Origin of the sequence: Falsihalocynthiibacter sp. BN13B15, assembly GCF_041205415.1 — a bacterium.
Taxonomy (GTDB): Bacteria; Pseudomonadota; Alphaproteobacteria; order Rhodobacterales; family Rhodobacteraceae; genus Falsihalocynthiibacter; species Falsihalocynthiibacter arcticus.
This window is the reverse complement of sequence record NZ_JBGFCE010000005.1, coordinates 168330-224283: the sequence shown is the minus strand read 5'-3', so window position 1 is coordinate 224283 and position 55954 is coordinate 168330. Positions and strand designations below refer to the sequence as shown.

General features: G+C 54.7%; 59 protein-coding genes and 1 riboswitch (2 of these 60 only partly in view). Of the genes, 34 read left to right on the top strand and 25 right to left on the bottom strand.

The genetic code is table 11. The annotated features are described in order from the left end of the window. The 4 genes from AB9F26_RS10905 to AB9F26_RS10890 form a co-directional block, all read left to right on the top strand. A protein-coding gene (locus AB9F26_RS10905; RefSeq protein WP_335583810.1) for a phosphatase PAP2 family protein crosses the window boundary here: on the top strand, positions 1–753 show its 3' portion. Its footprint begins 210 nt before the window's first position; only the last 753 of its 963 coding nucleotides appear in the window; the start codon falls outside the window, past its left edge; the stop codon is at positions 751–753. Positions 754–904: 151 nt separating this feature from the next. Beyond that, on the top strand, positions 905–2557 hold the full coding sequence (locus tag AB9F26_RS10900; RefSeq protein WP_369768016.1) for an electron transfer flavoprotein-ubiquinone oxidoreductase: 1653 nt from the start codon (positions 905–907) through the stop codon (positions 2555–2557). A gap of 116 nt (positions 2558–2673) precedes the next feature. Next, positions 2674–4359 (top strand): tetratricopeptide repeat protein, encoded by a 1686-nt coding sequence (locus AB9F26_RS10895; protein WP_369768015.1) that lies wholly within the window; start codon positions 2674–2676, stop codon positions 4357–4359. 6 nt (positions 4360–4365) lie between these two features. Further along, positions 4366–5190, top strand: a complete 825-nt coding sequence (locus tag AB9F26_RS10890; protein WP_369768014.1) for a 4-(cytidine 5'-diphospho)-2-C-methyl-D-erythritol kinase — start codon at positions 4366–4368, stop codon at positions 5188–5190. 4 nt (positions 5191–5194) lie between these two features. Here the strand turns inward: AB9F26_RS10890 and cobO are convergent, their stop codons facing one another. Continuing rightward, the gene (cobO, locus tag AB9F26_RS10885) at positions 5195–5803 is read right to left on the bottom strand and encodes a cob(I)yrinic acid a,c-diamide adenosyltransferase (protein ID WP_369754837.1); all 609 of its coding nucleotides are present in this window, start codon (positions 5801–5803) and stop codon (positions 5195–5197) included. Positions 5804–5936: 133 nt separating this feature from the next. On the opposite strand from cobO, the gene AB9F26_RS10880 reads away from it, so the two are divergent. Then, a complete protein-coding gene (locus AB9F26_RS10880) occupies positions 5937–6233 on the top strand; it encodes a hypothetical protein (protein WP_369768013.1) in 297 nt (98 codons plus the stop codon). Here the strand turns inward: AB9F26_RS10880 and cobN are convergent. The 5 genes from cobN to AB9F26_RS10855 are packed head-to-tail and all read right to left on the bottom strand — an operon-like array spanning position 6230 to position 12413. Continuing rightward, positions 6230–9928, bottom strand: a complete 3699-nt coding sequence (gene cobN, locus AB9F26_RS10875; protein WP_369768012.1) for a cobaltochelatase subunit CobN — start codon at positions 9926–9928, stop codon at positions 6230–6232. The two genes, AB9F26_RS10880 and cobN, sit on opposite strands and share 4 nt — an antisense overlap. Further along, entirely contained in the window at positions 9928–10380 is a 453-nt protein-coding gene (locus tag AB9F26_RS10870; protein ID WP_335583804.1) for a GNAT family N-acetyltransferase, read from the bottom strand. The genes cobN and AB9F26_RS10870 overlap by 1 nt, the downstream gene beginning before the upstream one ends. Beyond that, a complete protein-coding gene (gene cobW, locus AB9F26_RS10865; RefSeq protein WP_369768011.1) occupies positions 10377–11438 on the bottom strand; it encodes a cobalamin biosynthesis protein CobW in 1062 nt (353 codons plus the stop codon). The genes AB9F26_RS10870 and cobW overlap by 4 nt, the downstream gene beginning before the upstream one ends. Before the next feature lie 60 nt (positions 11439–11498). After that, on the bottom strand, positions 11499–12209 hold the full coding sequence (locus AB9F26_RS10860; protein WP_335583802.1) for a CbtA family protein: 711 nt from the start codon (positions 12207–12209) through the stop codon (positions 11499–11501). Between the two features lie 3 nt (positions 12210–12212). Then, complete coding sequence (locus AB9F26_RS10855; RefSeq protein ID WP_335583801.1) at positions 12213–12413, bottom strand: CbtB domain-containing protein; 201 nt, start codon at positions 12411–12413, stop codon at positions 12213–12215. A 33-nt stretch (positions 12414–12446) separates the two neighbouring features. Next, positions 12447–12678: riboswitch (cobalamin riboswitch) on the bottom strand. Between the two features lie 317 nt (positions 12679–12995). Here AB9F26_RS10855 and smc point away from each other — a divergent pair. Continuing rightward, complete coding sequence (smc, locus tag AB9F26_RS10850; protein ID WP_369768010.1) at positions 12996–16451, top strand: chromosome segregation protein SMC; 3456 nt, start codon at positions 12996–12998, stop codon at positions 16449–16451. Between the two features lie 20 nt (positions 16452–16471). On the opposite strand, the gene AB9F26_RS10845 is transcribed toward smc, so the two are convergent. From AB9F26_RS10845 to AB9F26_RS10830, 4 genes are read right to left on the bottom strand one after another with little or no spacing between them, the layout of a single operon-like run. Then, positions 16472–17653 carry a lytic murein transglycosylase gene (locus AB9F26_RS10845; RefSeq protein WP_369754829.1) on the bottom strand — a complete coding sequence of 394 codons (1182 nt, stop codon included), beginning with the start codon at positions 17651–17653 and terminating at the stop codon, positions 16472–16474. Positions 17654–17713: 60 nt separating this feature from the next. Further along, positions 17714–18628, bottom strand: coding sequence for an adenosylcobinamide-phosphate synthase CbiB (gene cbiB, locus AB9F26_RS10840; protein ID WP_335583798.1), 915 nt, complete (start codon positions 18626–18628; stop codon positions 17714–17716). Beyond that, positions 18625–19560, bottom strand: coding sequence for a threonine-phosphate decarboxylase (locus AB9F26_RS10835; protein ID WP_369754828.1), 936 nt, complete (start codon positions 19558–19560; stop codon positions 18625–18627). Before AB9F26_RS10835 ends, cbiB begins: the two co-directional genes overlap by 4 nt. After that, positions 19557–19943 carry a DUF1636 domain-containing protein gene (locus tag AB9F26_RS10830; RefSeq protein ID WP_039001805.1) on the bottom strand — a complete coding sequence of 129 codons (387 nt, stop codon included), beginning with the start codon at positions 19941–19943 and terminating at the stop codon, positions 19557–19559. Before AB9F26_RS10830 ends, AB9F26_RS10835 begins: the two co-directional genes overlap by 4 nt. 192 nt (positions 19944–20135) lie before the next feature. On the opposite strand from AB9F26_RS10830, the gene AB9F26_RS10825 reads away from it, so the two are divergent. After that, complete coding sequence (locus tag AB9F26_RS10825; RefSeq protein ID WP_369768009.1) at positions 20136–20501, top strand: response regulator transcription factor; 366 nt, start codon at positions 20136–20138, stop codon at positions 20499–20501. Between the two features lie 4 nt (positions 20502–20505). Here AB9F26_RS10825 and AB9F26_RS10820 read toward each other — a convergent pair whose 3' ends face one another. Next, positions 20506–21486, bottom strand: coding sequence for a glutathione S-transferase family protein (locus AB9F26_RS10820; RefSeq protein WP_369768008.1), 981 nt, complete (start codon positions 21484–21486; stop codon positions 20506–20508). 296 nt (positions 21487–21782) lie between these two features. Here AB9F26_RS10820 and AB9F26_RS10815 point away from each other — a divergent pair, with 296 nt between their 5' ends. From AB9F26_RS10815 to AB9F26_RS10780, 8 genes are all read left to right on the top strand, one after another. Beyond that, complete coding sequence (locus AB9F26_RS10815; protein ID WP_369768007.1) at positions 21783–22022, top strand: DUF6732 family protein; 240 nt, start codon at positions 21783–21785, stop codon at positions 22020–22022. 12 nt (positions 22023–22034) lie between these two features. Beyond that, on the top strand, positions 22035–23129 hold the full coding sequence (locus AB9F26_RS10810) for a sirohydrochlorin chelatase (protein WP_369768006.1): 1095 nt from the start codon (positions 22035–22037) through the stop codon (positions 23127–23129). Then, positions 23126–23818, top strand: coding sequence for a precorrin-8X methylmutase (locus tag AB9F26_RS10805; protein ID WP_335583792.1), 693 nt, complete (start codon positions 23126–23128; stop codon positions 23816–23818). Before AB9F26_RS10810 ends, AB9F26_RS10805 begins: the two co-directional genes overlap by 4 nt. Beyond that, entirely contained in the window at positions 23815–25026 is a 1212-nt protein-coding gene (gene cbiE / locus AB9F26_RS10800; RefSeq protein WP_369768005.1) for a precorrin-6y C5,15-methyltransferase (decarboxylating) subunit CbiE, read from the top strand. Before AB9F26_RS10805 ends, cbiE begins: the two co-directional genes overlap by 4 nt. Then, positions 25023–25724 carry a precorrin-2 C(20)-methyltransferase gene (gene cobI / locus AB9F26_RS10795; protein WP_335583790.1) on the top strand — a complete coding sequence of 234 codons (702 nt, stop codon included), beginning with the start codon at positions 25023–25025 and terminating at the stop codon, positions 25722–25724. Before cbiE ends, cobI begins: the two co-directional genes overlap by 4 nt. Further along, positions 25715–27553 carry a precorrin-3B C(17)-methyltransferase gene (gene cobJ / locus AB9F26_RS10790; RefSeq protein ID WP_369768004.1) on the top strand — a complete coding sequence of 613 codons (1839 nt, stop codon included), beginning with the start codon at positions 25715–25717 and terminating at the stop codon, positions 27551–27553. The genes cobI and cobJ overlap by 10 nt, the downstream gene beginning before the upstream one ends. 1 nt (position 27554) lies before the next feature. Further along, positions 27555–28346 carry a precorrin-4 C(11)-methyltransferase gene (cobM, locus tag AB9F26_RS10785; RefSeq protein ID WP_335583788.1) on the top strand — a complete coding sequence of 264 codons (792 nt, stop codon included), beginning with the start codon at positions 27555–27557 and terminating at the stop codon, positions 28344–28346. Between the two features lie 101 nt (positions 28347–28447). After that, positions 28448–28801 carry a hypothetical protein gene (locus AB9F26_RS10780; protein WP_335583787.1) on the top strand — a complete coding sequence of 118 codons (354 nt, stop codon included), beginning with the start codon at positions 28448–28450 and terminating at the stop codon, positions 28799–28801. A gap of 41 nt (positions 28802–28842) precedes the next feature. Here AB9F26_RS10780 and AB9F26_RS10775 read toward each other — a convergent pair whose 3' ends face one another. Further along, positions 28843–30012, bottom strand: a complete 1170-nt coding sequence (locus tag AB9F26_RS10775) for a MalY/PatB family protein (RefSeq protein ID WP_369768003.1) — start codon at positions 30010–30012, stop codon at positions 28843–28845. A 107-nt stretch (positions 30013–30119) separates the two neighbouring features. On the opposite strand from AB9F26_RS10775, the gene def (AB9F26_RS10770) reads away from it, so the two are divergent. The 3 genes from def (AB9F26_RS10770) to fmt are packed head-to-tail and all read left to right on the top strand — an operon-like array spanning position 30120 to position 32050. After that, complete coding sequence (gene def, locus AB9F26_RS10770; RefSeq protein ID WP_039002006.1) at positions 30120–30641, top strand: peptide deformylase; 522 nt, start codon at positions 30120–30122, stop codon at positions 30639–30641. Then, positions 30638–31135, top strand: coding sequence for a peptide deformylase (def, locus tag AB9F26_RS10765; RefSeq protein WP_369768002.1), 498 nt, complete (start codon positions 30638–30640; stop codon positions 31133–31135). Before def (AB9F26_RS10770) ends, def (AB9F26_RS10765) begins: the two co-directional genes overlap by 4 nt. Positions 31136–31150: 15 nt before the next feature. Continuing rightward, complete coding sequence (fmt, locus tag AB9F26_RS10760) at positions 31151–32050, top strand: methionyl-tRNA formyltransferase (RefSeq protein WP_369768001.1); 900 nt, start codon at positions 31151–31153, stop codon at positions 32048–32050. Positions 32051–32060: 10 nt separating this feature from the next. On the opposite strand, the gene rnhA is transcribed toward fmt, so the two are convergent. The 4 genes from rnhA to AB9F26_RS10740 all read right to left on the bottom strand — a co-directional run bounded on the left by rnhA (position 32061) and on the right by AB9F26_RS10740 (position 34753). After that, positions 32061–32519, bottom strand: coding sequence for a ribonuclease HI (rnhA, locus tag AB9F26_RS10755; protein ID WP_039001817.1), 459 nt, complete (start codon positions 32517–32519; stop codon positions 32061–32063). After that, positions 32512–33105, bottom strand: coding sequence for a class I SAM-dependent methyltransferase (locus tag AB9F26_RS10750; RefSeq protein ID WP_369768000.1), 594 nt, complete (start codon positions 33103–33105; stop codon positions 32512–32514). Before AB9F26_RS10750 ends, rnhA begins: the two co-directional genes overlap by 8 nt. After that, the gene (ispH, locus tag AB9F26_RS10745) at positions 33102–34052 is read right to left on the bottom strand and encodes a 4-hydroxy-3-methylbut-2-enyl diphosphate reductase (protein WP_335583780.1); all 951 of its coding nucleotides are present in this window, start codon (positions 34050–34052) and stop codon (positions 33102–33104) included. Before ispH ends, AB9F26_RS10750 begins: the two co-directional genes overlap by 4 nt. A gap of 119 nt (positions 34053–34171) precedes the next feature. Continuing rightward, a complete protein-coding gene (locus tag AB9F26_RS10740; protein WP_039001819.1) occupies positions 34172–34753 on the bottom strand; it encodes an NYN domain-containing protein in 582 nt (193 codons plus the stop codon). Positions 34754–34852: 99 nt separating this feature from the next. Here AB9F26_RS10740 and folK point away from each other — a divergent pair, with 99 nt between their 5' ends. The 11 genes from folK to recO all read left to right on the top strand — a co-directional run bounded on the left by folK (position 34853) and on the right by recO (position 43564). Beyond that, entirely contained in the window at positions 34853–35446 is a 594-nt protein-coding gene (folK, locus tag AB9F26_RS10735; RefSeq protein ID WP_369767999.1) for a 2-amino-4-hydroxy-6-hydroxymethyldihydropteridine diphosphokinase, read from the top strand. 76 nt (positions 35447–35522) lie between these two features. Further along, positions 35523–35879: a DNA-directed RNA polymerase subunit omega gene (rpoZ, locus tag AB9F26_RS10730; protein ID WP_039001820.1), complete on the top strand. Its 357-nt coding sequence runs from the start codon at positions 35523–35525 to the stop codon at positions 35877–35879. 25 nt (positions 35880–35904) lie between these two features. Next, a complete protein-coding gene (locus tag AB9F26_RS10725) occupies positions 35905–38028 on the top strand; it encodes a bifunctional (p)ppGpp synthetase/guanosine-3',5'-bis(diphosphate) 3'-pyrophosphohydrolase (protein ID WP_335583778.1) in 2124 nt (707 codons plus the stop codon). 22 nt (positions 38029–38050) lie between these two features. Further along, positions 38051–38698 (top strand): DUF2062 domain-containing protein, encoded by a 648-nt coding sequence (locus AB9F26_RS10720; RefSeq protein ID WP_039001822.1) that lies wholly within the window; start codon positions 38051–38053, stop codon positions 38696–38698. A 42-nt stretch (positions 38699–38740) separates the two neighbouring features. Beyond that, positions 38741–39490: a pyridoxine 5'-phosphate synthase gene (locus AB9F26_RS10715; RefSeq protein WP_369767998.1), complete on the top strand. Its 750-nt coding sequence runs from the start codon at positions 38741–38743 to the stop codon at positions 39488–39490. 40 nt (positions 39491–39530) lie between these two features. After that, a complete protein-coding gene (acpS, locus tag AB9F26_RS10710; RefSeq protein ID WP_335583776.1) occupies positions 39531–39935 on the top strand; it encodes a holo-ACP synthase in 405 nt (134 codons plus the stop codon). A gap of 76 nt (positions 39936–40011) precedes the next feature. Continuing rightward, positions 40012–40794 (top strand): signal peptidase I, encoded by a 783-nt coding sequence (gene lepB / locus AB9F26_RS10705; RefSeq protein WP_039001825.1) that lies wholly within the window; start codon positions 40012–40014, stop codon positions 40792–40794. A 117-nt stretch (positions 40795–40911) separates the two neighbouring features. Continuing rightward, complete coding sequence (rnc, locus tag AB9F26_RS10700; RefSeq protein ID WP_039001826.1) at positions 40912–41598, top strand: ribonuclease III; 687 nt, start codon at positions 40912–40914, stop codon at positions 41596–41598. Next, positions 41595–42506, top strand: coding sequence for a GTPase Era (era, locus tag AB9F26_RS10695; protein WP_369767997.1), 912 nt, complete (start codon positions 41595–41597; stop codon positions 42504–42506). The genes rnc and era overlap by 4 nt, the downstream gene beginning before the upstream one ends. Further along, complete coding sequence (locus tag AB9F26_RS10690) at positions 42503–42835, top strand: DUF1491 family protein (protein ID WP_039001828.1); 333 nt, start codon at positions 42503–42505, stop codon at positions 42833–42835. The genes era and AB9F26_RS10690 overlap by 4 nt, the downstream gene beginning before the upstream one ends. Positions 42836–42844: 9 nt before the next feature. Next, positions 42845–43564 carry a DNA repair protein RecO gene (gene recO, locus AB9F26_RS10685; RefSeq protein ID WP_039001829.1) on the top strand — a complete coding sequence of 240 codons (720 nt, stop codon included), beginning with the start codon at positions 42845–42847 and terminating at the stop codon, positions 43562–43564. Here recO and AB9F26_RS10680 read toward each other — a convergent pair. The 6 genes from AB9F26_RS10680 to dapA form a co-directional block, all read right to left on the bottom strand. Beyond that, on the bottom strand, positions 43561–43917 hold the full coding sequence (locus AB9F26_RS10680; protein WP_369767996.1) for an META domain-containing protein: 357 nt from the start codon (positions 43915–43917) through the stop codon (positions 43561–43563). The genes recO and AB9F26_RS10680 overlap by 4 nt on opposite strands. A gap of 42 nt (positions 43918–43959) precedes the next feature. Further along, positions 43960–44517, bottom strand: a complete 558-nt coding sequence (locus AB9F26_RS10675) for a TetR/AcrR family transcriptional regulator (RefSeq protein ID WP_369767995.1) — start codon at positions 44515–44517, stop codon at positions 43960–43962. Between the two features lie 113 nt (positions 44518–44630). After that, positions 44631–45815: an amino acid aminotransferase gene (locus AB9F26_RS10670; RefSeq protein ID WP_335583771.1), complete on the bottom strand. Its 1185-nt coding sequence runs from the start codon at positions 45813–45815 to the stop codon at positions 44631–44633. A 1-nt stretch (position 45816) separates the two neighbouring features. Beyond that, a complete protein-coding gene (gene sseA / locus AB9F26_RS10665) occupies positions 45817–46671 on the bottom strand; it encodes a 3-mercaptopyruvate sulfurtransferase (RefSeq protein WP_335583770.1) in 855 nt (284 codons plus the stop codon). A 47-nt stretch (positions 46672–46718) separates the two neighbouring features. Continuing rightward, positions 46719–47201, bottom strand: coding sequence for an SsrA-binding protein SmpB (gene smpB / locus AB9F26_RS10660; RefSeq protein ID WP_335583769.1), 483 nt, complete (start codon positions 47199–47201; stop codon positions 46719–46721). A gap of 86 nt (positions 47202–47287) precedes the next feature. Further along, positions 47288–48160, bottom strand: a complete 873-nt coding sequence (gene dapA / locus AB9F26_RS10655) for a 4-hydroxy-tetrahydrodipicolinate synthase (protein WP_335583768.1) — start codon at positions 48158–48160, stop codon at positions 47288–47290. A 158-nt stretch (positions 48161–48318) separates the two neighbouring features. Between dapA and AB9F26_RS10650 the strand changes: the two genes are divergently transcribed. Further along, positions 48319–50265, top strand: coding sequence for a transglycosylase SLT domain-containing protein (locus AB9F26_RS10650; RefSeq protein WP_369767994.1), 1947 nt, complete (start codon positions 48319–48321; stop codon positions 50263–50265). Here AB9F26_RS10650 and AB9F26_RS10645 read toward each other — a convergent pair. Together AB9F26_RS10645 and mnmD are read right to left on the bottom strand one after the other, a co-directional pair. After that, positions 50240–51130 (bottom strand): DMT family transporter, encoded by an 891-nt coding sequence (locus tag AB9F26_RS10645; RefSeq protein WP_369767993.1) that lies wholly within the window; start codon positions 51128–51130, stop codon positions 50240–50242. The two genes, AB9F26_RS10650 and AB9F26_RS10645, sit on opposite strands and share 26 nt — an antisense overlap. Then, positions 51127–51807 (bottom strand): tRNA (5-methylaminomethyl-2-thiouridine)(34)-methyltransferase MnmD, encoded by a 681-nt coding sequence (gene mnmD, locus AB9F26_RS10640; RefSeq protein WP_369767992.1) that lies wholly within the window; start codon positions 51805–51807, stop codon positions 51127–51129. Before mnmD ends, AB9F26_RS10645 begins: the two co-directional genes overlap by 4 nt. A 61-nt stretch (positions 51808–51868) precedes the next feature. On the opposite strand from mnmD, the gene AB9F26_RS10635 reads away from it, so the two are divergent. After that, positions 51869–52921, top strand: coding sequence for an NAD(P)/FAD-dependent oxidoreductase (locus AB9F26_RS10635; RefSeq protein WP_369767991.1), 1053 nt, complete (start codon positions 51869–51871; stop codon positions 52919–52921). Between the two features lie 93 nt (positions 52922–53014). Continuing rightward, positions 53015–54667, top strand: a complete 1653-nt coding sequence (locus tag AB9F26_RS10630; protein WP_335583764.1) for a thiamine pyrophosphate-binding protein — start codon at positions 53015–53017, stop codon at positions 54665–54667. Here the strand turns inward: AB9F26_RS10630 and AB9F26_RS10625 are convergent. Then, on the bottom strand, positions 54664–55662 hold the full coding sequence (locus AB9F26_RS10625) for a polyprenyl synthetase family protein (RefSeq protein ID WP_335583763.1): 999 nt from the start codon (positions 55660–55662) through the stop codon (positions 54664–54666). The two genes, AB9F26_RS10630 and AB9F26_RS10625, sit on opposite strands and share 4 nt — an antisense overlap. A gap of 56 nt (positions 55663–55718) precedes the next feature. On the opposite strand from AB9F26_RS10625, the gene AB9F26_RS10620 reads away from it, so the two are divergent. Then, on the top strand, positions 55719–55934 hold the full coding sequence (locus AB9F26_RS10620) for a DUF2007 domain-containing protein (RefSeq protein WP_039001840.1): 216 nt from the start codon (positions 55719–55721) through the stop codon (positions 55932–55934). Continuing rightward, positions 55935–55954, top strand: the start of a protein-coding gene (locus AB9F26_RS10615) for a tRNA1(Val) (adenine(37)-N6)-methyltransferase (protein ID WP_369754803.1). Its footprint extends 733 nt past the window's final position; 20 of the gene's 753 nt are visible here — the first part of the coding sequence; it begins with the start codon at positions 55935–55937; the stop codon falls past the right edge of the window.

Here is a 55954-nt window from a genome sequence, read left to right as displayed (position 1 = left end):
TTACCGTTAGCGTTTGTCGTCGGAATTCTCGCTGGAATTCAACACTTGGTGTTTACCCTTATCAAGACAACGATGGTGAATATTAGTCCATTTTATGCTGATCCATTCTTGATTGAAGTCGACGAGCTTCTTTCTTTTGGAAGGACACCGTGGGAGCTGACGCACCAATTTCAGGCCTATATCCCTGAAGCTTTGACAACCTTTATTTACCTAAAAGTTTGGCTGGCAATCGGCGTCATTTTTCCAGTAATTTTGCTGGTTGTGGACAGTAATAAAGAGCGGGTGGGCCGATTTTTAATTTTGTACTTCGCATCTTGGGTTGTGCTTGGGAATGTAATCGCGCTCGTTTTCATGTCCTGTGGTCCGATCTTCTTTGACCGCGTTTACGGTGGAAATGACTTTGCGCCGCTGCTCGAAGCCCTCAATACTTCGGGGACAATGGGCGGAGCTGTGGGTTTCATTCAGGAATACTTGTGGGAAAATTATGTGGAGGGAAATCAGCACCTCGGGACGGGAATTTCCGCCTTCCCAAGCGTTCACATCGGAGTTGCAACAATGTTTGCGCTTTATATTTACGAGCGCTTCCCCAAAACATTGCCCATTTGCATCGCCTTCGTACTCACTTACTTGTTTTTGTCGGTTTTTCTGGGGTGGCATTACGTGGTGGACGGATATGTTTCGATCCTGTTCATCGTCCTGCTTTGGAAATTTTTGCTATGGCAATCGCGCAAAACTGGCGAAGTCGTGGTTTAGTCCATGAAATTTTTGTGGTCGTTGCCGATCATTCCGTTGCTTGGGCGCGGTTTAACGTGGTGTCACGATTGACCCTTTTCCCTCTCACGGGTATCGCTAAAAGCGAGAGAGCAAGAATGTGAGGCGCCTTACGGGTGCGGGAAGGGATGAAATGGCCGATATTGAACGCGAATCCATGGAGTATGATGTTGTGATTGTTGGCGCGGGACCTGCGGGTCTGTCAGCGGCGATCAGGCTCAAGCAATTGGACGCAGATCTTAACGTTGTTGTGTTGGAAAAAGGCAGCGAAGTCGGGGCTCATATTCTTTCGGGCGCGGTTTTAGACCCAGCAGGCTTAAACGCATTGATCCCCGACTGGAAAGAGCGCGGCGCGCCGATCACGGTTCCGGTCAAAAAGGACAACTTCCTGTTTTTGGGCGAAGCAGGCTCCGTCCGTATTCCTAATTTCCTCATGCCACCCTTGATGAACAATCATGGCAATTACATTGTTTCGATGGCGAACGTGTGCCGCTGGATGGCGGAGCAGGCCGAAGAGTTGGGCGTCGAAATTTTCCCCGGCATGGCGTGTTCGCAATTGATTTACGGCGAGAACGACGAACTCGTGGGTGTTGTTGCAGGCGAATTTGGCAAAAACCCCGATGGCTCTATTGGCAGTGATTACGAACCCGGAATGGAGTTGCGTGGGAAGTATGTTTTCCTTTCGGAAGGTGCGCGCGGCAGTCTCTCAAAGGAAATTATCGCGAAATACGACCTCGCCAAAGACTCCGATGTGGCAAAATTCGGTCTTGGCATGAAGGAAATTTGGGAGGTTGACCCCGCCCTGCACCGCGAAGGCACCGTCACCCATACAATGGGTTGGCCGCTTAACGGCAACGCGGGCGGTGGCTCGTTTATCTATCACTTGGAAAATAACCAAGTTTACGTCGGCTTTGTTGTGCACTTGAATTACGTAAACCCCTATGTTTTCCCCTATATGGAATTCCAACGGTTCAAGCACCATCCTGAAATCGCAAAACTTCTCAAAGGTGGCCGTCGCGTGGCTTATGGCGCACGGGTGATTTCCGAAGGCGGCTATCAGTCGATGCCCAAGGCCGTTTTCCCAGGCGGCGCACTTTTGGGATGTTCTGTTGGACTCGTGAACCTGCCGCGCATCAAAGGCAATCACAACGCTATGTTCTCGGGGAAATTTGCCGCCGAGGCCGCATTCGACGCCATAAAGGGCGGGCGTTCGGGCGACGAGTTAACCGAGTACAACACCGAATTGCGCACCGGCGTCATTGCCAAAGACCTCAAAAAAGTGCGCAACGTGAAGCCGCTTTGGTCGAAACTGGGCCTGATCGCTTCGCTGACACTTGGCGGGTTTGATATGTGGACCAATACGCTTTTCGGGCTTTCCCTTTTTGGGACGCTAAAGCACGGCAAAAACGATGCTGAAGCCACAGGGCTGGCAGCCGATCACAAAGAAATCATTTATCCTAAGCCGGATGGAACGCTGTCCTTTGATCGCCTCACAAACGTTAGTTTTTCGGCGACCAACCATGAGGAAAGTCAGCCAAGTCACTTGCATTTGGCCGATCCCAGTCTGCCAATTTCGGTGAACCTGCCCAAATATGCGGAACCCGCCCAAAGATACTGTCCAGCTGGGGTCTATGAGGTGATTGACGACCCAAGCACAGGCCCAAGATTCCAAGTGAACTTCCAAAACTGCGTTCACTGCAAAACCTGTGACATCAAAGACCCGAGCCAAAATATCACTTGGGTTACCCCCCAAGGCGGCGACGGGCCTAACTACCCAAATATGTGAGCAATTATTCTCACAAGACTGTGCGGAGGCCGTTGATTGCGCGCCTCCGCATTGCGTTGCGGCATGTGAATGTTTAAGTTCAGGGTAACGCAACGAATTGCCAAAGGCCTGATTGTTTGAAACACTCCTTTTTGCGCACCGCGCTTCTCTCCACCGCTCTGATTTTCTCTGGTTTTTCGGCGCAATCCGAAGGACTTTCTGGAGCCTATCTTGCCGCCAGAAGCGCCAGTACCGCCGCTGATTTTGAGGAAGCCGTCGTGTATTTTACACGCGCCCTCGCGCTGGACCCCGACAACACTTTCCTGTTGAATAACGCTGCGGCGTCTTTCCTGTCCTTAGGGCAAATCGAAAGTGCGATCCCGATTGCGACGACCCTCGAAGAGCAAGGTATTTATTCACAAATAGCGGACCTTGTTTTGACGATAGAGGAGATCAGAAACGGCGAGTACGACACCGTTTCCAAGCGCATTAAAGATGGCGCTGATCTTGGCCCCGTTCTAACGCAACTCATTGATGCATGGGCAGAACTTGGCAGTGGTAAAATGTCGGTTGCGCTCGAGAAGTTTGATGCGCTTGAGGCACAACCCAGCTTTGAGGGTATAGCGAACTTCCATAGAGCCTTGGCACTCGGCTCAGTGGGCGACTACGGCGCAGCACTAGAAGTATTTGAAAGCATTGAGGAAAAAGGATTTTCGCATACACGTTCAACCCTGATTGCCTATGTGGAAATTTTGAGCCAAATGGAGCGGAATGACGACGCGCTCGTAGCGCTTGGGAAGGCCTATAATCTTGGGAATGCGGACCCTGAGTTCGCCGATCTTTATGCACGTTTAGAAAACGGTGAAACGCTTGCGTTTACTGCCGCTCCATCGGCCCGTGAAGGCGTAGCCCAAGCGGCGTTTACCCTTGCTGAAATCTTGTCGGTTGAAGGCACGCCTGACCAAACGATCCTTTATTCCCGTATGGCAGAAATTCTGGACCCCAGTTTTATTCCAGCGGTATTGCTCACGGCTGAAATGCTAGAAGAATTGGAGCAATTTGACTTAGCGACCAAGGCGTACGCAAAAGTGCCCACCGACCATCCTTCGTTCCATCTGGCCGAAATTGGCCGCGCAGAAACTTTAAGGCGGGCCGGAAAGCCAGAGGCTGCGGTCGAAGTATTGCGTACCCTGTCTAAAAACCGCCCAGAATTGCCCGCTGTCCTGATCGGGCTGGGTGATCTATTGCGCAGCCAAGAGGAGTATTTGGGCGCGATTGAGGCTTATGACGGGGCCTTGGAGCTCTTTCCTGAGATTACACCGAACTTGTGGTTTGTGTTCTATTCTCGTGGAATTTCGCACGAACGCTCGCAGGATTGGGAAAAGGCTGAGGCTGACTTCCGTCAAGCATTGGCACTCTACCCAGATCAACCTCAAGTGCTGAATTATCTCGGATACTCGATGGTTGAGAAAAACGAAAACCTCGATGAAGCTCTTGAAATGATTGAAAAAGCCGTGGAGGCGCGCCCCGAAGATGGCTATATAATAGATTCTCTCGCGTGGGCCTATTACAAGCTCGGACGCTATGAAGAGGCAGCCGAATTGATGGAAAAGGCTGCGCAATTAGAACCCGTAGATCCCGTTGTAAGCGATCATTTGGGCGACGCGCTTTGGATGGTTGACCGCAAGATTGAAGCCGAATTTCAATGGCGTCGGGCACTGTCGTTTGAACCCGAAGAAAAGGATGCCGATCGCATCCGTCGCAAACTAGAAGTCGGATTGGACGAGGTCTTGGCGGATGAAGAAATTGCGACCGAAGACTAGGTTGAAATGGAATTCGCTCCCGCAAAAATAAACCTGACACTGCATGTCACAGGGCGGCGTGCGGATGGGTACCACCTTCTCGATAGCCTCGTGGTGTTCGCAGATATCGGCGACTATGTTGGAGCCACGAATTCAGACATACTTTCCCTGGCGGTTGAAGGGCCAGAGGGGGCGGGGCTTGCCAAGGAAAAAGACAACCTTGTCTTGCGTGCTGCGCGTTTGTTGAATCCTGGGCAACCGGTCGCTTTGACACTGCAAAAAAATCTGCCAACGGCTTCTGGGATTGGAGGTGGGTCTGCCGATGCTGCGGCAACTCTGCGGTTGCTTGCTCGTCATTGGGCGCTGCCTTTGCCAAAGAGTTCCGATGTGCTTCAACTCGGGGCGGACGTGCCCGTGTGTTTGTCGTCTACTACGGCTAGAATGCAAGGAATTGGCGAAGTCTTAACCGCCGTTCCCAAACTGCCTGATATGGCCCTTTTATTGATCAATCCACGTCAGAGTGTAGCAACACCAGATATTTTCAAGGCATTGGAAAACAGCCATAATACAGCAATGGATGACGTGCCGGACTGTTCCAGTTTGGACGAGTTTTGTAGATGGCTTGCGCACCAGCGCAATGATCTTCAGGCACCCGCAATCGCGGTTCAGCCTGTCATTTCCCGAGTACTTGAAGCGATTTCTCAGACTGGTGCGCTCCTCTCCCGAATGTCGGGTTCTGGGGCGACGTGTTTTGGCGTGTTTCCTGATTCTGCGGCCGCCTCAAAGGCCGCAGAAAAAATCTCCGAAGCGTATCCAACTTGGTGGGTGAAATCCGCTCGTATCCTAGAATAGGTTCCTAAAACTCAACGCCGATCTGCGCTTTGATACCCGCGCGGAAGGGGTGTTTGATAAGTTCCATTTCCGTCACCAGATCAGCGGCTTCAATGAGGGCTTCCTTGGCGTTGCGCCCTGTCAGAACAACATGGGTCATCGGCGGTTTCTCGGTCGTCAAAAACTCGACCACATCGTTCACATCAATATAGTCGTACCGCATCGCGATGTTGATTTCATCAAGCAAAACCATTTTGTTTTCGGGATTACGAATGAGTTCTTTTGCCTTTTCCCAAGCGGCGGTCGCCATTTCGATATCGCGTGATTTATCTTGGGTTTCCCAGGTAAACCCTTCACCCATCGTATAAAATTCGCAAGCGTCACTAAATTTGTCGAGGATAAGGTCGCGTTCACCAGTGCTCATCCCGCCTTTGATGAATTGCACGACGGCGCATTTCATATCATGCGCAATACAGCGAAAAATCATCCCAAATGCCGCGCTGGATTTGCCTTTTCCCTTGCCCGTATGGACAATGATCAGGCCTTTCTGGTCGGTTTTTGTCGCCATGATTTTATCACGAGCGGCCTTCTTCTTGACCATTTTCATCGCGTGGCGTTCTGTATCTTCGCTCATGGCAGACTCCTCTTTTCGAGATGACTTTGGAGGCAGAAGGGGCGGGTTGCAAGGGTGCTTTTCCGTGTGATGCGTAAGGGTTTGTTAACCACGCAGCCTTAACCTTTCCTAAACAACATCAGGAATCTGGAAAATGCGTGCAATTGTGATCCTACTTGCTGTGCTTTTAGTCGTGGCAGGCTGTGACAGCCCGCACCCGCGCACGAAAGGCTTCGAGGTCACCAAGTTGAGCGTCGAGGGTAGCGATTTCTCCGTCCGCTCCAACGGCGAAGTAGTTGAGGCAATTCGCACCAATTACGCACCCCGCCGCGATTTCGGGCGCGTTTTATTGCGCGCGGTTGTCGCGATGGAACTGGCAACAGGATGTGTCGTCGATCAAACAACAGTTAAGGGCGATCCTGCACTCATGGCAGCGCGAATCGACTGTTAGCGCGATTTTAATTGGTCCAACAGCGCACGCGCAGAGTTAGAACGCGGTGTCCAAAGGCCGCGTTCAATCGCTTCATCCAGTCGCTGCGCTATTTCCTGTAACGCGGGCGCATTGTGCTCGGCTATGAAGGTGCGGACGGTTTCATCCTCTAGAAATGCTTGATGGACGGCATCAAAATGGTGGCTTTTTACGGCCCCCGTCGTTGCCGCAAACGCGAACATATAATCCACGGTGGCGGCCATCTCAAAGGCCCCTTTATACCCATGACGCATCACGCCGTTAATCCATTTCGGATTGACAACACGGCTGCGAACCACGCGTCCGATCTCGTCCTCTAGGCGGCGAATAACGGGGCGTTCCGGCCGCGAGTGATCGTTATGATAGATCGGCCGATCAACGCCTTGAAGGGTATGCACGGCTGCCGCAGCCCCTCCCTCAAATTGATAATAATCGTCGCTATCAAGTAGGTCGTGCTCACGGTTGTCTTGATTTTGAACGATGGCTTCGGTCTGTGAGAGGCGGGTTTCAAATTGCGCACGTGCACGCGTTCCCTCGGCCCCTTTGCCATAGGCATAGCTGCCCCATTCTAGGTAGGCCTCCGCGAGATCGGATTTATTTGCCCAGAGTTGCTCATCAATCAAAGCCTGAAGGCCCGCGCCATAGGCCCCCGGTTTTGAGCCGAATACGCGGTGTGAATTCTCAAGCCCTTCCGCCAACATGCGTGCCCGTGCAGGGTTGGTTGCTGCGGGTTCGTCAAGCGCCATAACCGCGCGCGCGGCACTGTCGATGAGCGCAATAAGTTGTGGAAACGCGTCGCGGAAAAACCCTGACACTCGGAGGGTGACATCCACGCGAGGCCGCCCCAAGACCCCCTGTGGAAGGACTTCAAATCCCGTAACACGCCGATTTGCCGCGTCCCACGTCGGCTTGACCCCCATGAGCGCCAAGGCTTGGGCAATATCGTCCCCACCCGTGCGCATATTTGCGGTTCCCCACGCGGTCAAAAGCATGGTTTGGGGCCAGTCTCCGTGATCTTGTAGGTGGCGCTCAATCAATAGGTTTGCGGATTTCCATCCCAAGGCCCAAGCCGTCGGCGTGGGGACCGCTCGCCCGTCAACACTATAGAAATTGCGTCCGGTTGGAAGGGTATCAAGCCGCCCACGTGTGGGAGCGCCGGATGGCGCCGGGGCAACGAATTGCCCTGCAAGGGCGGTGAGGAGACCCGTCATTTCCGCAGGGCCGCAGGCCGCAACTTTTGGACGTACGCTCGTTCTAACTTCCCGCAAAACCGCTTCCGACTGTGGGCCGGGAGCCTCTTTTCCATCTAACATCGCGCTCGCGAATAACTCCAACCGCTCGACAGTATCTCCAAGGCTTCGCCAAGTATCCGTTGTGATCTCCGCGAGTTCGCTGGGTTTCTCTACAGCATGGGGCGCCGCCATATCACAATCCAAGGGATCGAATTCAAATCCAAAATCCACTGCAAGTGCTCGGATCAGAGACGCATTCCCCCCCCGACCATCGCCGCGCGGCACCCGAACAAGTGCCTGCACTAGATCCCTCTCAAGGCGCCCAATCGGACTCTCGCCAAAAACGTGCAGCCCGTCGCGAATTTGCGCTTCTTTTAGATCGCATAAATAGGCATCGAGTTTGGCCAAATCGCCGTCTTCGTCAGTTCCAGTAAGCCCTGCGTCTTCGCCCAATCCAGTGCTGCTAGTCAGGCTTAAAATTTCGCGTCTTAGATACTCAATCCGCCGTGGATCAACCCCCGCCGCCTCATAGTATTCGTCAACAAGCCCCTCCAGATCACGCATTGGCCCATAGCTTTCGGCGCGGGTAAGCGGTGGTGTTAGGTGGTCAATAATGACGGCCTGCGCACGGCGTTTGGCTTGTGTACCTTCGCCCGGATCATTGACGATAAACGGGTAAATATGCGGCATTGGGCCAAACACAGCCTCGGGGTAGCATTCCTGAGAAAGGGCAACAGCCTTTCCGGGAAGCCATTCCATATTCCCGTGCTTGCCCATGTGCACAATCGCATGTGCCCCAAAGGTTTCACGTAGCCAAAAGTAGAACGCAAAATAATTGTGGGGCGGTACCAAGTCGGGTGAATGGTAGGTCTCTTTCGGGTCAATATTATACCCCCGCGCAGGCTGAATGCCCACGACAACATTGCCATACTCCAAAACCGAAAGGGCAAAGCTTCCGCCCTCAAAGAAAGGGTCCGTTTCGGGAGCGCCCCAACGGTCTTCAATCTGGCGGCGCATGTCATAGGGAAGTGCGTCATAGAGCGTGCGATAGTCGGGGAGGGCAAGGCGGACACCACCGTCTCGTCGGGCGCGATCCGTTAGCCAATTCGTGGGTCCCGCGAGGATCGATTGCATCAACGCGTCGCTGTCTTGAGGCGCATTTCGTACCGTATATCCCGCGTCATTTAAGGAGGCGAGTGTACCGCAAGTCGCTGCTGGGGCATCTAAACCCACGCCATTGGCGAGGCGTCCGTCCTTGTTCGGATAATTCGCCAAAACCAACGCTACTTTGCGTTTTTCGACAGGCGCATTGCGCAACCGCGCCCAATTTGCCGCAAGTTTTGCCACAAATTCCACACGGTCGCCCTGTGCGCGATATCCCGCGATGGCGCATTCGGTCTCCTCGTCAAAAAATGCTTCGCCCTTGAAACTGACAGCGCGGCTCAAAATGCGTCCATCCACTTCGGGAAGCGCGACATTCATTGCGATATCGCGTGCGGCGAGACCAAACATTCCCTCACTCCAAGCCGCTTCTGAGCTGGCTGAGAACACCACTTGGAAAACGGGCGAGGCATTTGCAGCAGGCATTACAAGGGGGTTCGATGCCCCGTTGGAATGCTCTCCTTCTTGTGGCGATCCTGTGGCAAAGGAGGTCGCGTTCAAAATAACACTTGGTGTCGCTTGGGTGAATAAATACTCAAGGGTTTCCACGGAAACTGGATCTTTGAGGGAGGCCACGAAGATCGGCAGTGGGTTTAGCCCTTGGCGCAGAAGGGATTTCACCAACCGATTTACAGGATTTAGGCCCGCGCCTTGAACCAAAGCACGATAAAACACTAGCGGTACAACGGGCGCGTTTTCCGTCCATGCCGCTTGCGCAGTTGGGAGATCAGAGATTCCAGCTCCGGGCCAATAAACGCCCGCCCGCAACAAGGGCCGCGCGGCTTCTGGGCGGGGGGCGTCGGAGAGCATTGCCTGCGCATAGTCCAAGAAATGTGTCGCGTTTTCGGGGCCGCCTTCCACGAGGTAGGCCCAAAGCGCATTGTAATCGTCACGAGAAACGGTCGAGAGGTCCCGCAATTCGTCATCGGGTTTGTCGTCTCCGGGAAGGGCGACGAATGCCACCCCCGCCGCGTGTAAATGTGCGGCGTATTGCACAAGGCCGTATTTCCAATAGCCCGCTCCGCCCAAAACCCGCGCGATCACCAATTTACACTTACGCGCACAGGCGTCGATATGGAGGTCCACCGACATCGGGTGTTGCAGATGCATCAGACTCGCAAGGCGCAAACTTGGCGGATTCTGCATTTCCCGCCGCGCTTCTGAAAGGGCTGCTAGCTCTGTGTCCGCCGCCGAGATGAACAGAATATCAGCGGGCGTTTGCCCTAGATCAACGGGCTCAGTTCCGTCGTCGACATTCCCGGGAGTGGCGGCCAAAAGATGCATTAAAGGGTCAGCTCCATAAAATAGCTCAGGGGATCGGCGGCATAGTCGCCAAAGGGGCCACAATAGGTAAACCCATGTTTTTCGTAGAGCGCGTGCGCGGCGCGCAGGCTGTCACCGGTTTCGAGGTACAGCTTTGAGAGGCCGGACGCGCGTGCGTTGGAAATTAGCTCCGTCAAGATCAGGTTCGCGACACCTTTGCCCCTTGCCGCTTCCGAGACGAACATCGATTTTATTTCGCCATAGCTGCCCTTGTTCGCCAAGGCGCCACATCCCAAATGTTGCGCCCCTTCGCTTGCGACCAGAAAGGTTATCTCAAGACCGCAAAGCGCATCCACCGACAAAAAGTGGTTCGATTCCGCCGGAAAGAGCGACTGCATCAGACTGTGATGCGCCGTAAGGAGTTCTACGGTGCGCGGGTCTTTTGGGTCGCCTATTCCGACGGAGATTTTCACGCGCTTAAGGCCGCGCGGATCGCGCCCTGATCTAGGCCTGCTTCGCCAATAACAACGAGTTTGGTTTCGCGTTTTTGTTCGCCAAAGGGTTGATCGAAATAGGTATCAACACGAGGGCCAACCGCTTGAAGCGTCAGGCGCATGGGCTTGCCCTGGACCGCAACGAAGCCTTTCAAACGAAGAATGCTGTGGCTGCGAATGACATCCGAAACCTTCTGGGCAAAGGCCGTGTGATCGGCGACCTCAGCAAGGGCTACGATGAAGCTTTCGAATTCGTCGTGGCCGTGCGTGTGTTCATCGTGGTGGTCGTCATCCTCATCGTGGTGGTGATGATGGTGATGAATTTCGTGCCGCGCCGAAAGATCGGCCTCGGCTCCGACGCCTTGCCCGAGCAAAACATCGACGGGCAACGCACCCAATGTCGATTTTACCACTTGGACTCCGTCACGGCTTTCCCCGCGCAATTTGCCAACCAAAGCATCGATTTCTTCTGCGCTCAAAAGGTCGGCTTTGTTGACCACAATCATGTCGGCACAAGCGATCTGATCCTCAAACAATTCCGAAAGCGGCGTTTCGTGGTCAAGGTTCTCGTCCTGTTTGCGTTGTGCATCGACGGCGGCAATGTTGTGCGCAAACTGGCCATCCACAACCGCACGTCCGTCCACCACGGTGACAACGCCATCGACCGTCACTTTGGTCGCAATCGCGGGCCAATTGAACGCCCGCACGAGGGGTTGTGGCAGCGCGAGGCCGGAGGTTTCGATTACGATATGATCCGGTGCATTCTCACGGGCGAGGAGCTTTTCCATGGTCGGCACGAAATCTTCGGCAACCGTACAACAGATACAACCGTTGGAAAGTTCCACAATATCGTCTTCGGTGCAGGTCTCTTCGCCACAGCCTTTGAGGATATCCCCGTCCACGCCCAGATCGCCGAATTCGTTTATGATTAACGCAATCCGTTTCCCTCTTGCGTTCTGCAAAATATGGCGGATGAGGGTGGTCTTGCCCGAGCCAAGGAAACCAGTGACGATCGTAGCAGGTATCTTTTGTGCCATGGATGGCCTCACTTTCAGATTTGGAAAGCTGCGCAAAGAACACGCCCCTGCGCAGGTTGTTTATACCGTTTGCCTATGCCAGACCGCGCCAGCAACACCACCCATGATGGCCCAACTCGCACAGGCAACCGCAAGGGAGCGACTGACGAAAAGCGCCGAGAGTTCGGGGGGGGCAACGCCCGCATAGAACTCAAGGTGAGGCGCGCCGATGATATGGGGCGCGGCGATGAAGATCGCGCCTAAAACCATCCAATAGGCGCGGTTCCCAAAGGCAATAAGCGCAAGGCCCACGAGGGTTGCGACGACGGTTGTGATCCACCACATTTGCCGCAGAAAAATGTCCTCTGCGGGGGTGCCCGGCAATTCAGGGAATAGTCCCGCAGCGGGGGCGAGTTGAACGGCAATAAAGCCTGCCAATCCCCAAACTATCCCCGATTTGGGCGTGACCTCGTACCCAGCGGACGCTGCTGTCGCGATTCCTGCGACAAGTATGAGCGCAAAGCCCGTGAACACAATGATGTTCATCGCCACGGTCATCCCGTGCCGCGTAATGAGTTCGCTGGTGGTTGGCGGTATTTCCACTTCCACTTCGATAGGAGCAGGGTCTTCGCCCTCCACAATCAAAACGCCTGCGAAATGGTTTTTCGCACCGGTTTCATATTCCTCACCCTCAAGAAGTACGGGGGTGACAAGCCAAAATTGCAGCAGAGCCGAAAGCAGCCCTGCAGCAATACCAGCGAACAACGCGCTGGTAAAAATCTGTTTAAACATTGTTTAGTGGCAGGGGAACGCGATGGCGTGGCGCGTATCGTGGGCCGAGTCATGCAACATGGAAGCCTGTGCGAAGCCCGCGAGGGAGATTAACACTACGCCAGCGAGAGCCGCTGCAAATATTGGTAGAATACCAGTTTGGACTTGGGCAATAGGAGCCGCGAGAACTTTTGCATCTGTGCGTGTTTTGTTTTGTTCGTTCATTCTATCATTCCTTTTTCCGTCACACCCGACGGTTCGGTTACGTTGCTGCAAGGCTGGTCTCCTGGCTCGCGGGTCAAAGTGCGATGTCACCTTCCCAGATTGTTGGTTTCCCAACGCTCCAGTGGTATTTGACATCCACTCACCGCTTACAGTCGCGGGGGCGGCTGCGGCATCAGGCCCCTGATTGGGTCACCCTCACCGCATTCCCATTTATCCCCTGCCGCTTGGCGGCATGAATGGGGATACCATGCCGTTTCTTTCTGAGGGGGATACGGGGGGTGGGTCAAGTAGAATCCTGCCGGCCTCTGAATTTTCTGGGATTTTGGGCGCAAACCAGCCCTTATTCGTTGAGTGCCCGCAATTAAAGTGAGAACGCACTCCCAAAGCTTGCAAGCAAAACAGATTCGCCGCCGATACCCATACAATCAGCATACCTCCGCACCTTCAGGGCGACTACAGGGTAGAAAATGCGCAATATCTTGTGGATAACTCTCCAAAATACGCCATTTGTGGTGTTTTTCGTTGACTCAATGGGCCCCTGTCCGAAACCCTATTGCAAAGGAATCAAATAGGGACAATTTTTTGCAGTTTTCTAGGCTCCGTCTGAATGGCTTCAAGAGCTTTGTCGATCCCACCGATCTTGTGATTGCGCATGGTCTTACAGGGGTTGTCGGCCCAAATGGCTGTGGAAAATCGAACTTGCTTGAGGCGTTGCGCTGGGTGATGGGGGAAACCCGCCCGAAGGCGATGCGCGGTGGCGGCATGGAAGACGTGATTTTTGCGGGAACCGCAACGCGACCCGCGCGCAATTTTGCCGAAGTCGCGATCACGATCGACAACAGTGATCGCCTTGCCCCCGCTGGTTTTAACGATCAGGATTCACTCGAGGTGGTGCGGCGCATTACCCGCGATGCGGGGTCTGCGTTCAAGGCAAATTCCAAGGATGCCCGCGCGCGAGACATCCAAATGCTGTTTGCCGATGCCTCGACGGGGTCCCATTCGCCAGCGCTTGTACGTCAGGGGCAGATCAGCGAATTGATCAACGCGAAACCCAAAGATCGTCGCCGAATTTTGGAGGAGGCTGCGGGCATTTCGGGGCTCTATCAACGCCGCCACGAGGCGGAGCTGAAGCTCAAAGGGACCGAAACCAATCTCTCACGGATCGAAGATGTTATTGAGGCCTTGGCCACTCAATTGGCGCAACTCGAACGCCAAGCAAGACAGGCCCAGAGATACCGCACCATTGGCGAGGAATTGCGCAAGTCCGAGGGGCTTTTACTGTATCGCCGTTGGAAAGAAGCGGATGAATTGCGTGCGGCGGCGCAAGCGGAACTGACCGAACTCACGCGCCTTGCTGGGGCGAGCGAAGGGGCGGCACGTTCGGCCACCAAAGCCCGCGCAAAAAACGAAGAAACCCTGCCACCTTTGCGCGAAGAAGAAACTATTGCTGCTGCCGTATTGACGCGTTTGGAAAATCAGCGAGATACCCTGTCCGAGCAAGAGGACCGCGCGCTTGATACAATCAAAACGCTCACCGCACGCATTGAGCAGTTGGCCAAAGATAAGGCGCGGGAACAGGAGCTTAACAAGGACGCAGGCGAGACGATTTCCGGTCTTGAATGGGAGCAAGCGCAACTAGCGAAGGCCGCTGAAGGCTATCAAGAACGACTTGAAATCAGCAATGAAGCCGCACAGGATGCGGCAAGTATCCTCCAAGATCGAGAAGCCGCCATCGGCCAGCTCACCGAAGACGTTGCACGCCTTGCAGCGCGACATCAATCGGCGCGGAGACTTGTCGAGGACCACCAAAAAACACTGGATCGAAACGAAGGAGATGCTGTCCGTGCGCGGGAAGCTTCGGCGCATTCTCAAGCCGCATTGTCAAAATCCTCCCTAGATTTTGAAGCCGCAGAGGACGCGCAAAATTTGGCAGCGAAGGCCACGGAAGCGGCCGAGGAGGCCCTGATTATGGCGGACAACGCGCGCGCCGATGCGCAGGCCCGTGAAGCGGATGCCCGCGCCGAGCGCAGCGAAGCCGAAGGCGAGGCAAACGCGCTGCGAGCCGAGGTTGGGGCGTTGGCACGATTGGTCGAACGTGACACCGCAGAGGGCGGGCAAGTTTTGGACGCCCTACAGGTTAAATCTGGCTATGAAAAAGCGCTTGGTGCGGCGCTTGCCGACGATTTGCGCGCTCCCGAAGTGCAGGATGAGATGCCTTCTGGCTGGGTGACTTTACCAGATTATCCCGCACCACAATCTTTGCCCTCTGGCGTGCAAGTTTTGACGCATTTTGTGACCTCGCCAAGCGTTTTACTTCGCCGTATGGGGCAAGTCGGTTTTGTGGAGGCCAGCGACGGGGCGCGCCTGCAAAAAGATTTGAAACCCGGGCAGCGGCTGGTCAGTATAGAAGGCGATTTATGGCGTTGGGATGGGTTTCGCGCGGGAGCAGAAGACGCCCCAAGTGCCGCCGCCTTGCGCCTCCAACAACTCAATCGTTTGGTGGAATTGAAGCGAGATTTGGAGGAAGTGAGTGCGCGGGCGGATGGCGCGAGCCGTGCGCATGACGTCTTGTCGTCGGACCTTCAGCGTCTAACCCGCGAGGACCAAGAGGCCCGCAACGCACGCCGCGATGCAGACCGTGCACTTACGGACGCGGGCCGCGCTCTTTCGCGGGCCGAAGCAGATCGCAATATCGCAGAAGGCAAGCTTGAGAGTCTGCGGCTTGCGGTCGTGCGCCACGAAGAAGAAGCGTTGGGGGCACGCAATCGGGTGAATGACGCGGCGGCGATCCTTGCGGACTTGGATGATTTGGATCAAGCGCGTGAGGAAGTCGAAGACGTGAAAATGACGGTTGAGGCGGCACGGATGACGATGATGTCAAAACGGTCGGCCTTTGACGAGGTGCGCCGCGAAGGCGATGCACGCACCAAGCGCCGCCAAGAGGTTCTCAAGGAAATCAGCGGTTGGCGGCTTCGTTTGGAGAATGCGGAAAAACGCATTGGAGAATTGGAAGAACGGCGGCTTGAAAATGAGGCTGAACTTCAGGAAGCACAGACCGCGCCAGACGAAATCGCTGCGAAACGGATGGCTTTAGCGGAAGCCATTGCTACGGCGGAAATAAGGTGTCGGGGAGCGTCTGACAAGCTTGCAGAGGCCGAGACAGCATTGCGAGAGGCGCTTCTTGCGGAACGTGACGCGGAGCGGGCCGCAGGCGAAGCGCGAGAAGTGCGCGCGCGGGCCGACGCGCGGGCCGATGCCACGCGCGAGACCGCGATTCATGCCGCAGAGCGCATTGCCGAAGCCATGGAAACTACGCCCGAGAACTTGCTTGAGACGCTGGGCGTTCTGCCCGAAAATATGCCAGATTCCGAGGCCGTGGAGGCGGATGTGAACCGTCTAAAACGTCAACGTGATGCTCTGGGTGCGGTGAACCTTCGGGCCGAGGAGGACGCGCGGGGCGTTCAGGAAGAGCACGACCACCTGGCAAGCGAGAAAGCCGATTTGGATGAAGCCATCAAGAAGCTTCGTACCGGAATTGCCAGCTTGAATAAAGAGGGTCGTGAGCGGCTTTTGACCGCGTTTGAGCAAGTGAACAGCAACTTTACCTTGTTGTTCAAACATCTGTTTGGCGGCGGCGAAGCGAACCTTGTATTGGTTGAATCTGACGACCCACTTGAAGCGGGCCTTGAGATTATGTGCCAACCTCCTGGTAAAAAACTTAGCACGATGAGCCTCCTGTCTGGGGGCGAGCAGACCCTGACGGCCATGGCACTTATCTTTGCGGTATTTCTTGCTAATCCAGCGCCGATTTGCGTTCTTGATGAAGTCGACGCGCCGCTTGATGATGCCAATGTGACGCGGTTCTGCGACCTGTTGGACGAGATGACGCGCCGGACCGAAACACGGTTTTTGATCATCACCCACCATGCGGTCACGATGGCGCGCATGGATCGACTGTTCGGTGTGACAATGGCCGAACAGGGCATAAGCCAGCTGGTTTCTGTGGACCTCAAAAAGGCTGAGGCGCTGGTCGCTTAAACCAGCCCTCAACCGTTTTCTTAAAGCTTGTTCACCAAGTCATTTGTGGGCCAAGCGTCTGCGGGCAATCCAAGACGCTGCTGTTCTAGCTGAACCCCAGCGCGCGTTTTTGCCCCAAGGATGCCGTCAATTTTACCCACATCGTGCCCCCTTGCTGAAAGCTTTTTCTGGAGCGATTTCATTTGTGCATCCGATAGCGAAGGATCCGGGGACCCCAAGTTGAAAACGGGGGCACCTTCAAGACGCGTGGCAAAATAGGCGGCGGTCGTGACATAGACGAAACTCTTGTTCCACTCGAAGTACACGTGAAAATTGGGGTAAGCTAAAAATGCAGGGCCGTTGCGCCCCATCGGCAAAAGAATAGAGGCCTCTAAATTGTCAGAGCCAAGGTTTGCACTTCTAGCTTTTACACCCATGCGCTTCCAATCGGAGACTTTGTAGGATTTATCAAGGCCAGTCTTGCTCCAGTCAAGATTGCTGGGCACGACGATCTCTTGCAACCAAGGTTGTCCTGCATTCCAGCCTAGGCCTTTGAGCATTTTCGCGCCCGACAGAAGCGCATCTGGCGGGGAGGTTTTTAGTGATACTTTGCCATCGCCGTCGCCGTCTACACCATTGCGGATGATGTCTTCGGGGAGCATTTGCACCATGCCGACTTCTCCGGCCCATGCACCGGTTGTATTCGTGGGGCTAAAATTGCCGCGTTCAAAGAGTTCGATTGCAGCAAAAACTTGGGGGCGAAACAGGTTCGGACGGCGACAATCATGCGAGAGCGTGACGAGGGAGTTGAGGGTGTTAAAGTCGCCTTGTACCGCGCCGTAATCGGTTTCCAACGCCCAGAATGCCAGCAAAACGCCTCGTGAAACGCCGTATTGCTGTTCCATTTGGTCAAAGACTGCATCGTATTTTTTCTCGTTGTTGCGGCCATGATCCATACGATTTTTGCTAATGACGGCGCGTGCGAATTCGTTGAAGTCTTTCTTGAAAATGCCCTGTGAACGGTCGGCCTTTAGGGTGCGCGGATCTTGTTTTACGCTGGCGAAAAACGCGTCGACCGTTGATTTCGAGTGGCCGCGTGCGGTGGCTTCTTGTTTCATGTTGGCAACAAATTGCCCGAAATCCCCCCCGCACTGGTTTTGAGCCATTGCAGTTGTGGACAGCAAGCTCAGAAAGAAGGCAGCAAGTGGGGCGCGAAAAAACATTAGGTACTCCGAGTATGAAATTTTGCGGCAGCCTAACAGGCCTTTGGATTCAGGCAAGGTTCAAAACAGGGCGAGGACAGCGCATAGGCCGATTGCCGCGCCCCAAGTTTTCCAAAGGACGCGAACGGTTGCGTCGATTTCGTCAGGTCCAATTGAGTGGTTTCCAGTGGGATTTACATAGGGGAAATCACGCGCTTCCCCATCGTAACTTCTTGGGCCAGCGAGCGCGATATTGAGGCATTGTGCCATAGCGGCTTCGGGCCAGCCCGCGTTGGGTGAACGATGTTTCGGCGCATCAATTCGCACCGGCTTCAACGCATGCATGTTGCCGCAAACGACGAGGATGAGGAGCGCGGTAATCCGCGCGGGGAGGTAGTTGAGCAGGTCGTCAAACCGCGCTGCCGCCCAACCGAATTCCGCGTGGCGAGGGGTGCGATAGCCGATCATGCTGTCGGCGGTATTCGTAATTTTATACAGAAATAGACCAGGCAGGCCGAAGAGGAGGAACCAGAAAACTGGGGCAATCACACCGTCTGAGAGGTTTTCCGCGGCGCTCTCGATCGCGGCGCGGCTGATTTGGGAGTCGTCCATATCGGTGGTGTCTCGGCCAACGATCCGCGCCACAGAAATCCGCGCATTCACGTTTGACAGACGAAGTGCGTTGGCAACGGCGGACACATGCTCGGTCAGGCTTTTCTGCGCTACGAGGATCGCGGCACAGAGGAGTTCAATCAACCAGCCAAACGGGAGCGCCGAAAGTACGAGGCCAGCAGAGATGGCACCAAGGCAAAGCCCGCCAAAAACCACCGTGCCTTTAAGTTTTCGATTATCCCCGTAATTTGCGCGTTCATCCGCGAATCCGATCAGCTTTCCAAACAGGACGGCGGGGTGCGTGAACCGGTCCCATAACAGTCGAGGCTCGCCAAATACCGCATCCAAGAGGAGGGCTAAAAGGAGGATTAACGGAAGGCTCACAGGGCACTTTCGAGTTGGTCCCATTGGTTGGGCGCAGGCATTCCAAGACGCAGCCAATGGTTTGAATATGGAAAAATCCGCGAGAGAACGTGATTATGGGCAAGCTTCTCGAACCACTTTTGCGCGTCGTCAACATGATAGAGTTGAAACAGCGTGGTGCCTGCGACGGATTCGGCACCCGCAGTTTGCAACAGCGCGTTCATACGGCCGGCATCTTGTGCAAGTCGAGAGCGGGTTTTCTCTGCCCAATCAAAATCTGCGAGAGCGGCAATTCCTGTGGTGATTGCGGGACCGGAAATCTGCCAAGGCCCGAGGGTTTCGCGAAGCTCATTTATGAGTCCCGGATCGCCAATAACAAACCCAAGACGCAGCCCAGCAAGTCCCCAGAACTTGCCGAAACTCTTGAGGATGAGTGTTCCGGGTTCGCATGCTTTTGCGATATGACTTTGAGCGGGCGCAACATCGCAAAAGCTTTCGTCAATGATGGTGAGGGGCGTGTGAGGCAGGGAGGCGGTGAAGGCACCTGTGGGGTTATTCGGGTGCACCGTGACCGAGGCGTCGATGCCGTCCTCCTCGATGTTCCACCCTGCAGTGCGAAAAGCGGCGGCGTGTTCGTTATACGTTTTCTGGATGATACGAACCGCGCCTTTTTTAACCGACAAATGCGGGATGCGCGCGATCAGGGCGCTGGCTCCGGGGGCGGCAAGAACGGCGGCAGAGTCGGGAACATTCCAAAAGGCGCGGGCGGCCTTCTCTAGCGCGGCAAAAGCGCTGTGATCAGGGAGGGACATCCATGCGTTGGCGGGGAACGACGGCAAGGGAAAGGGCACGGGGTTTATGCCGGTGGACAGGTCGAGCCAATCGCCCCTCGTACCGCCGAACTGTTCCATTGCAGCATCAATTCCGCCGCCGTGGTCCCGCTGCGTTTTCATGCGTCAGAATTAGAGGGTTTGAGGGACGGTAACGGAGGATGGCGCGTAATAAAGTGCCCCTTCACGCCCGCGGGCCATGTGCGATAGGGAATCTGTCCCGTTTCGCTCGCTTGATGCAGAGCCGCGTATTCCACGATGGCTTCGGCGGCATCTAGGGTGGCTTCAAATTTCCCGAGCGTATAGGCCAACTTTCCTTCCGCTTGGATCGCGATATTACAACCGTGGGTGCAGCCCATCAAGCAGCTTACACGCCGTGTTTGTACCTGCTCGGCTGCGACTGATTCGATTAATTCAGCCAAAGCGGCGCCGTCGGTGACGTCTGCACCGGTTTCTGCCCAACCTTCGCGCTTACAGGTGTCGCAAATTGTAATGAATGTCGTCATCTCATACCCCTTTTGCGTGTACCTCAATCGGATTCTCGCCGGAATTTCAACCCGTAGATGTAAGTTAACATTTCGAGGCAAGATATTAACCTGTTGTTAGTCTTTCGGGCGGAAAATAGTTAACGGTGGGATGTCTGGTGGGTAATAATGAATTTAGCAGTTGAGCAGTGCAATCCACTGATTGGAGGTTGTATGCGTATTTTAATCGTTGAGGGTAATCCAAACCTTGGGCGCATTTGGCAGGACCATTTAGAACGGCTTGATTTTGAAGTTGTTCTTGTTTCTGGGCAAAGTGGTGCCGTGAAATCCCTAGAAGAAGAAAGCTTCAACGCGATTGTTCTCAACCTAGTTTTAAAGGGTGAAAGCGCATTTGCAGTCGCGGATTATGCAAGTTACAAACGCCCCGATGCGAAGGTGATTTTCGTGACAGACACGAGCTTTTTCTCGGACGGTTCTATTTTTGCTTTGGCCCCAAATGCCTGTGCCTATGTGCGCGAGCAAACGCCGCCAAACGATTTGGCGGCGATTGTGGCCCATTATGCGGGAGATCGGTCCTAACAGATTAGAGCTCGTCGCGTCCGTGTTCTTGGTTAAAGTCAAGGATCGGATTGATCGGAATAATCCGGTTCGGGTTAATCGTTTCGTGGCTATAATGATAGTGCCGCACGATGTGATCCATGTTGGTCGTTCCCGCGACGCCGGGCATTTGATAAAGCTCGCGCGTATAGGCCCAAAGGTTGGGATAATCGATCAGGCGCTTGCGGTTACATTTGAAATGTAGGTGATAAACCGAGTCAAAGCGGAACAGCGTTGTTGCCAGCCGCCAGTCTGCCTCCGTGAGGCGATCGCCCATCAAATAGCGGTGGGTTGAGAGGCGGTTTTCGAGCCAGTCGAGCGTGTCGAAAAGCGCTGTGACAGGCGCCTCATAAGCCGCTTGGGAGGTTGCAAAACCAGCTTTATAGACGCCGTTATTCACGTTGGAATAAACTCGCGCGTTAATTTCTTCGATGTCGTCGCGCATCTCTTCAGGCCAGAAATCCAGAGTGTTTCCTGTGATCCCGTCAAAGGCGGAATTGAACATGCGGATGATTTCGCTGCTTTCATTGCTGACGATGGTTTCGCGCTGTTTGTCCCAGAGGATAGGCACTGTCACGCGGCCCGACACGTCGGCTTGCGCCTTCGTATAAATATCGCGTGCAAAGGGCAGGTTATAGAGCGTGTCGCCGGTCGCGCCAAAGTCGTCCTTCTCAAAGGTCCATCCTTCGGTCAGCATATCAGGGTGCACAACGCTTATGGAAATGTGGTCCTCTAGCCCCTTGAGGGCACGGAAAATAAGAGTGCGATGGGCCCATGGGCAGGCATAGGATACATAAAGATGGTAGCGCCCACTTTCCGCAGGAAAGCCGCCATCGCCACTGGGCCCTGCGGCGCCGTCGGGCGTAATCCAATTGCGAAAACCGGCAGTGGAGCGCTTAAAGGCGCCGCCTGTGGATTTCGTATCGTACCATTCGCTGTGCCATTTTCCGTCTACAAGTTGTCCCACGCGGCGCTCCTATAAATATGTCTCTTGTAACTTAGTTTTTGTAGCATGGGGATTAAACCCACATAGGGGCGCAGGGAGGGTGCGAGTGCGCACAAAGGCGCCAGACGCAAAACACTCCAGTGTCATGTTAGAATCTGATTGCACCGAGCAAGGCGAGGGCATACGTTGCCCCTAACGAAGCCCACAGGGCCAGAGAGGTTGGTTGTCGCGGTTTGACCCAGATAGGGGAACCAAAGCAACGTCGTTAAGCGCAGTTTCAGCGGTCCTTCCCCTCTGCCCAAACAAGGAGAATGGACATGACATCGCGTACTTCAATAGTTTCCCTTTCGGCCGTTTTGGTTATGACTGGTTTGCCCGTAATGGCGCATCCAGGACATTTGATTGAGGCAGCAGGGCATACCCATTGGGGCGCGGCGATAGCATTAGGCGGGGCGATTGCGATTGGTCTTTGGGTGGCGAAGGGTCGGAAAAAACCTGAGGCAGAAGAAGCCGAAGCGGAAGAAGAGATTTCCGAAGCCGAACCCCAAGAAGCTTGAAGGAATTCCGATATGTCAAAAGTAGGTGTGATGATTTGCGGCCATGGGTCGCGCAGCCAAGCCGCCGTGGACCAGTTTGCGGTTCTGGCCGAAAAGCTTCCTGCGTTGTTGCCGTCAGATTGGATGGTGGACTACGGATATCTTGAGTTCGCAAACCCTGTAATCCGCGATGGTCTTGATCGTTTGCGGGCTGGCGGATGTGACCGGATCGTAGCGGTTCCGGGAATGCTTTTTGCCGCGATGCACGCCAAGAATGACATTCCGACCGTGCTGAATACTTATGCCGCAAAACACGGCGTTGAAATTTCCTATGGCCGCGAACTTGGCGTTGATCCCAAGATGATCGCAGCCGCAGGCGAGCGTATTCAGGAAGCGGTAGATCGGGCGAATTCGGAACTGGGTGCAGTGCCGCTGGAGGAAACCTGTCTGGTTGTGATCGGGCGCGGCGCGTCCGACCCAGATGCCAACGGAAATGTGAGCAAAATCGCAAGGATGTTGTGGGAAGGCATGGGGTTTGGCTGGTGCGAAGTTGGCTATTCCGGCGTGACATTCCCGCTAGTGGAACCCTGCCTGACGCATGTGGCGAAGCTTGGGTACAAGCGGGTTATTGTGTTTCCGTATTTCTTGTTTACCGGAATTTTAATCGACCGTATTTACGGCTTTACGGACCAAGTTGCCGCCGCGCATCCTGATATCGAGTTTGTGAAAGCTGGGTATTTGAATGACCATGCAAAAGTGTTGGAAACCTTTGCAGAGCGTGTAACCGAACAGCTCGGGGAGATCGTTCCGCCGACGTGTGGAACGTGCAAATACCGCACGCAAGTCTTGGGTTTTGAAGCCGAGGTTGGCGCGGTTCAGGAAAGCCACCATCACCACGTTGAGGGACAAGGGGCCAATGCGCCAGGCAGTAATGTCGAGGATTGTGCGTTGTGCGCTGACTTCTGTACGGGGGAATGTCGGTTGGAAATGTTGGCCCATTCGCATGATCATACTCACGACCACGACCACGACCATGCGCATGATCATTCCCACACGCACGACCATGTTCACGCTGAATACCCGCATCCCAAACACCCGCATGGGCCAGAAAGCGCACGCAAGAAATGAGGGGGGAAGACCGATCATCGAGCCCGCAAGCGGGCCACTCTGCTCGGCCTGCGCTCAGGTATGAGCGCGCGCCCGCCGAAATCTATGCGCAGAGTTTTGCAACCGTCGCCAAGGAGGCTCGTTTGGAGCGCTTTGACGCAGGCATGACGGCCCTTGCGACCCGCATTATTCATGCCTGTGGTATGATCGAGGTCGCGGATCGCCTTGCGTTTTCGCCCAATGCTTATGCGGCAGGGCAGGCCGCATTACAGGCCGGTGCGCCAGTTTTGTGCGATTGTGAGATGGTTGGGGCGGGGATCATTCGCCGGTATTTACCTGCTGGCAATGAGGTGATTGTGACGCTAAACAATGCAGAGGTTCCTGATCGTGCGCAGGCCATCCAAAACACACGGTCGGCGGCGGCGGTTGAGCTTTGGCTAGAACACCTAGACGGCGCTGTGGTCGCGATTGGCAACGCGCCAACAGCCCTTTTCCATTTGCTTGAGTTGATAGATCAAGGCGCGCCAAAACCCGCTGTTATCCTTGGATTTCCCGTGGGATTTGTGGGAGCTGCGGAAAGTAAAGCGGAACTCGCTGCGCGCCCACGTGGATGTGAATTTATCGCGCTGCGCGGACGTCGTGGCGGATCGGCTATTGCCTCTGCTGCGGTGAATGCGCTCGCCGCGGGATTGCCGGAGGTTACGACATGAGTGCTTGGCTCCATATCGTCGGAATTGGCGAAGACGGATTGGAAGGACTTACCCCCGCAACACGCGCGGTTGTTGAGGCGGCAGAGGTCATCGTCGGCGGTGATCGGCATCAAGCTTTGGCAAATGTTGGATCGGCAAAACGTGTGGCTTGGCCCTCGCCATTTGATGCGTTGATCGACGTTCTGAAGGCCCACAAGGGGCAACGCGTTGTCGTTTTGGCGACGGGTGATCCGCTTTGGTATTCCGTTGGTGCACGGATTGGGCGCTCAATCGATCCAAGCGAAATTACCTATCATCCGCAAGTCGGCGCGTTTCAACTTGCTGCGGCGCGGATGGGCTGGAGCATGGCCGATTTGGAAACGCTGACGGTGCATGGTCGCCCTGTGGAACAGATGATCGCGTTTATTCAGCCCGATCAACGCTTGCTGATCCTGACCACGGGGGCGGAAACGCCCGCGCAAATCGCGCAATTCCTGGCGGCGCGTGGTTATGGGCGCAGTCGCATGGTTGTTTTGGCGGCAATGGGTGGCGAAAATGAGAAACGTTTCGAAGGGGTTGCCGCGAGTTGGGATCACGAAGTGCCCCCCTTTAACACGCTAGCGGTTGAATGTGTGGCGGCACCGAATGCGGCACTTCTTCCACGCGTTCCGGGCCTTGCGGACGATATGTTTGAGCACGATGGCACCATGACTAAGCAAGAGGTGCGTGCGGCAACCTTGTCCAAACTGATGCCGATGCGCGGCGCGTTGTTGTGGGATGTGGGAACCGGCTGTGGTTCGGTGGCCGTTGAGTGGATGCGGTCGGCGCGCTATGCGCGGGCCATCGGGATTGAGCCACGGGCGGATCGACGCGCGATGGCGGCGGCGAATGCGCTGGCGCTGGGCGTCCCGAAACTAGAATTGGTGGACGGGCGTGTGCCCCAAGCTCTCGCGGATCTCCCCGCTCCAGATGCGGTGTTTATCGGCGGGGGGTTAAGCCGCGAAACCTTTGATGCCGCGTGGAGTGCTTTGCGTCCATTGGGGCGGCTGGTTGCCAATGCGGTGACGCTTGAGAGTGAGGCCATACTCGTGTCGCTTTACAAGGAATTTGGTGGGCAGTTGGTGAAGCTTTCTGTGCATCGCGTTCAGACACTTGGGGGCGAAGGCTCTGGGCATACCGGCTGGAAACCACTGATGCCCGTGACACAGTTGAGTTTGGTTAAACGATGACCGGAAAACTTTACGGAGTTGGGCTGGGTCCGGGCGACCCAGAACTGATGACATTGCGTGCGGCAAAACTCATTGCAGCAGCCGAAGTTGTGGCCTATCCCGCGCTCGCGGGTGGGGCGAGTTTCGCGCGATCGATTGCGGCTGAATACATCCCCGCTGGCGCCCATGAAATCGTCATGGATGTGCCGATGACTGTTGAACGCGGCCCCGCCCAAGCAGCCTATGATGAGGGGGCCGCCCAAATCGCCAAAGAGCTTGAGCAAGGGCGCAATGTTGTGTGTTTGTGCGAAGGGGACCCGTTTTTCTATGGCTCCTTTATGTATCTTTTTGCGCGCTTATCCGGCCGTTTTGAATGCGAAGTTGTGCCAGGTGTGACCAGTGTGACGGCCTGTGCTGCGCGGGCAAAAATGCCTTTGGCGGCGCGTAATGAACGGGTTACGATTCTGCCCGGCCCACTGCCCGAGGCCGAGTTACGCCTGCGAATTGAAGGCGCGGAAAGCGTCGCGATTATGAAAGTCGGACGGCACCTTGCGAAAATTCGCAACGTGATCTCCGATTTGGGCCTGCTTGCCCAAGCCACCTATATCGAGCGTGCGAGCCTTCCCCAAGAAGTGGTCGTTCCGCTCAAGGATGCGCCCGAAAACGCACCCTATTTTTCAATGATTTTGCTGACGAAGGGAGCTGATCCATGGCTCTAACGACTTCCCCCAAATCCACCCCGAACCCTGTTGTAGTTTGCCTCTCTAAATCTGGCGAAGCAACGGCGCATCGTGTAGCTGAAATCCTTGGTGCGGCGGTACATGGCCGCGCAGATCGCGTGACAAAGGCCGATGCATTTTTCGCCGATGCGCTGGAACATGTGCGCACGCTTTTCGCCAGTGGCACCCCAGTTGTCGGCGTTTGTGCGAGCGGTATCCTTATCCGTGCGGTGGCGCCATTACTGGCCGATAAAACAACCGAGCCACCCGTTATTTCGGTCGCGGATGATGGCAGCGTTGTCGTGCCATTGTTGGGTGGGCATCGCGGGGCCAATCGGTTGACGCAACAAATTGCAACGGCCCTTAACAGCCATGCCGCGATCACAACGGCGGGCGATGTGGCTATGGGAGTCGCCCTTGATGCGCCGCCCGCGGGCTATCGTTTGGCCAATCCGCAAGACGCGAAATCCGTTATGGCGGCGCTTTTGAATGGCGCCACGGCCTCGCGTCAGGGCGAAGCGATTTTCGACCTTGAGAATGACGTTGACGGCGCGGTTCAGCTTTACGTGACCGAAGCTCCGGTTGACGGAAATGAAACCAAGCTGGTTTACCATCCACAACGTTTTGCGCTGGGCCTTGGATGTGCGCGAAACGCCGATCCCGAGGAAATGTGGGCGTTGGTGACAGAAACCCTGACGCGCGAAGGGATTGCGCAAGGGGCGATTGCCTGTGTGAATTCCATCGACCTCAAGGGAGACGAACCCGCGATGAATGTTGTTGCTGCGCGCCTCGGTGTGCCGTTGCGATTGTTCACGGCTGCCGAACTTGAGGCCCAAAGCCCACGGCTCGAAAATCCTTCCGACGTGGTCTTTGCCGAAGTCGGCTGTCATGGCGTGTGCGAGGGGGCTGCATTGGCCGCGGCTGGAGCCATAAGCGAGTTGATCGTTGCGAAACAAAAAACGGCGAATGCGACATGCGCCTTGGCGCGGGCCGAAGACCCGATTATTGAGTTCGCTGGCCGTTCCCGTGGTCGCCTGTCGATAATCGGCATCGGTCCGGGTCAACACAGTTGGCGCACGCCAGAGGCCAGCCGCCTTGTCGCCGAAGCCGAGGAACTCGTGGGCTACGGTCTTTATATCGATCTGCTCGGGCCGCTTGCCTTTGGCAAAACACGGTCGGATTTCCCGCTTGGCGGCGAGGAAGATCGCTGTCGTTTCGCGCTTGAGCAGGCTGCTTTGGGCAAGAATGTTGCGCTGATTTGTTCCGGCGACGCAGGAATTTACGCCATGGGCGCCTTGGTGTTTGAACTCTTGGATCGCGGCCCTGATGAGATGGGCGTAAGCGATGCAGCCCACCGCGTCGATGTTGTCTCAACCCCAGGCGTTTCGGCGCTTCAGGGAGCCGCCGCACGCGCAGGAGCTCCTCTTGGCCACGATTTCTGCGCGATCTCGCTCTCGGATTTGCTCACCCCCCGCGAAGATATCGTGAAACGGCTTCATGCCGCAGCCGAGGGTGATTTTGTCATCGCGTTTTATAATCCCGTCTCAATGCGCCGACGTACCCTGTTGGCCGAAGCCCGCGATATCCTGCTCAAACATCGCCCCGCAGACACACCCGTAATGCTCGCCAGTTCATTGGGACGCCCCGAAGAAAACGTGCGCTACAGACGACTCGCGGATTTGGAAGTGGACGAAGTGGATATGTTGACCGTGGTTTTGGTGGGCTCTAGCAACTCAAAACTCGCCCAACTCGGCGAAGGCCCGCGCATGTATACTCCCCGTGGCTATGCCCGAAAAATTGACGGCGATTTAGCCAAGAAAGTAGTGTGATATGACAGTCTTTTTTATCGGGGCAGGCCCCGGCGATCCGGAACTTTTGACCCTAAAAGCCGCGCGTGTGATTGGTGAATGTCCCGTGTGCTTGTATGCGGGTTCGCTGGTGCCGCCACAGGTCGTTGAATGTGCCCCAGAAGGCGCACGCGTTTTGGACACAGCGCCAATGACCTTGGACGACACCCACGCCGAAATCTTGGCGGCCCATAAACGGGGCGAAAACGTCGCGCGGGTTCATTCAGGCGATCCGTCGCTTTACGGGGCGATTGCCGAGCAAATACGGCGATTGAAAGCCGATGGAATCGATTATCAGATCATTCCGGGTGTGCCAGCCTATGCCGCCGCCGCCGCCGCCCTTGGTCAAGAGTTAACTATTCCTGAAATCGCGCAATCCATTGTTTTGACACGGATGTCGATGCAGTCGACCTCTATGCCTGCAGGCGAAACTCTTGATAATTTTGCCCGTACGGGGGCCACTTTGGCGATCCATTTGGCGGTCCGTAATATGCGGGAAATCGAACGGGTTTTGGTGCCGCATTACGGCGAAGACTGTCCTGTGGTGGTGGCGTATCGCGTTGGCTGGCCCGACGAGATGATGCTGCGCGGAACTTTGGCGGATATTCGCAAGAAGGTCCGTGCTGCGAAAATTACGCGAACCGCCCTTATTCTCGTTGGTCCAGCCCTTGGAGAAGTGCGCGACTTTAAGGATTCCGCCCTTTATGATCCCACCATGCCGCATGTGCTGCGCCCTGTAACTGGTGTTGATTTGGTCGAAGACATCAACACCTAGGGGAAACAGTTTTGAGGGTTAAGGTTAACTTGACCTACACGTCCTCTGTGGCATTCTTAACGGAAGCGGCGCTGTGTCGTAATTTGATTCTCGGAGTTGTGATGTCTGATTTTCTACCCAAAGAAGTGCGCGAAGGTCTTGAACGGGCCCGTATGGCCGCTTTAAGAAAGCGGAGCCGTTTGTGTGTGCACACGGGGCCGGATGTCTTCCCGATTCTTAAGTTTTGGGATCGTGGCTTCTCTTTGGAGGCAAAAAACGCGCCGCATATTCGTGGGTTGGTGGATGTTTTTGATGGAAGTCGGCACCTGTATCAATGTCTGATTGTCGCTTCAGAAACGCATGACGATGAAATCCATTTTGATTTTAAGCGCGCCACCGTCGCCGCAGATCGGGCCGCGCTTGATTTTGCTGTCTCGGATAACGCCCCCGTCGCCTTGATCGTTCACGCTAGATAGCATTGGGGAGGGCGCAACCTTACTTGCCACGCCCGTCCAACCTATTGCAAATCCCCAAAGGCCGCTTGCATCCGCGATACCGCTTCTTGAATGCGGGATCGCTGCGTTCCGATATTGAACCGCAGGTGAACCTCTCCCCCTGTACCAAATGTGGGCCCCTGATTTGTGGCAATGCGGGCAACTTTTGCCACCCTCTCCGAAATTTCGCTCATCGACATTCCCGTACCAGCAAAATCGACCCAAGCCAGATATGTCGCTTCGAGGTGCATTGATTTTAGGCCCGGAATCGCATTGATGCCTTCGTCGAAAATACGTTTATTTTCAGCAATGTAGGCCACAAGTGAATCCACCCATTCGGCCCCTTCTGGTGAATAGGCGGCCGTTGTCGCGACAAGGCCAAAACTATTTGGCGACAGACTGAGCGCGCTCATTCTTGCGGCAAACTTCTGATGCAAATCTGGGTCTTCGATAATTGCGTTGCCCGTGTAGGCCCCAGCGATATTGAAGGTTTTTGACGGGGCTGTCAGCATCACAAGACGATCCGTTACCCCCTCAATCAACGGCATTGCCGTGTGTTTTGCACCGTCAAAAACCACGTCATGGTGAATTTCATCACAGACAAGCGTAAGATCGTGCCGGATAGCAAATGCGACCACGGCTTCCAACTCGCCACGCGTCCAGACACGCCCCCCAGGATTGTGCGGCGAACAGAGGATCAACATGGTTTCTTTGCCAGTCATTTTGGCGTCATAGGCCGCAAAATCCATTTCATAGCGACCGTTGTTATCCACCAAAGGACATTCAACCACTTTGCGGCCCGATGCGGAAATGATCCGCGCAAAAGCATGGTAAACGGGGGTGAAAATTACCACACCGTCGTCTGGAGCTGTGTAAGCTTCCAAACAAATACCAACTGCGTTCACGAGGCCATGGGTTGTAAAAATAGCTTTGGGATCAAAACTCCAGCCATGGCGGTTTTTCATCCACCAACAAATTGCCGCTCGATAGTCAGTTTCATCCGAGAAATAGCCAAAAACGCCATGGTCAATCATTCCCTGAAGCGCGTCGCCGACACATTTTGGGGGTCGAAAATCGGTATCGGCGACCCACATTGACAAACCGTCCTCTGGCGACACGCCGTATATCTTTTCCATGCCATCCCATTTTGAGGAATGGGTGCCGCGTCGATCGATTATGGTGTCAAATTTCATTTTGGTTCCTTGACGTTTCCAGTTTTTTGCAAAGCTATCGAAATGAAAGGCAGTTGCAAGGGGGTAGAAAGATTGCAACGGCGCGCATCATGCCCTAAATGACAAATATGAGCATACGTCCAATCCTTATCCATCCCGATCCGCGCCTCAAAAAGACTGCTGAGGCCATCGAAACCGTCACGCCAGCGTTGAAATCCCTCGCGGAAGATATGCTTGAAACGATGTATAACGCGCCCGGTATTGGCCTTGCCGCGCCGCAAATTGGTATTTTAAAACGTTTGATCGTTTTGGATTGCGTAAAGGAAGACGGCGCAGACCCCGAGCCTATGATTATGTTCAACCCTGAAGTGGTGTGGAAATCAGAGGCGCTCAACACCTATGAAGAGGGTTGTCTCTCGATTCCCGAGCAATTTGGCGATGTTGAACGCCCCGCCGAAGTTGGCGTGAAATGGATCGATGCCGAAGGGGCCGCACGTGAGGCGAAGTTTGATGCGCTTTGGGCGACCTGTGTGCAACATGAAATTGATCATTTGAATGGCACATTATTCATTGATTACCTTAAGCCTTTGCGCCGCCAGATGATCACGCGTCGGATGCAGAAACTTAAACGTGAGAGGGCGCGTGAATGAGTGTTCGCCCGTTCGTTGCTTGGCCCGATAAACGCCTGCGCACCGTTGCCCAACCGGTGGCCGAAATTACCGATGCCACCCGTGCCATTTGGGCTGATATGGTTGAGACAATGGAAGCGATGCCCGGTTTGGGGCTTGCTGCCGTTCAGATCGGCGTGTTGCAACGCCTTGCCGTTGTGGATTGCTCTCAGGAACGGGGGCAGGTTGTTTTGCTCGCCAATCCCGAGGTTTTGCATGCCAGTGGCAAGATGCGCGACCACGAAGAAGCCAGCCCAAATTTGCCCGGCGTTTCGGCGACGATCACCAGGCCACGCGCCGTGACTGTGCGATTTTTGAATTCCGAAGGCCTTGAAGAAGAACGCGATTTCGTGGGCGTCTGGGCAACTTCGGTTCAGCATCAAATCGACCATCTGAATGGTAGAATGTATTTTGACCACCTGTCAAAAATGAAACGAGACATGCTGCTGCGCAAGGCCAAAAAACTGCAAGGCTAGCGAGAGGACACTGCTATGCGCGTTATTTTCATGGGGACACCGGAATTTTCGGTTCCCGTCCTTGAGGCTTTGGTTGCTGCGGGCCACGAGATTTCCGCAGTGTATTGCCAGCCGCCGCGCCCTGCGGGACGTGGTAAAAAAGACCGTCCTAGCCCCGTGCAACAAAAAGCGGAAGCCCTTGGCCTTGAGGTGCGCACGCCTGTTTCCCTCAAAACGCCCGAAGCCCAAGAGGACTTTGCGGCGCTTGGGGCGGATATCGCCGTTGTGGTTGCCTATGGTCTAATCCTACCGCAAGCCATTTTGGATGCGCCGAAAAAGGGATGCCTTAATATTCACGCGTCGCTTTTACCCCGTTGGCGCGGGGCGGCACCAATCCATCGGGCGATTATGGCGGGTGATCCAGAGACGGGTATTTGCATCATGCAGATGGACGCGGGTCTTGATACCGGCGCTGTTTTGTTGCGCGAAGCGACGGCCATTGGTGCCGAGGAAACAACCGCGCAATTGCATGACCGCTTGTGCGACATGGGGGCGAAGCTTGTTGTGACCGCGCTCGAAGAATTGCCGCAACTGGAGGCCCTTACGCAATCTGATATTGGCGTGACCTATGCCGCGAAAATCGACAAATCCGAAGCGCGAATTGACTGGAGCCAAAGCGCCGAAGCGGTCGACCGTAAAATTCGTGGGCTTTCACCTTTTCCGGGGGCATGGTGCGACGTGGGCGGCGAGCGCCTCAAGCTGTTGGCGTCTCGCACGGCAGTGGGCATGGCCCCAGCAGGAACAGTTTTGGACGGTATGACAATTGCCTGTGCGACGGGGGCGGTTGAAATCCTTTTGGCGCAGAGACAGGGTAAAAAACCCATGTCCCCAGCCGATATTTTGCGCGGCCTTACCCTGCCTGAAGTGCTGATCTAGGCCCGAAAATCTAGCGCGTTTTCTTGAACGGTTCCATGCCTTGGCGGGCAAGTTCGTCGGCGCGTTCGTTTTCTGGGTGGCCTGCGTGGCCTTTAACCCATTCCCACGAAACGTCGTGACGGGCGTTTGCCGCGTCTAAGCGCTTCCAAAGGTCTTCGTTTTTTACCGGTTTTTTGGCCGCAGTTTTCCAGCCGTTTTTCTTCCAGCCAAAGATCCATTTCGTGAGGCCATCTTTGACATAATTGCTGTCGGTCACGAGGGTAAGTTTTGACGGGCGTTCCAGCGCTTCGAGGGCGCTAATCGCTGCCATAAGCTCCATACGATTGTTCGTGGTATCAGCGGCCCCGCCACAAAGAGGGCGTTCTTTGACAACGGTTTTGCCTTCGCGGGCAATGAGAATTGCGCCCCAGCCACCTGGTCCTGGATTTCCACTGCAAGCGCCGTCGGTATAAGCATAAAGTTCAGACATGGGCGGTTATAAGTATCCAAGGTGCAGTGACGCCATCCAGTCCCACGTCTTGGCCAAAGGCACAGCGCGAGATTTGAAAGCCGACGTTTGTTAAAATGTGGTCGAGTTCTTCTTGGGTATAAAGCGCATAAAACCGGCCAATGCCATCGCGAATTTCTGCTGTTCCGGTTTTCATTCCAAGATGCAGATGCCCTGTGGGTTTTAGGGCGCGGTGGAGGGCCAAAAGGTGCCGTGGAAAATCAGCTTTGGAGGCGTGGAGAAGCGAGAAATTCGCCCAAACGCCGTTGTAAATATCATCGCCGGAAATGTCGTCAAAGGTCGCGAGTTGCGCTTCTACGCCATAGAGTGCGCGGGCCTGTTCAATCATTGCTGGGCTTGCGTCGCGGGCGTCGACATTCAAACCTGCAGCGACCATGCGGGCCGATGCGCGCCCTGTGCCACATCCCAAATCCAAAACGGTTGCGCCCTTTGGTAGTCGCGCAATGAACGCGTCTAGGGCGGGGAAGGGCGCGTCCGTTTCCACCATTTTAGCGTAGTCGCTGGCACGGGCTTCATAGACGGCGAGGGTTTCTTTGTCGACGCTCACACGGCCTCGCGCAACACGCGGGGGACCTTAAACTCAACGTTTTCTTCGGCTGTTTCAACGAATTTTACGGTGACGTCATAGCGGGTTTTGAAGGCGTCGATGACCTCATTGACCAGAATTTCCGGCGCACTCGCACCTGCCGTCACGCCGACCGACTTGATGCCCTCAAGGGCACGCCAATCGATGTCATGGGCACGCTGAACAAGTTGCGCATAGGAGCAGCCAGCTGCTGCTGCAACCTCTACAAGGCGTTTGGAATTGGAGCTGTTTGGAGCGCCGATTACAAGGATCGCGTCCGAACTTGGTGCCATCGCCTTGACCGCTTCTTGGCGATTGGTCGTGGCGTAGCAGATGTCTTCTTTGTGGGGGGCAATGATGGCGGGGAAGCGCGTTTTGAGGGCTTCTACGATGAGGGCCGTGTCATCGACTGAGAGCGTTGTTTGCGTAATATAGGCCAGCTTTTCAGCGTCGCGCACAACGAGGTGCGCAACGTCTTCGGGAGTTTCCACAAGGAGCACTTCGCCCTCGGGCAATTGCCCCATTGTGCCGACGGTTTCGGGATGGCCTTTGTGGCCAATCATAACCATTTGCAAACCGCGTTCGGCATGGCGCTCGGCCTCAATGTGAACTTTGCTCACGAGGGGGCAGGTGGCATCGACAAACAACATGTCGCGGGCTTGGGCGGCGGCGGGCACGGATTTCGCAACTCCGTGTGCCGAAAAGATAACGGGGCGATCATCGGGACATTCCGCCAGCGTTTCGACAAAGACGGCCCCCTTGGCCCTAAGCTCATCCACGACGTATTTATTGTGGACGATCTCGTGGCGCATATAAACGGGAGCGCCCCATTTTTCGAGGGCCATTTCGACGATTTTGATCGCACGTACAACCCCCGCACAGAATCCGCGCGGTGCGGCAAGATAAAGGGTAAGGGGAGGTTTTTGCATGGGTGCCTCATTGGTTGATGTCCCAGAGGTATGCGTTCGAGCGTTATTGGTAAAGAGGCGCGTGGGTAAAAAGCACGAGCTTGAAACGAAAACCGGGGCCCAATGGACCCCGGTTCAGTTTATTCTTGCTCTGCCATCATCGTCGGAGCCGCATCTTCTTCTGAGTTGGGCTCACGAGGTGGGCGCCCAACCACATCCTTAAGCTCATCAAGTTCGATGAAGTTGTCGGCTTGACGACGCAACTCGTCCGAAATCATCGGAGGTTGGCTGCGGATTGTCGAAACAACGGAGACACGCACGCCTTGACGCTGCAAGCTCTCAACGAGAGGGCGAAAATCACCGTCCCCCGAAAAGAGAACAACATGGTCGACATGTGGTGCAAGTTCCATGGCATCAACAGTGAGTTCGATGTCCATGTTACCTTTGACTTTCCGGCGCCCCATGGAATCAGTATATTCCTTCGCCGGTTTTGTCACCATCGTGAAGCCGTTGTAATGAAGCCAATCTACGAGCGGACGAATGGGTGAATATTCGTCGTTTTCAAGCAGGGCCGTGTAGTAAAAGGCCCGAAGTAGTTTTCCCCGGCGCATAAATTCTTGACGCAAGAGTCTATAGTCAATGTCAAACCCAAGTGATTTAGCAGCGGCATACAGATTCGAGCCATCAATGAACAACGCCAGTCGTTCGTCTCGATAAAACATAAAATATGTCCTTCCAAAAATACTTTGCTCTGGTTTCCGTGAGTGAGTGATTAGGATATTGTGCGAGCAAAGGTTATGTAAATTTAAGGATTTTAACGAATGCCGCAACCCACAGAGTGTCACAATGCTGAAACAATAGGCATAGTATCCTTGGGTTCGAACGTTATTACGCCGCAATTTCAACCGCTAGAGCGATTGCGGCGCGCCTTGGTTGATTTAGGTGACGTAGGGATAACTCTTAAAAAAACCAGCCAATTTTATCACTCACCGTTTTTTCCCGCGAATCAGGGGGCGGATTTTGTGAATGCAGTTGCCGTGGTATCGGGGCCACTTATCGCGCGAGAGGTTCTGAACCGGTTGCACGCTATCGAGGCTAAACATGATCGTACGCGTGAAAGCAGGTGGGCTGACCGCACTTTGGATATTGATCTCATCGCTTGGGGAGACGGAATTCAACCTGATGTGGAAACCTTCTCAAACTGGCGGGATTTGCCAATGGAGAGGCAAAAAGCACTGACGCCGGACCAACTCATCTTGCCCCATCCACGGCTGCAGGATCGCGCTTTCGTTCTGGTGCCGTTAAACGATGTTTTCCCGACTTGGAAACACCCCGTGACAGGCGAATCAGTCGCCGAGATGCTGAATGCTCTATCAGAAAGCGAAAAATCCGCTATTATTCCCCTTAGAACCTAGGGTTTTCGGGCTTGTCATTGCCGCGTCAAGCTACTAAATAGACGTCTTCTAAACCCCGATTTGCATTGGAGTGCCCATGGCCCGCGTTACGGTTGAAGATTGCGTTGATAAAGTTCCTAACCGCTTTGAGTTGGTGATGCTTGCATCCCATCGCGCACGTGAAATTACGGCTGGGTCTGCGATCACAGTTGATCGCGACAATGACAAAAACCCCGTGGTTGCTCTGCGTGAAATCGCAGATGAGACACAGTCCGCTGAGGATTTGCGCGAACGGATGATCGAGAGCAACCAAACTCAGATCGAAGTCGATGAGCCTGAAGCTGACGATATGGCGTTGTTGATGGGGGCTGAGCCTGCTGACAAACCAGCTGAGGACGATATGTCTGAAGAAAACTTGCTGCGCGCTCTTATGGAAGCGCAAGGGCAGCAATAAGCAAGACGCGAAAGAGGCGGACTGGATGATCGAAGTCGACGACCTGATCCAACTGGTCCGCAACTACAATCCAAACACTGACGAAGCCAAGATCGCCGCGGCCTATGCCTATGGCCGCGAGATGCACGTCGGTCAAATGCGTCAGTCGGGCGAGGAATATTTTACACATCCCGTTTCTGTTGCCGCAATTTTAACCGAGCAACAATTGGATGATGCCACGATCATCACCGCCCTGCTGCATGATACGATCGAAGACACCAAAGCCACCTATTCAGAAATTCAGGAACTGTTCGGAACGGAAGTTGCCGAGCTTGTGGACGGCGTAACAAAGCTGACCAACTTGCAGCTTTCCAGCAGTGAAACCAAACAGTCCGAGAATTTTCGCAAGCTGTTTATGGCGATGTCTAAGGACATGCGCGTCATCCTGATTAAACTCGCAGACCGTCTCCACAATATGCGGACGATCAAGGCGATGCGCGCAGAAAAACAGGCCCAAAAAGCGCGCGAAACCATGGATATTTTTGCCCCCCTCGCAGGCCGCATGGGGATGCAATGGATGCGCGAAGAGTTGGAAGACTTGGCTTTCCGCGTCCTCAACCCCGATGCGCGCAATTCGATCATTCGCCGCTTTGTGATGTTGCAGCGTGAAACGGGCGACGTGATCCAAAAAATTACCCATGACATTCGTACGGAGCTTGAGGCGGAGGGAATAGAGGCCGACGTTTATGGTCGAGCGAAAAAACCCTACTCAATCTGGCGAAAAATGGAGGAAAAGGGCATAGGTTTCTCGCGCCTTTCCGACATCTATGGTTTCCGCGTTATTACGCGGCAAGACGCAGATTGTTATCGGGTTTTGGGGGCTATTCACCGACGGTGGCGCGCGGTTCCTGAACGGTTCAAAGATTACATTAGTCAGCCAAAATCAAATGGTTACCGATCGATTCATACCACTGTCTCGGGGCGGGACGCCAAGCGCGTTGAAGTTCAAATTCGCAGTCGCCAAATGCACGATGTTGCCGAAAGCGGCGTTGCGGCGCATTGGTCGTATCGCGATGGTGTGCGCACCGAAAACCCCTTCGCCATCGATCCGGCGAAATGGATTTCCGGCCTTGCCGAGCGGTTTTCCAACGCCGAGGATCACGACGAATTTCTAGAGCATGTGAAGCTCGAAATGTACTCGGATCAGGTCTTTTGTTTTACACCAAAAGGCGCGGTTGAGAAATTACCTCGTGGCGCGACACCGCTTGATTTTGCCTATGCCATCCACACGCGCATTGGCGATAGTTGTGTGGGTGCCAAGGTGGACGGATTACGCGTACCGCTTTGGACACGCCTTAAGAACGGACAATCGGTTGAGATTATAACGGCCGAGGGTCAACGCCCGCAAGCGACTTGGTTGGATATTGCGGTCACTGGACGGGCCCGCGCCGCAATCCGTCGGAGCCTTCGCGTCGAAGATCGGGATCGGTTTATTAAGCTCGGGCGAGAACTTGCCCGCGTTGCGTTTGATCATATTGGCAAGCGCGCCACAGAAAAAACGTTGCAGCGCGCCGCGGTCCAGCTTGGCCTTGCGAATTCTTCAGAACTTCTCGCACGTTTGGGCAGTGCCGAACTTTCCGCAAGTGACGCCGTTTCCATCGTCTTCCCTGAACTAGCGGCTAGTTCGGGTGATGAAATTGACGTGGCGCGCGCCGTTGTCGGCCTGTCCCCTGGGCAAAGTTTTCGCCGCGCGAAATGTTGTCAGCCTGTTCCGGGCGAGCGCATCGTCGGGATCACATATCGTGGCGAAGGTGTTGTTGTGCACGGCATCGACTGTCCGGTGTTGTCCGAATATGAAGAGCAAACTGATCGGTGGGTTGATCTTCATTGGCACTCTGGGCGCCACCCCGCCGTGCATACGGTGACGATAAATATTACCATTACCAACGACGCTGGCGTGCTGGGACGCATGTGCACACTAATTGGAGCGCAAGGTGCAAATATCTCGGATATGCACTTCTCGGACAAGAATTCAGATTTCTTCCGCCTTCTGATAGATATAGATGTGCGGGACGCTGAACACTTGCACATGGTGATGAATGCCTTAGAGGTCGAAGAGAACGTTGCTTCTTTGAAACGTCATCGCGATCCGTCGCGTAAACCGGCCTAGAGCTAAGACAGAGGAACGCAACTTGGTTTTTAAACGCCGTGATAGACGCCCCATATGGCAGGCCGTCGCGGATTTCTTTTATCCCAAGGGCGGCTGGTCGCGCGCGTTTCGCTACGTTCGGCATCGGCTTCACAGGCTACCCGACCCCCCGCATAAAATTGCGCGCGGGTTGTTCGCAGGTGTTCTCACAAGCTTTACCCCATTGTTTGGCATGCATTTTCTGATTGCTGTTATTTTGGCCAAACTTATGCGCGGTAATATTATGGCCGCGCTTCTGGGCACGTTTTTCGGCAATCCCCTCACCTTTCCAATTATCGCACCGCTCTGCATTCAGCTTGGCAAATGGATGTTGGGTCACCCGTTTCGCCAGCCCGATCAAGCGGATCTTTTGGCGAGGTTTTCGGCAGTAGGCCGAGAAATTAAAACGAATATTTGGGCAATTTTTACCGATGCAGAGCCGCATTGGTCCAGTATTGATGGGTTTTACCACTCCTTGTTCCTACCGTATTTGATTGGTGGTATTATCCCAGGGATCATCTCTGGTGTGGTTGTGTACTACCTTTCGGTGCCCTTGATCGCGGTCTATCAAAAGCGTCGGCGCGGACGGCTTAAGAAAAAACTTGATGAGTTGCGCAAGAAGGCGGCAAAGAAGGCTGACGGCTCGGCTTGATCTCGTTAACGTGCTGCGTAAATCGGTTTAGGGAATCACGAAATGGCGCAAGTAGAGAAACTTAGATTAGGTATAAATATCGATCACGTCGCGACGGTGCGTAATGCTCGCGGCGGGGACACACCCGATCCCGTACGCGCCGCAGTTTTGGCACAGCAAGCGGGTGCCGACGGTATCACAGCGCATTTGCGCGAAGATCGCCGCCATATTGGTGATGCCGATATTGACGGGTTGATGGAAGCGCTCTCGATTCCGCTGAATTTTGAAATGGCCGCGACGAAAGAAATGCAAGACATTGCGCTTCGTCACAAACCGCATGCCGTTTGTATTGTGCCGGAAAAACGCGAAGAACGCACGACGGAGGGGGGGCTCGAAGTTGCCCGCGAGGAAAATGCACTGGCGCATTTTATCGCTCCCTTGCGGGATGCGGGGTGTCGCGTCTCTATCTTTATCGCCGCGGAGCCACGCCAAATCGAAGCCGCTCACCGCATCGGTGCGGCCGTTATTGAGCTGCACACCGGCGCCTATTGTGATGCCCACGCCGAAGGGCGCTTTGACGTTCGCGATCTTGAACTTGAGCGCTTGCGGGAAATGTCTAAGTTTGCCCATTCGCTGGGTCTTGAGGTGCATGCGGGCCACGGGCTGACCTATGAAACCGTCAAACCAATTGCCGCGTTCCCCGAGGTTGTCGAGCTTAATATCGGCCACTTTCTGATCGGCGAGAGCATCTTTCGCGGCCTAACGCCCGCCATGGCGGAAATGCGGCGGTTGATGGACGAGGCAAGAGCTTGAACGATTGCATTGTGGTAATTAACGGCAAAGTGGTGCCCCAATGATACTGGGGATCGGAAGCGACCTGGCGAATATCGAGCGTATTCAAGGGACTTTGGATCGGTTTGGTGATCGCTTCAAAAATCGCGTTTTTACCGAAGTTGAGCAAAGAAAAGCTGAGCGACGGCGCGATGTTGCTGGCACTTATGCCAAACGGTGGGCTGCCAAAGAAGCCTGTTCCAAGGCGCTCGGAACGGGGCTAGCAATGGGCATTAGTTGGAAAGATATGGCCGTGAGCAATCTTCGCACCGGTCAACCAGTGATGGAAGTGACCGGTTGGGCCAAAGAACGGCTTGCGGAAATGACCCCCGCGGGACACACGGCGATCATTCACGTCACCTTAACCGACGATCACCCTTGGGCACAGGCGTTCGTCGTGATCGAAGCACACCCAAATAATGTGTGAACGCGGCTAAAACTTGACACTCAACCGCGCGGGCCGCATGTAGCGCTAAGATATTTTGAACAGAACAGGCACGAAAATGAAAACCATCGAGAAAAAAGAAGACGGCATTCTGGAAACCGTGAAAACCGTTTTTTGGGCGCTGATCATCGCGGGCATTTTTCGGACCTTGTTTTTTCAACCATTTTGGATTCCGTCGGGTTCGATGAAAGACACGCTTTTAATCGGTGACTTCCTATTTGTGAACAAAATGGCGTATGGGTATTCGCGCTATTCCTGCCCCTTTTCTGCCTGTCCGATTACGGGGCGCATTTTGGGATCTGAACCCGATCGCGGCGATGTGATTGTGTTCCGCCACCCGACATCAGGCGTGGATTACATTAAGCGTCTTATCGGCCTTCCTGGCGACAAGGTTCAAGTGATCGATAGCGTTGTGTTCATCAATGACGAAGAGGCGGTTCAGGTTCCTGATGGCCTATTTGTAGAAAACTATGCGCCACAAGGCTCCGCTGGCAATTTGCCCGCATGTATTACGCGCCCCGGCCCCGACGGCGAGTGTGTGAAAGATAAATTCCTTGAAACGCTTCCCGGCGGTGTGACCCACTCGATCTTGAATTTCACCGATCAACAATTGGATAATACGCAAGCGTCTATTGTTCCCGAAGGGCATTACTTCTTTATGGGTGATAATCGTGATAATTCGAGTGATAGCCGCGTTCCGCAGAATGCTGGTGGTGTTGGTATGGTACCGTTTGAAAATCTGGTTGGTCGTGCGGATCGGATTGTTTTCTCGTCGGCAGGGAAATCGTTGTTTGCATTTTGGACATGGCGCGGCGACCGTTTCTTTAAAGCGGTTGAATAACGCGACACTTGTCTTGTGTGGTTTAAACTTGGTCTAGAAACTGATAGTCCATCCCATCGCCCGTGGAGCGATTCCAAAAGGCATCTCGTGAGGTTTTAGTAATTTGAAGGACGATCGGTGAAAATAGCCGCAGAATTAAAGGCCTTTTGCGCCCGAATAGAGCATGATTTTGCAGACCCCGCCCTATTGTTGCGGGCTGTGACGCATAGCTCGATGTCCTCGGTTACCCGTGATGATAACCAGCGAGACGAGTTTCTTGGGGACCGTATCTTGGGTTTGGTGATCGCCGAGGCCCTGCTGCAAGCGGATAAAAATGCCAGCGAAGGCGTTCTTGCGCCGCGTTTCAATGCTCTCGTGCGCAAAGAAACCTGCGCCGATGTTGCGCGTGAAATTGGCCTTGGAACCGTTTTGAAGCTTGGCCGTTCAGAGATGATTTCCGGTGGCCGTCGCAAAGAAGCCCTCCTCGCAGATGCCATGGAAGCCTTGATCGCTGCCGTCTATCAGGACGCCGGATTTGAGGTGGGCCGTGCGTTTGTTTTGCGTCACTGGGGCAAACGTATCACAACGGTTGAGGCTGACGCGCGCGATGCAAAAACTTCGCTCCAAGAGTGGGCACAGGCTCGCAAACAGCATCCCCCAAAATATGTCGAGATCGCGCGCTCAGGCCCCGATCACGCCCCGATTTTTACAATAGAAGTTCAGCTTCAAAGCGGCGACGCCTATCGCGCGACCGCTGGATCAAAACGGCAAGCTGAACAAGCCGCTGCCACCGCGCTGCTCATGCAGCTGGAAGGAAAGTCATGACCGAAAAACGCGCCGGATTTGTTGCCCTGATTGGCGAACCAAACGCGGGAAAATCCACACTTCTTAACTTCATGGTTGGGGCCAAAATCTCAATCGTAACGCATAAGGTTCAAACGACCCGAACCCGTATTCGCGGCGTCGCCATCGAAGGCGATAGCCAGATCGTCTTTATCGACACGCCGGGTGTGTTTCGCCCGCGTCGTCGTCTGGACCGCGCGATGGTTGCGGCCGCTTGGGGGGGCGCTGCCGATGCCGAGGTTGTGGTGCTGTTGATTGAGGCGAACCGTGGTTTGACCGAGGGTGTAGCCATGATGCTCGAAACCCTTTCTGAATTTGCAGAAGGTCGCCGCATTGCGCTTGCGATCAATAAAATTGACCGCGTTAAGGCCGAAACCCTCCTTGGTTTGGCCGCCGAAATGAACGAAAAATTCCTCTTCACCGAAACGTTCATGATCTCGGCTGAAAAAGGTCACGGGGTTGGCGCGTTGCGCAAGTGGCTCGCCGGTGAAATGCCTGTTGGCCCGTGGCTTTACCCCGAAGACCAAATTGCCGATCTTCCGTTGCGGATGATCGTCGCCGAAATGACGCGCGAGAAACTGACTCTGCGGATGCATCAGGAATTGCCGTATCAGCTGACGGTTGAAACGGAAAAATGGGAAGACCGCAAAGATGGATCGGTGCGCATTGATCAGCTGATTTACGTGATGCGCGACGGCCACAAAGGCATCGTTCTGGGCAATAAAGGCGAGTCGATCAAAGCCATCGGGACCGCCGCCCGCGAGGAGATGGAAGCCTTCCTGGATCGCAAAGTTCACCTGTTTCTTCAGATTAAAGTACGGCCAAATTGGCTCGAAGAATCCGAGCGTTACGACGAAATGGGTCTGTCCTTCAAAGATGGGAACGTATGACACGACTCACGGCAGATTTTTGGGTCGCGGCGTATCTGACGCGGCTTCGACTTAAGGATATTCCAGCGTTTGTTACCTCAAAAGGGGACATAACCGCTGGAGCCGTACTGGTGAAGCTCAATACCCTCGATGGTCAGGCTGAGGTTTTTCAGAAAAGTTTTGACCTGATGACAGGTGAACGGGCTTGGATTTCCCTCAGCAAGGGGGATGAGCCCGGCGTCGATGAGGCGATCAAAAAACAATGTAGTTTTGATCCAGACCTTTGGGTGATCGAAGTCGAGGACCGCGCCGGTCGTCATTTGCTCGACGAACCGGGATTTGCGGACTAGTTTAAGCGCATGGAATGGCGTGACCAAGGCACAGTATTGACGGTTCGTCGGCACGGAGAAACCTCCGCGATTATCGACGTGCTTACGCCGGAGCGTGGGCGCTATACAGGCGTTGTGCGTGGCGGGACGAGCCGCAAGCTTGCACCCATTCTCCAGCCGGGAGCCGAGTTGTCCCTGACGTGGCGCGCGCGATTGGAGCAGCATATGGGGGCGTTTACAGTCGAGCCCATTCGGACGCGCGCAGCCCTTGTGATGGACGACCGATTGGCCCTAGCAGGGCTCAACGCGATCACCGCGCTCTTGGCTTTCTGTCTCCCTGAACGAGAGCCGCATAAGCCAATATATTCGGCGTCTATATCCCTCTTGGATTTACTGTCCATGACAGACGCGTGGCCGCTTGCCTACCTCAGATGGGAGGCGGACTTACTCGAGGAAATGGGGTTTGGTATGGACTTGCGCCGCTGTGCTGTGACGGGCAGTCGTGACGATCTGATCTATGTTTCGCCTAAATCTGCGCGGGCGGTCAGTCGTGCAGGGGCTGGGGAATGGGCCAGCCGTTTATTGCCATTGCCACAATGCCTCTTGGGGCAAAGCTCGGTGACGGATGAGGAAATTATGCAAGGTCTAGAAACGACGGGATATTTTCTAAAGAACCGTTTGGCGGTGGCTCTCGGTGATAGAGATTTGCCCGCCGCGCGCCAAAGATTGATCGACCTTTTGAAGCGCTAGTCACCCTTAAAAACCATTTCGCCGCCCTCGTCGTTAGTCAGGATCAGTGTGTCGCCGGCGACCTCGGCGATCGTCATTGCCGCAAGTGCTGTGAAAAACGCGCTTTCTTGGTCCATGTCGGCACAGGCCATTTTAGTGCTTCCGAAGTCTTCGAGTGCGAACCACGGATAGGGCGCTGTTTGCGCGCCAAAGTAGGCATTGCAGGGGGCTTCCCCCGCAATTTCCCCTTCTTCAGGAAAAGTCAGATTCGCCGAGGCCGTAAATGCGACGCCATTTAGGCTTTCTAAAACCCATGTGACGCCAGTGGCGCTGATCGTTTCATCCCCTTGGCAGGAGGATAGTCCGAATAACATTACAAAAACGGCACGTATCATCGCCCAAGATTGCCACCAAACTTAGCTTTCGGCAAGGGCGACAATTGTTGCAAGCAGGCTGGTCAGGGCGGAGCGATCTTGATCGAAATTTCCAGTCGAGAGGGCCTTTAGGCCGATCATGGTCGCATAAATGGCTCGGGGAAAATCAGGATTGGTCAGGTCGAGTTCAGCAAGAATTTCGGCCAGATCGTTGATCCGATTTTGATCGAAGCGCGCGAGTGTTTCTTGGGCCATTTGGTCTTCGCGTGCCCAAGCGCGCATTGCGAGTTCTGCGTTTGCAAAGAGCGCATTAGGAGCGCTCGCCGGTTCCTGAGTATTTGCAAGTGCGAGAAGGCGCTCTGCGGGAGTGCTTGAATTCGCGGGCTCTGAAAGCTGAGTTGTATTGTTCTCCCAATATCCCAAAAGTGCGGTTTTATAGTCCGCTACATCTTTGAAATGCCAGTAGAAAGATCCCTTTGTGGCCCCAATATCGCGGGCAAGGCGTTCGGCACGCAGGGCTTGTGGGCCGCTGGTCGTCAGTGAATGGAGGCCCAGAACGAGCCAATCTTCGATGGTGAGGCGCTTGGGTTTTTCAGCCATAAGTGAGCGTACGATGTCGTATACTACTGCGCAACGACAATCGACAACGTACGCTTGCGTATGGAGTGGAAGCGTCGGGCACCCTTTTGGAAATGCCCGACGGGTGTTCTAGCTTAGATGCCTACGTCAATGATTGCTTTCGCAAGGATCGAGGCGGATTCTTCGTTCAGGCCAGCGATGTTCATACGGCTGTCACTGACCATGTAAATGCCGTGTTGATCACGCAGTTTGGCGACCATTTCAGGCGAGGTTCCAAGGCGTGAAAACATGCCGCGATGTTGAGCAAGGAAACCGAAGCGGTCAGAATTGGCAAGTGTTTGCAATTCTAGTGCCAATTGTTTGCGCAGGGACAACATATTCAAACGAACTTCTTCAAGTTCCGCCTGCCAATCTGCACGCAATTCCGGATCAGTCAGAATCATCGTCACCAAACGTGCGCCGTGGTCGGGGGGGAAGCTAAAGTTTTGGCGATTTAGGAACGCCAAGTTGCCCTGTGTGACGGCCGTGTTTTTTGGGTCCTCACTAATGGCCATTAGGATGCCTGTGCGCTCACGGTAGACGCCGAAGTTTTTGGAACAACTTGCGGCAATCAGGCATTCTGGCATTTCAGAGGCCACCATCCGCACGCCAGCAGCGTCGTCTTCGAGACCGTCGCCAAATCCCTGATAGGCGATGTCGATCATCGGTGTTGCGCCTGTCTCCTGAAGGATGGAAATCACCTCAGCCCATTCAGGGAGGGTCAAATTTGCGCCAGTTGGGTTGTGACAGCAGCCATGCAACAACACGACATCACCGGGTTTTGCGTTGGCCAAATCTTCGGCCATCCCTGAAAAATCAACACTACCAGTTTCGGCATCAAAGTAGCGATATTCCCGCATGGAAAGCCCGACGTATTTGACAATAGAGGGATGGTTTGGCCATGTTGGATTCGAAAGCCAAATTGTCGCGTCAGGGCTCATCATTTTGATGAGTTCCATAGCTTGGCGAATAGCGCCCGTGCCACCCGGTGTGGCAGCCGCTGCGATACGATCCCGAGCAACCGACGTGCCAAGGACGAGGTCAATCATTGCATCGTGAAACGCAGGATCCCCCGCGAGGCCCGTGTAAGACTTCGTGGTTTCGCGCTCCCAGAGTTGCTTTTCAGCGATTTTTACGGCGCGCATAACGGGCGTGTTGCCGCTCGCGTCCTTATAGACGCCGACGCCGAGATCGATTTTGGTGTCGCGCGGATCAGCGCGATACATGCCGACCAGTTCAAGGATTTTGTCTGCGGGTTGTGCGGTTAAGTTGGTGAGCATTCTAGGCCCCTGTTTCAGCTTTGAGATAATCGAACATGCCCCATTCGGCCCAAGAACCGTCATAAAGCGCGTGGTTTCGGTGCCCGATCACTTCGAGCGCCAGAGAGAGAATCGCGGCAGTCACACCAGACCCGCAGGTCGTAATCGCGGGGCGCGAAAGGTCCACACCGGCTGCTTGGAAAACGGCCTTGATCGCGGTGGGGTCCTTCATTGTGCCATCGGGTTTTAACAGGGTGGCATAATGCACGTTGCTTGAATTTGGGATATGTCCCGCGCGCAGGCCGTTGCGTGGCTCGGGTGAATCGCCGCGAAAACGGGCGGGACTGCGGGCGTCAATGATCTCGTGGTCCTCAAGTTTGGAGGCCGAGGCAACCTGCGTTACGTCGCGCACGAGGTGGTTTTGTCGTGAGGTTGTCATATGGCGGTCGCGAACAATTGGCGGGCTGTCGTCCACGGGGTGGCCTTGGGAAATCCACTTTGCCAAGCCGCCATCCAGCACGGCGATATCGGTCTTGCCCATCAAGCGGAACAACCACCATATGCGGGCCGCCGAAAACAAGCCTGCTCCGTCGTAAACCACAACTTGATGCCCGTCACCCACGCCCATCGCGCGCATGCGACTCATGAATTTCTCAACGGGGGGCGCCATATGGGGCAAGGCGCTGCGCTGGTCCGAAATCTCTTCGATGTCGAAAAACCGGGCGCCTGGAATATGGGCTTTGTCGTACTCGGCTTTGGGATCGCGCCCCATATCGGGCAGGTACCATGAAGCATCCAGAATGCGCAGGTCAGGGTCGTTCAAATGCTGGGCGAGCCAGTCCGTAGACACGAGCGTTTTGGGATCATTATATGGCATTGGTACCCCTTAATCTTCTACTCTACAGGCTGCGTGATCGGGCCATGTTAGCCGCGGTCTCGCAATATGCGTTGTTGTTGGCGGCCCCAGTCGCGTTTAGCGTCAGAGGCACGTTTGTCGTGATTTTGCTTGCCTTTACCGACGCCGATTTTGATCTTCACATGGCCTTTATGGTTGAAATACATCACCAGTGGAATAAGCGTCATCCCCTTGCGCGATGTTGCCTGCCAGAGGCGCACCAATTCTTTCTTTTTAACCATTAGTTTGCGGCGACGTTTCTCGTCGTGTCCCCAAGTAACGGCCGGTTTGTAGGGCGCGATATAGCTGTTCACGAGCCAGAGTTCGTTATCCTCAACGGCGGCATAGCTTTCGGCGATGTTACTTTGACCAATGCGCAAAGACTTGACTTCAGAGCCTTGCAATATAATGCCGCACTCAATGTCGTCCTCAATCGCGTAATCATACCGCGCGCGGCGGTTTTCAGCGATGATTTTGTAGTTTCTGTCTTCAGCGGTTTCTTTTTTAGCCATGGGAATGATCTAATGTGCGTGGTCTAGGATGTCTAGATGCGCGAGGAAATGTCCCGCCGAAAGAAATCCATCGGCGGGAGAGGGATTTAGGCCAAAATACCAGCGAATTGCATTGCAGCTTTGATTTGCAGCTTTGTGTCGTCCAACAGGCCGGTCAAAGGCGAGCGCACGTCTTCGGTGCATTTGCCCAAAAGCGACAGCGCATATTTTGCACCCACAAGGCCTGGCTCGACAAAGAGCGCGGTGTGAAGCGGCATCAGGCGGTCTTGAAAGGTTAGCGCTTTGGCGAAATCGCCTTGTGCCAGCGCTGCTTGAAATTCCGCACAGAGGCGCGGCGCGACATTGGCCGTCACCGAAATACAGCCAACGGCCCCATGCGCATAATACCCTAGCGCCATAGCGTCTTCGCCCGAAAGCTGAACAAAATCAGCGCCACAGGTTCCGCGATTTTCGGAAATCCGCGACACGTCGCCTGTGCTATCTTTCACGCCGATGATCATGGGCAACTTGCTCAATTCACCCATCGTTTCCGCCGTCATATCCACCACAGAACGACCGGGGATGTTATAGATGACGATCGGCAAACCTTCTTGGGCCGCTGCCGTGAAATGGGCGATCAAGCCACGCTGTGTGGGTTTGTTGTAATAAGGGGTCACAACAAGGGCCGCGTCGGCGCCAACGTTCTTGGCGAATTGCACAAAGCGGGTCATTTCGGTGGTATTGTTGGAGCCAGCGCCCGCAATCACAGGAATACGCCCCGCGCTCGCTTTTACAACGACCTCAATAACCATTTCGTGCTCTTCGTGGCTTAACGTGGGGCTTTCGCCCGTTGTACCCACAGGAACAAGGCCCGTTGAGCCTTCTTCGATGTGCCACTCAACCAAATGTTTGAGCGCGTCGAGATCCAGTTGGCCACCCTTAAGCGGCGTCACCAGAGCGGGAAGGGAACCCTTGAACATGACACGTCTCCTTTTTGATTGAGGGCGCGAGTCGCCCTGATGATCGTGTGTAATCGCGGCGGAACCTAGCCGCCTCACGGGCAATTGCCAAGTTGTGTGTTGCTGATGGATGCGAATCCGTTAAACTTTATCAAAATAGATCCAAAAAGGACGATATCGTGCGGCAAATCCATCGAGTATTTTTTTCTACCCTTCTCACATTAGTTGTAACGTCTCAATCTGTTGCGGCGCAGGCCAACACAGCTTTGGCACAGGCCATGGATTTGGTGCGTGTACAGGATTGGCCCGCGGCCGAATTTGCGGCAAAGCCTGCGGGGGCCACAGCGCAAACAATTGTTGAGTGGCACTACCTCAGGGCTGGCAAAGGGACGTTGGACGAATACGAAGCCTTTTTGCGGGATCACGCGGATTGGCCCGGAATGCCGTACCTAAGCGAACGCGGCGAAAAAACGCTGTACACCGACACGTCGCCGCAACGGGTTCTCGCGTATTTCAAAACCGATGGTCCGCAAACGGGCACGGGGGCTCTCGCCTATGCTGCAGCCTTGTCCAAAACGGGGGAAACCTCACGCGCCTCTGCAACGATAACCGATGCATGGCGCACAATGCCGCTTACTTCGGCCGAGCAACTCGCGTTTTTAGCAACCTATAGCGACCTGCTGAAACCTTATCATCAAGAGCGCATGGATATGCTTTTGTGGCAGGGGGCATCAAACGAAGCCCAAGCCCTTATGCCCTATGTGAGTGACGGCTGGCAGAAACTGGCTGCCGCTCGGATTGGGTTACGTCAGCAAGTTGATGGAGTGGATGGGATGATTTCCGCCATTCCAGTTGGCTTGGCCAGCGATCCGGGTTTGGCCTATGAGCGCTTTGTTTGGCGCGCCCGCAAAGACCGCTACGACGATGCCCTCGTGCTTTTGAATGAACGCTCTAATTCGGCAGCATCACTGGGACGGCCCGAAGAATGGGCGCGTCGTCGTGCCCTGATTGCGCGGTACGAAATGCGCGCTGGACGCTATGAGAGTGCCTATACAGCCGCGTCCCGACATCACCTATCGCAGGGCGATTATTTTGCCGATTTGGAGTGGCTTTCTGGCTATATCGCGCTGCGATTCCTTAACCGACCTTCCGATGCGCTAAAGCATTTCAAAGCGTTCCAAGCCGGAGTGGATTCCCCGATTAGCCTTGGACGAGCAGGCTATTGGGAGGGGCGTGCCTATGAAGCAATGGGCGACGCGACTCGCGCGCAGGCGGCTTATGTCTTTGGTGGTGGCTTCCAAACCAGTTTTTACGGCCAACTTGCCGCCCAAGAAGCGGGCATGGCGATGGATCCAGCGCTTTTGGGTCAGGAAAAATTCCCCGATTGGAAAACCACAAGCTTTGCCAACTCCAGCGTGTTTGAGGCAGGGCGACTTCTCGATGACGCAGGTGAAAGTCGCATTTCGGCACGGTTTATCTCGCATCTTGCCGAAAGCCTCAATCGCAGCGAACGCGGCTCGCTTGCCGCTTGGGCGATCGAAAACGAAAATCCGTATACTGCGCTTCATGTGGCTAAGCGCGCCGCACAATTTGGCGATACCTTGCACGCGTCCATGTACCCAATGCATCCCGTTGCAACAAAATCACCCCTCGTGGTTTCACCTGAATTGGCGCTCGCTATTTCCCGTCGCGAAAGTGAATTCAATTCAAGGGTGGTGTCTGGCGCAGGGGCGCAGGGCCTGATGCAGGTCATGCCCGGAACGGCGGAACTTGTGAGCAAGAAGATCGGGATCGAGTATGAACCGTCGAAAGTTTTGAGCGATTGGGACTATAACGCGACGCTCGGAACCAACTATTTGGCGGGGCTCATTGAGGAGTTTGGCGACAACGTGATCCTTGTTTCTGCGGGGTACAACGCAGGGCCCGGACGCCCGCGTCGCTGGCTTTCTGAACGGGGTGATCCGCGGGCTAACAGTGCGCAAGTTGTCGATTGGATCGAACATATCCAATATGACGAGACACGGAATTACACCATGCGTGTGTCTGAGGCGCTGTTGCCCTATCGGGCGCAATTGGCGGGAAAATCCCAAAACATACGGCTTATTGAGGATTTAACACAGCGTTAGATTTGCGCCGTTCGCGCCAAAAGGTAAACAGGCCAGCCGCGATAACAACGGAGACCCCGATCGCTACGTTGACGGGCAATGTTTCGCCCAGAAAGAAGATGCCCGCCATCGAAGCAAAGACCAATTGCAGATAGGCAAACGGCTGAACTGCGCTGGCTTCGGCAACCTCATAGGTGCGGATCAAAAGCCAGTGCCCCAAAGCGCCAGAAACGCAGAGCACCGCCATCCAGAAATAATGGGTGGTGGTCATGTTTTGCCAAAACCAAACGCCCACGGCAGATGAGAAAACCATACCAACGGTTCCCGTCCAGAAAAAGCTAGTCGCCGCGGTGTCCTTGCGCCCTGCATAGCGGGTAAGCAGGCTGTAGAGCGCAAAGCCAATGGCGGCAACGAGGGGAACAATGGCCGCAGGCGAGAACACTTTTACGCCGGGTTGAAGGATGATTACGATGCCGACAAATCCAGCCATGATGGCGAAAACACGTGGCCAACCAACTTTTTCACCCAATATAGGCCCCGATAGGGCGGCGATAATCAGCGGGTAACTCGCAAAAATCGCGTGACTTTCCACAAGCCCCAGCAGAACAAAAGCAAGCACCATGACGTTGATTTGCGCGCTGAGCAGCAGGCCACGGATGATTTGTACAACCGGTTGTTTGGTTTTCGCCACGGCCCGAACGCCACCAGGTTTGCGCGCGGCAATTGCCACAACAAAGGCCGCAAAAAACCAATAGCGGATCATCACAACCATCATCACATTATACTCACTCGCCAAAACACGCGAAATCACGTCTTGGAGGGCAAATACAAAGGTTGTCGCCGTCATCAATATAATGCCAAGGCGGGTGTCTGATCGTTGAATCATGTGAGGGTATCCAGTCTTCCGATGCTCATGTGTCGTTTGCGGGCATAGCCTTTGACGCGCTCGACCGCGAAGCCCCCCTCGGCCAGCCCTTTGCGAACAAATCCGGCGGCGGTATAGGTTGCAAAGGTTCCGTTGTGATGGGTGTGATCGGCGACGGCCGACATAAGGTTGGCTTCCCAAAGTTCGGGGTTTTTCGCAGGTGAAAACCCGTCCAAAAACCACGCGTCCGCCTTGTGGGGCCACTTGGGGAGGGTCTCTCGCGCATCGCCGATTATAATTTCGGCGTGCAGGTCAGGGAGGTCAATCGTCGTCTTCCCATCGGCGAATTGCGCCAAAATCGGAGGGGCCACGCGTAGGGCCTCTGGAAAGGCCCGCAATGCACGCTCCATTTCGGCGGCTGTCATCGGGTAGACTTCAAAACTTGTGAAGCGCAGGGGCGTGGTCCTGCCCGCTTCGCGCCATGAAAGGAGTGCCGCACAGAGATTAAGGCCCGTACCAAACCCAAGTTCAGCGATTTGAAACCCCTCGCAAAACCGCGCGGGGAGGTCATTTCCGCCTAAAAACACGTGCCGTGTTTCCTCAAGCCCGTTCCCAAGCGAGAAATACGGATCGTCAAAGCGCAACGACACTGGGATTTCATCATCGCGCCATTCCAAATCTGCTTGCTGGTTCTTCATGCACGATTGTCCTAAACACGGGCGAGAAACCGGAGAATGTAGAAGGGCGCGGACTTTGGCAATGGTAGAAATAACAGTAATGGGGGCGGGCGCGTTTGGCCTGTCTGTCGCCTATGTTTGTGCCAAGGCGGGCGCGAAAGTTCAAGTTGTTGAGCGGGCCTCGGTCGGGGCAGGGGCCAGCGGTGGCGTCGTTGGCGCCCTTGCACCACATACGCCCGAGCGCTGGGAGACCAAAAAACAGTTTCAATTCGAAAGCCTCTGTATGGCGCCCGCGTTTTGGCGCGGGGTCGAGGAGGTGTCAGGTTTTGCGACGGGCTATGGCCGCGTAGGACGCCTTCAGCCGATTAACACCGCCCGCATATTGGAGCTGTCCCATGAACGCCACGAGGCCGCCAAGGAGTTCTGGCACGGCGAGGCAAGCTGGGATGTGGTTAAGGCCGAAGAACATGCTGGCTGGGCGCCGGAAAGCAAAACGGGGTACCTCGTGCATGATACGCTTTCCGCGCGCTTGCATCCGCGATTGGCGACCATGGCATTGGCACAGGCGGTGACAAAGCTTGGTGGTGAAATAATCCTTGGCAAAGACGTGCCGCAAACGCCCAGTACGAAAGTCATTTGGGCAACGGGCGTCGCGGGGCTTTTTGCAATGGCCAAAGAATTCGACGCCCCCATCGGCAATGGCGAAAAAGGCCAAGCGGCGCTTTTGGGATATGACGCCACAGGCAAGAACCAGCTGTTCTCAGATGGAATTTACGTTGTTCCCCATTCCAATGGAACAACCGCGATTGGCTCGACAACTGAGCGATATTTCGACGACGCTAATGCAACAGATGACTTGCTCGAAGACCTCATCGCGCGGGCATTTACTGCGTTTCCGATGCTAGCACAGGCTCCTGTGATTGAGCGTTGGGCCCGCGCGCGGCCACGCTCCTTTACCCGTGCGCCTATGATCGGTGCCTATCCCGGACGTCCGAATAATTTTATCGCAAACGGAGGGTTTAAAATTGGCTTTGGCATGACCCCAAAACTCGCGACAACTCTTGCCGAGCTTGTTTTGAACGGGAACGATACAATCCCCGATCATTTTCGCGTTGAGGCCAATTTGGCGGGCTAGATGCGCCTCATTGCACATAATTTTCTTGAGGCTTGCACCCCAGTGAAAACTCCAGCAAAGTCGCTGCGAAACGCAATGAAATGGGCACATAGAATGAAACGTCACGGTGGAAAAATTCTCGTAGATCAACTGGTTGCCCAAGGCGTGGAGCGAGTTTTTTCTGTTCCGGGGGAAAGCTTTTTAGCCGCGCTGGATGGCCTGTACGAAAGCGGTATTGAAAACCACGTTTGCCGCCAAGAAGGCGGCGCTGCAATGATGGCCGAAGCGCAGGGTAAGCTCACAGGCAAGCCTGGAATCGCTTTCGTGACGCGCGGACCAGGTGCGACAAATGCCGCAGCGGGCGTGCATATCGCACGTCAAGATAGCACGCCGATGATCCTATTTGTCGGGCAAATCGCCCGAGGGCACCGCGATCGGGAAGCGTTTCAGGAAGTAGATTATAGGGCCGTTTTTGGGACACTCGCCAAATGGGTGACGGAGGTGGATCAAATCGAGCGCCTCCCCGAATACATCAGTCGCGCGTTTCATGTCGCAACCTCCGGACGGCCCGGTCCTGTTGTTTTGGCTTTGCCCGAAGACATGCTCAGTTCGGTTGCGGACGTTCCAGATATTGCACCCATTGCCCCCCGTCTAGTCGGTGTAGCTGATGCTTCGATTGCGGCAATTCGCACTGAAATTGCCCGCGCCAAACGCCCTTTGATAATCCTCGGTGGTAGTAAATGGTCTAAGCAGGCAGCAACCGATATCGCGCAGTTTGCAAAGGCCTCCGACCTGCCTATTGCTGTTGATTTCCGCCGCCAAGATTACATCGATAACCGCCACCAAAACTACATTGGCGACTTGAATGTTGGCATCAATCCCGCGCTAAAAACACGTCTTGCAGAGGCTGATCTTTTGGTCATTCTCGGGGCGCGTTTGGGCGATATAGCGACATCAGGGTATACAACAATTGACCCCACCAACATCACCACGCGCATTGTGCATGTGCACCCCGATCCCGATAGTTTGGGACAGGTGTACCGCCCTGATTTGGGCTTGGTTGCGGACACGAGCGAGGTTGTTGCCGCACTTGCGGCTTGCCCCCCGATTGCGGGTCCTTGGAGTGAGTGGCGCGCAGCGGCCCGTGCCGATTATGAGGCATGGTTGAAACCCAAAACAACACCGGGTGACGTGAAAATGGAAGAGGTCATCGCGCATCTTTCTGAAGTTCTCCCTGAGGACGCGATCCTGACCAATGGCGCGGGCAATTATGCGGCCTTCCTGCACCGCTACTTTGTTTACAAACAGCACGGAACCCAACTGGCTCCAACTTCTGGGAGCATGGGGTATGGCTTTCCCGCAGCCATTTCCGCAGCGATTTCCTTTCCGGAAAAAACAGTTGTGTGCCTTGCAGGGGATGGATGTTTTCAGATGACCTGCAACGAGTTTTCAACAGCCATGCAGTCGGGCGCAAATGTCATCACGATTGTCGCCAATAACGGGCGGTATGGGACCATTCGGATGCATCAGGAAATGCACTATCCCGCGCGGGTTTCTGGAACGAATTTGATCAATCCCGATTTCGCCGCTTTTGCGCGCGCCTATGGCGGACACGGCGAAGTGGTTACAAAAACCGAGGATTTTCCCGCCGCCTTTGAGCGGGCACGAAACTGTGGGACTCCCGCCATTATCGAATTGAAACTCGACAGCGAAGCACTTGCCCCTGGAGCGACATTGAGTGAAGTCAGGGCGCGTGCAAAAGCTTAGTTAAGGCGCTCAACAACATAGTCGGCGATATCGGCAAGCATATCTTTGATCGGGTCCTCAGGAAGCCCGATCAACGCTGACTTGGCTTTCGCAGACCATTGCAGCGCCTCTTGGCGAGTCTCTTGCAGGGAATTGTGGCTGGCCAAAAGTGCGAGGGCAGTGTCAAGATCGCCGTCGCGCTGGTCGCCCTTTTCAATCGTCCGTTTCCAAAAGGCCCGCTCTTCATCGGTCGCTTTTGCAATCGCTTTGATGACCGGCAGGGTGAGTTTGCGCTCACGGAAATCGTCGCCAATATTTTTGCCCGTGGCGTCGCCGCCCCAATAATCCAGCAAGTCGTCGACAATTTGGAAGCAAATGCCCAACGCGTCGCCAAAGTCATATAGGGCGCCGGTGGTCACCTCATTTGCGCCCGCTATAACGCCACCAACTTCTGTCGCCGCAGAAAACAGCGCTGCTGTTTTGCCGCGCACAACTTTGAAGTAAATCTCTTCGGTCGTGGCCAAATCTTGGGCGGCCGTAAGCTGCAAGACTTCGCCCTCAGCAATGGTCGCAGACGCATTTGCGAGAATATCAAGGGCGCGCATATTGCCTGTCTCGACCATCAATTGGAAACTGCGCGCAAAAAGATAGTCGCCGACAAGGATGCTGGATTTATTATCCCACAACAGATTGGCCGTCGGACGTCCACGCCGTTGGCCGCTTTCGTCAACGACATCGTCATGCAGCAATGTCGCGGTGTGAATAAACTCAACCGTCGCGGCCATATGGATGTGATAGGGCCCGTCGTAGCCACAGATTCGCGCCGCCGCGAGAGTTAGCATCGGGCGCAAACGTTTGCCGCCCGCTTCGACCAAATGCGCCGTCACTTCCGGGATGCGAGGCGCGTGTTCGGAGGCCATGCGACGGCGAATCAGGGCGTTTACAGCATCAAGTTCACCCGCGAGCGCATCGCTCAGGCGTTCATGCGGTTTGACCGCAATTTCATCTAATCCCATCACGCTCACGTCATCCCTCTCGACAAATAACCCCTTTAGGGCTTAAGTCCTTGGCTATGAAAGAGCTTTTAAAAACAAACGATCCAACCGTCATCGCGTTCGCGCAAGCCCTTCTTCAAGGAGAGGGTATAGACTGCTTTGAAATGGACGTAAATATTAGCGTGCTCGAAGGTTCCATAGGCATTTTGCCGCGCCGATTGATGGTTCGCGACCGAGATCACTTTATGGCACAGGCGATTTTGCGCGATAATGACGTTCCCCTAGGAAAATGAATGAGTTTTCCGCAAACGAC

Coding starts and splice junctions, on each gene's coding strand:
- AB9F26_RS10900 (WP_369768016.1), top strand. CDS start 905: ATGGCCGATATTGAACGCGAATCCATGGAGTATGATGTTGTGATTGTT.
- AB9F26_RS10890 (WP_369768014.1), top strand. CDS start 4,366: ATGGAATTCGCTCCCGCAAAAATAAACCTGACACTGCATGTCACAGGG.
- cobO (WP_369754837.1), bottom strand. CDS start 5,803: ATGAGCGAAGATACAGAACGCCACGCGATGAAAATGGTCAAGAAGAAG.
- AB9F26_RS10880 (WP_369768013.1), top strand. CDS start 5,937: ATGCGTGCAATTGTGATCCTACTTGCTGTGCTTTTAGTCGTGGCAGGC.
- cobN (WP_369768012.1), bottom strand. CDS start 9,928: ATGCATCTTTTGGCCGCCACTCCCGGGAATGTCGACGACGGAACTGAG.
- cobW (WP_369768011.1), bottom strand. CDS start 11,438: ATGGCACAAAAGATACCTGCTACGATCGTCACTGGTTTCCTTGGCTCG.
- AB9F26_RS10860 (WP_335583802.1), bottom strand. CDS start 12,209: ATGTTTAAACAGATTTTTACCAGCGCGTTGTTCGCTGGTATTGCTGCA.
- AB9F26_RS10855 (WP_335583801.1), bottom strand. CDS start 12,413: ATGAACGAACAAAACAAAACACGCACAGATGCAAAAGTTCTCGCGGCT.
- AB9F26_RS10845 (WP_369754829.1), bottom strand. CDS start 17,653: ATGTTTTTTCGCGCCCCACTTGCTGCCTTCTTTCTGAGCTTGCTGTCC.
- AB9F26_RS10835 (WP_369754828.1), bottom strand. CDS start 19,560: ATGAAAACGCAGCGGGACCACGGCGGCGGAATTGATGCTGCAATGGAA.
- AB9F26_RS10830 (WP_039001805.1), bottom strand. CDS start 19,943: ATGACGACATTCATTACAATTTGCGACACCTGTAAGCGCGAAGGTTGG.
- AB9F26_RS10825 (WP_369768009.1), top strand. CDS start 20,136: ATGCGTATTTTAATCGTTGAGGGTAATCCAAACCTTGGGCGCATTTGG.
- AB9F26_RS10815 (WP_369768007.1), top strand. CDS start 21,783: ATGACATCGCGTACTTCAATAGTTTCCCTTTCGGCCGTTTTGGTTATG.
- AB9F26_RS10810 (WP_369768006.1), top strand. CDS start 22,035: ATGTCAAAAGTAGGTGTGATGATTTGCGGCCATGGGTCGCGCAGCCAA.
- AB9F26_RS10805 (WP_335583792.1), top strand. CDS start 23,126: ATGAGGGGGGAAGACCGATCATCGAGCCCGCAAGCGGGCCACTCTGCT.
- cbiE (WP_369768005.1), top strand. CDS start 23,815: ATGAGTGCTTGGCTCCATATCGTCGGAATTGGCGAAGACGGATTGGAA.
- cobI (WP_335583790.1), top strand. CDS start 25,023: ATGACCGGAAAACTTTACGGAGTTGGGCTGGGTCCGGGCGACCCAGAA.
- cobJ (WP_369768004.1), top strand. CDS start 25,715: ATGGCTCTAACGACTTCCCCCAAATCCACCCCGAACCCTGTTGTAGTT.
- cobM (WP_335583788.1), top strand. CDS start 27,555: ATGACAGTCTTTTTTATCGGGGCAGGCCCCGGCGATCCGGAACTTTTG.
- AB9F26_RS10780 (WP_335583787.1), top strand. CDS start 28,448: ATGTCTGATTTTCTACCCAAAGAAGTGCGCGAAGGTCTTGAACGGGCC.
- AB9F26_RS10775 (WP_369768003.1), bottom strand. CDS start 30,012: ATGAAATTTGACACCATAATCGATCGACGCGGCACCCATTCCTCAAAA.
- def (WP_039002006.1), top strand. CDS start 30,120: ATGAGCATACGTCCAATCCTTATCCATCCCGATCCGCGCCTCAAAAAG.
- def (WP_369768002.1), top strand. CDS start 30,638: ATGAGTGTTCGCCCGTTCGTTGCTTGGCCCGATAAACGCCTGCGCACC.
- fmt (WP_369768001.1), top strand. CDS start 31,151: ATGCGCGTTATTTTCATGGGGACACCGGAATTTTCGGTTCCCGTCCTT.
- rnhA (WP_039001817.1), bottom strand. CDS start 32,519: ATGTCTGAACTTTATGCTTATACCGACGGCGCTTGCAGTGGAAATCCA.
- ispH (WP_335583780.1), bottom strand. CDS start 34,052: ATGCAAAAACCTCCCCTTACCCTTTATCTTGCCGCACCGCGCGGATTC.
- AB9F26_RS10740 (WP_039001819.1), bottom strand. CDS start 34,753: ATGTTTTATCGAGACGAACGACTGGCGTTGTTCATTGATGGCTCGAAT.
- folK (WP_369767999.1), top strand. CDS start 34,853: ATGCCGCAACCCACAGAGTGTCACAATGCTGAAACAATAGGCATAGTA.
- rpoZ (WP_039001820.1), top strand. CDS start 35,523: ATGGCCCGCGTTACGGTTGAAGATTGCGTTGATAAAGTTCCTAACCGC.
- AB9F26_RS10725 (WP_335583778.1), top strand. CDS start 35,905: ATGATCGAAGTCGACGACCTGATCCAACTGGTCCGCAACTACAATCCA.
- AB9F26_RS10715 (WP_369767998.1), top strand. CDS start 38,741: ATGGCGCAAGTAGAGAAACTTAGATTAGGTATAAATATCGATCACGTC.
- acpS (WP_335583776.1), top strand. CDS start 39,531: ATGATACTGGGGATCGGAAGCGACCTGGCGAATATCGAGCGTATTCAA.
- lepB (WP_039001825.1), top strand. CDS start 40,012: ATGAAAACCATCGAGAAAAAAGAAGACGGCATTCTGGAAACCGTGAAA.
- era (WP_369767997.1), top strand. CDS start 41,595: ATGACCGAAAAACGCGCCGGATTTGTTGCCCTGATTGGCGAACCAAAC.
- AB9F26_RS10690 (WP_039001828.1), top strand. CDS start 42,503: ATGACACGACTCACGGCAGATTTTTGGGTCGCGGCGTATCTGACGCGG.
- recO (WP_039001829.1), top strand. CDS start 42,845: ATGGAATGGCGTGACCAAGGCACAGTATTGACGGTTCGTCGGCACGGA.
- AB9F26_RS10680 (WP_369767996.1), bottom strand. CDS start 43,917: ATGTTATTCGGACTATCCTCCTGCCAAGGGGATGAAACGATCAGCGCC.
- AB9F26_RS10675 (WP_369767995.1), bottom strand. CDS start 44,517: ATGGCTGAAAAACCCAAGCGCCTCACCATCGAAGATTGGCTCGTTCTG.
- AB9F26_RS10670 (WP_335583771.1), bottom strand. CDS start 45,815: ATGCTCACCAACTTAACCGCACAACCCGCAGACAAAATCCTTGAACTG.
- sseA (WP_335583770.1), bottom strand. CDS start 46,671: ATGCCATATAATGATCCCAAAACGCTCGTGTCTACGGACTGGCTCGCC.
- smpB (WP_335583769.1), bottom strand. CDS start 47,201: ATGGCTAAAAAAGAAACCGCTGAAGACAGAAACTACAAAATCATCGCT.
- dapA (WP_335583768.1), bottom strand. CDS start 48,160: ATGTTCAAGGGTTCCCTTCCCGCTCTGGTGACGCCGCTTAAGGGTGGC.
- AB9F26_RS10645 (WP_369767993.1), bottom strand. CDS start 51,130: ATGATTCAACGATCAGACACCCGCCTTGGCATTATATTGATGACGGCG.
- mnmD (WP_369767992.1), bottom strand. CDS start 51,807: ATGAAGAACCAGCAAGCAGATTTGGAATGGCGCGATGATGAAATCCCA.
- AB9F26_RS10635 (WP_369767991.1), top strand. CDS start 51,869: ATGGTAGAAATAACAGTAATGGGGGCGGGCGCGTTTGGCCTGTCTGTC.
- AB9F26_RS10630 (WP_335583764.1), top strand. CDS start 53,015: ATGAAACGTCACGGTGGAAAAATTCTCGTAGATCAACTGGTTGCCCAA.
- AB9F26_RS10625 (WP_335583763.1), bottom strand. CDS start 55,662: ATGGGATTAGATGAAATTGCGGTCAAACCGCATGAACGCCTGAGCGAT.
- AB9F26_RS10620 (WP_039001840.1), top strand. CDS start 55,719: ATGAAAGAGCTTTTAAAAACAAACGATCCAACCGTCATCGCGTTCGCG.